This is a genomic window from Pseudomonas sp. MD330_10, from assembly GCF_042610415.1.
Classification (GTDB): domain Bacteria; phylum Pseudomonadota; class Gammaproteobacteria; order Pseudomonadales; family Pseudomonadaceae; genus Aquipseudomonas; species Aquipseudomonas rhodesiae.
The window spans coordinates 338,369-379,183 of sequence record NZ_JBHGZU010000006.1 but is presented as its reverse complement, the minus strand read 5'-3'; the positions used below and the strand labels follow the sequence as shown (position 1 = coordinate 379,183).

The 40,815-nt window shown below is 59.4% G+C and carries 39 protein-coding genes (1 of these 39 running past the window's edge); 30 read left to right on the top strand and 9 right to left on the bottom strand.

Going from position 1 to position 40,815, the window contains the following annotated elements:
• Window positions 1–108 precede the first annotated feature (108 nt).
• Window positions 109–924: an inositol-phosphate phosphatase gene (suhB, locus tag ACFZPT_RS12935; protein WP_003175971.1), complete on the bottom strand. Its 816-nt coding sequence runs from the start codon at window positions 922–924 to the stop codon at window positions 109–111.
• A gap of 145 nt (window positions 925–1,069) precedes the next feature.
• On the opposite strand from suhB, the gene trmJ reads away from it, so the two are divergent.
• The 21 genes from trmJ (at window position 1,070) to ACFZPT_RS12830 (ending at window position 19,796) form a co-directional block, all read left to right on the top strand.
• Window positions 1,070–1,840 (top strand): tRNA (cytosine(32)/uridine(32)-2'-O)-methyltransferase TrmJ, encoded by a 771-nt coding sequence (gene trmJ, locus ACFZPT_RS12930; protein WP_034100444.1) that lies wholly within the window; start codon window positions 1,070–1,072, stop codon window positions 1,838–1,840.
• A gap of 2 nt (window positions 1,841–1,842) precedes the next feature.
• On the top strand, window positions 1,843–2,625 hold the full coding sequence (cysE, locus tag ACFZPT_RS12925) for a serine O-acetyltransferase (RefSeq protein WP_034100442.1): 783 nt from the start codon (window positions 1,843–1,845) through the stop codon (window positions 2,623–2,625).
• A 225-nt stretch (window positions 2,626–2,850) separates the two neighbouring features.
• Window positions 2,851–3,342 carry a Fe-S cluster assembly transcriptional regulator IscR gene (iscR, locus tag ACFZPT_RS12920; protein ID WP_379555281.1) on the top strand — a complete coding sequence of 164 codons (492 nt, stop codon included), beginning with the start codon at window positions 2,851–2,853 and terminating at the stop codon, window positions 3,340–3,342.
• Between the two features lie 50 nt (window positions 3,343–3,392).
• Complete coding sequence (locus tag ACFZPT_RS12915) at window positions 3,393–4,607, top strand: IscS subfamily cysteine desulfurase (RefSeq protein WP_034100439.1); 1,215 nt, start codon at window positions 3,393–3,395, stop codon at window positions 4,605–4,607.
• Window positions 4,608–4,706: 99 nt separating this feature from the next.
• Complete coding sequence (iscU, locus tag ACFZPT_RS12910; RefSeq protein WP_034100437.1) at window positions 4,707–5,093, top strand: Fe-S cluster assembly scaffold IscU; 387 nt, start codon at window positions 4,707–4,709, stop codon at window positions 5,091–5,093.
• Between the two features lie 28 nt (window positions 5,094–5,121).
• A complete protein-coding gene (iscA, locus tag ACFZPT_RS12905; RefSeq protein WP_010565230.1) occupies window positions 5,122–5,445 on the top strand; it encodes an iron-sulfur cluster assembly protein IscA in 324 nt (107 codons plus the stop codon).
• A gap of 8 nt (window positions 5,446–5,453) precedes the next feature.
• Window positions 5,454–5,975: a co-chaperone HscB gene (gene hscB / locus ACFZPT_RS12900; RefSeq protein WP_034100433.1), complete on the top strand. Its 522-nt coding sequence runs from the start codon at window positions 5,454–5,456 to the stop codon at window positions 5,973–5,975.
• Between the two features lie 50 nt (window positions 5,976–6,025).
• The gene (gene hscA, locus ACFZPT_RS12895; protein ID WP_034115035.1) at window positions 6,026–7,888 is read left to right on the top strand and encodes a Fe-S protein assembly chaperone HscA; all 1,863 of its coding nucleotides are present in this window, start codon (window positions 6,026–6,028) and stop codon (window positions 7,886–7,888) included.
• A 3-nt stretch (window positions 7,889–7,891) separates the two neighbouring features.
• Window positions 7,892–8,233 (top strand): ISC system 2Fe-2S type ferredoxin, encoded by a 342-nt coding sequence (gene fdx, locus ACFZPT_RS12890; protein ID WP_034100430.1) that lies wholly within the window; start codon window positions 7,892–7,894, stop codon window positions 8,231–8,233.
• Between the two features lie 14 nt (window positions 8,234–8,247).
• Window positions 8,248–8,448, top strand: coding sequence for a Fe-S cluster assembly protein IscX (gene iscX / locus ACFZPT_RS12885; RefSeq protein ID WP_034100428.1), 201 nt, complete (start codon window positions 8,248–8,250; stop codon window positions 8,446–8,448).
• Window positions 8,449–8,540: 92 nt separating this feature from the next.
• A complete protein-coding gene (gene ndk / locus ACFZPT_RS12880) occupies window positions 8,541–8,966 on the top strand; it encodes a nucleoside-diphosphate kinase (RefSeq protein ID WP_034100426.1) in 426 nt (141 codons plus the stop codon).
• Between the two features lie 28 nt (window positions 8,967–8,994).
• Window positions 8,995–10,143, top strand: coding sequence for a 23S rRNA (adenine(2503)-C(2))-methyltransferase RlmN (gene rlmN, locus ACFZPT_RS12875; protein WP_034100424.1), 1,149 nt, complete (start codon window positions 8,995–8,997; stop codon window positions 10,141–10,143).
• Window positions 10,144–10,155: 12 nt separating this feature from the next.
• Window positions 10,156–10,911: a type IV pilus biogenesis/stability protein PilW gene (gene pilW / locus ACFZPT_RS12870; RefSeq protein WP_034115033.1), complete on the top strand. Its 756-nt coding sequence runs from the start codon at window positions 10,156–10,158 to the stop codon at window positions 10,909–10,911.
• Window positions 10,911–11,897 carry a RodZ family helix-turn-helix domain-containing protein gene (locus ACFZPT_RS12865; RefSeq protein WP_034100421.1) on the top strand — a complete coding sequence of 329 codons (987 nt, stop codon included), beginning with the start codon at window positions 10,911–10,913 and terminating at the stop codon, window positions 11,895–11,897. The genes pilW and ACFZPT_RS12865 overlap by 1 nt, the downstream gene beginning before the upstream one ends.
• A gap of 2 nt (window positions 11,898–11,899) precedes the next feature.
• Window positions 11,900–13,009 carry a flavodoxin-dependent (E)-4-hydroxy-3-methylbut-2-enyl-diphosphate synthase gene (gene ispG, locus ACFZPT_RS12860; protein WP_034100419.1) on the top strand — a complete coding sequence of 370 codons (1,110 nt, stop codon included), beginning with the start codon at window positions 11,900–11,902 and terminating at the stop codon, window positions 13,007–13,009.
• 21 nt (window positions 13,010–13,030) lie between these two features.
• Window positions 13,031–14,320 (top strand): histidine--tRNA ligase, encoded by a 1,290-nt coding sequence (gene hisS, locus ACFZPT_RS12855; protein WP_034115032.1) that lies wholly within the window; start codon window positions 13,031–13,033, stop codon window positions 14,318–14,320.
• A 41-nt stretch (window positions 14,321–14,361) separates the two neighbouring features.
• The gene (locus ACFZPT_RS12850; protein WP_034100415.1) at window positions 14,362–15,003 is read left to right on the top strand and encodes a YfgM family protein; all 642 of its coding nucleotides are present in this window, start codon (window positions 14,362–14,364) and stop codon (window positions 15,001–15,003) included.
• Entirely contained in the window at window positions 14,996–16,147 is a 1,152-nt protein-coding gene (gene bamB / locus ACFZPT_RS12845) for an outer membrane protein assembly factor BamB (RefSeq protein ID WP_034100413.1), read from the top strand. The genes ACFZPT_RS12850 and bamB overlap by 8 nt, the downstream gene beginning before the upstream one ends.
• A 137-nt stretch (window positions 16,148–16,284) precedes the next feature.
• Complete coding sequence (der, locus tag ACFZPT_RS12840; RefSeq protein WP_034100410.1) at window positions 16,285–17,754, top strand: ribosome biogenesis GTPase Der; 1,470 nt, start codon at window positions 16,285–16,287, stop codon at window positions 17,752–17,754.
• Between the two features lie 114 nt (window positions 17,755–17,868).
• Window positions 17,869–19,017, top strand: a complete 1,149-nt coding sequence (locus ACFZPT_RS12835) for a pyridoxal phosphate-dependent aminotransferase (RefSeq protein WP_034100408.1) — start codon at window positions 17,869–17,871, stop codon at window positions 19,015–19,017.
• Window positions 19,005–19,796, top strand: a complete 792-nt coding sequence (locus tag ACFZPT_RS12830; protein WP_034115031.1) for an amidohydrolase — start codon at window positions 19,005–19,007, stop codon at window positions 19,794–19,796. Before ACFZPT_RS12835 ends, ACFZPT_RS12830 begins: the two co-directional genes overlap by 13 nt.
• Before the next feature lie 171 nt (window positions 19,797–19,967).
• On the opposite strand, the gene leuA is transcribed toward ACFZPT_RS12830, so the two are convergent.
• The 4 genes from leuA to ACFZPT_RS12810 all read right to left on the bottom strand — a co-directional run bounded on the left by leuA (window position 19,968) and on the right by ACFZPT_RS12810 (window position 25,095).
• Window positions 19,968–21,647 (bottom strand): 2-isopropylmalate synthase, encoded by a 1,680-nt coding sequence (gene leuA / locus ACFZPT_RS12825; RefSeq protein WP_034100403.1) that lies wholly within the window; start codon window positions 21,645–21,647, stop codon window positions 19,968–19,970.
• Between the two features lie 322 nt (window positions 21,648–21,969).
• Complete coding sequence (locus ACFZPT_RS12820; RefSeq protein WP_034115030.1) at window positions 21,970–22,791, bottom strand: M23 family metallopeptidase; 822 nt, start codon at window positions 22,789–22,791, stop codon at window positions 21,970–21,972.
• 3 nt (window positions 22,792–22,794) lie between these two features.
• Window positions 22,795–24,174, bottom strand: a complete 1,380-nt coding sequence (gene xseA, locus ACFZPT_RS12815; RefSeq protein ID WP_034115029.1) for an exodeoxyribonuclease VII large subunit — start codon at window positions 24,172–24,174, stop codon at window positions 22,795–22,797.
• 30 nt (window positions 24,175–24,204) lie between these two features.
• Window positions 24,205–25,095 (bottom strand): LysR family transcriptional regulator, encoded by an 891-nt coding sequence (locus ACFZPT_RS12810; RefSeq protein ID WP_034100397.1) that lies wholly within the window; start codon window positions 25,093–25,095, stop codon window positions 24,205–24,207.
• Between the two features lie 99 nt (window positions 25,096–25,194).
• Here ACFZPT_RS12810 and ACFZPT_RS12805 point away from each other — a divergent pair, with 99 nt between their 5' ends.
• From ACFZPT_RS12805 to guaA, 4 genes are all read left to right on the top strand, one after another.
• On the top strand, window positions 25,195–25,962 hold the full coding sequence (locus ACFZPT_RS12805; RefSeq protein WP_034100395.1) for a sulfite exporter TauE/SafE family protein: 768 nt from the start codon (window positions 25,195–25,197) through the stop codon (window positions 25,960–25,962).
• A 65-nt stretch (window positions 25,963–26,027) separates the two neighbouring features.
• Window positions 26,028–26,576: a hypothetical protein gene (locus ACFZPT_RS12800; protein ID WP_034100393.1), complete on the top strand. Its 549-nt coding sequence runs from the start codon at window positions 26,028–26,030 to the stop codon at window positions 26,574–26,576.
• A gap of 104 nt (window positions 26,577–26,680) precedes the next feature.
• Entirely contained in the window at window positions 26,681–28,150 is a 1,470-nt protein-coding gene (gene guaB, locus ACFZPT_RS12795; RefSeq protein WP_034115028.1) for an IMP dehydrogenase, read from the top strand.
• A gap of 80 nt (window positions 28,151–28,230) precedes the next feature.
• A complete protein-coding gene (guaA, locus tag ACFZPT_RS12790; RefSeq protein ID WP_034100389.1) occupies window positions 28,231–29,808 on the top strand; it encodes a glutamine-hydrolyzing GMP synthase in 1,578 nt (525 codons plus the stop codon).
• Between the two features lie 190 nt (window positions 29,809–29,998).
• Here the strand turns inward: guaA and ACFZPT_RS12785 are convergent, their stop codons facing one another.
• Entirely contained in the window at window positions 29,999–30,925 is a 927-nt protein-coding gene (locus ACFZPT_RS12785; RefSeq protein ID WP_034100387.1) for a LysR substrate-binding domain-containing protein, read from the bottom strand.
• A gap of 158 nt (window positions 30,926–31,083) precedes the next feature.
• Here ACFZPT_RS12785 and ACFZPT_RS12780 point away from each other — a divergent pair, with 158 nt between their 5' ends.
• Window positions 31,084–31,644 carry a hypothetical protein gene (locus tag ACFZPT_RS12780; protein WP_034115027.1) on the top strand — a complete coding sequence of 187 codons (561 nt, stop codon included), beginning with the start codon at window positions 31,084–31,086 and terminating at the stop codon, window positions 31,642–31,644.
• Between the two features lie 340 nt (window positions 31,645–31,984).
• On the top strand, window positions 31,985–32,824 hold the full coding sequence (locus tag ACFZPT_RS12775) for an MBL fold metallo-hydrolase (protein WP_034115026.1): 840 nt from the start codon (window positions 31,985–31,987) through the stop codon (window positions 32,822–32,824).
• 116 nt (window positions 32,825–32,940) lie between these two features.
• On the opposite strand, the gene ACFZPT_RS12770 is transcribed toward ACFZPT_RS12775, so the two are convergent.
• The 3 genes from ACFZPT_RS12770 to treR form a co-directional block, all read right to left on the bottom strand.
• On the bottom strand, window positions 32,941–35,250 hold the full coding sequence (locus ACFZPT_RS12770) for an autotransporter outer membrane beta-barrel domain-containing protein (protein ID WP_034115025.1): 2,310 nt from the start codon (window positions 35,248–35,250) through the stop codon (window positions 32,941–32,943).
• 212 nt (window positions 35,251–35,462) lie between these two features.
• A complete protein-coding gene (locus ACFZPT_RS12765; RefSeq protein ID WP_256593262.1) occupies window positions 35,463–36,359 on the bottom strand; it encodes an alpha/beta hydrolase in 897 nt (298 codons plus the stop codon).
• Between the two features lie 115 nt (window positions 36,360–36,474).
• The gene (treR, locus tag ACFZPT_RS12760; protein ID WP_034100378.1) at window positions 36,475–37,179 is read right to left on the bottom strand and encodes a trehalose operon repressor; all 705 of its coding nucleotides are present in this window, start codon (window positions 37,177–37,179) and stop codon (window positions 36,475–36,477) included.
• 244 nt (window positions 37,180–37,423) lie between these two features.
• Here treR and treP point away from each other — a divergent pair, with 244 nt between their 5' ends.
• The 3 genes from treP to ACFZPT_RS12745 all read left to right on the top strand — a co-directional run.
• Entirely contained in the window at window positions 37,424–38,866 is a 1,443-nt protein-coding gene (treP, locus tag ACFZPT_RS12755) for a PTS system trehalose-specific EIIBC component (RefSeq protein ID WP_034115023.1), read from the top strand.
• A 135-nt stretch (window positions 38,867–39,001) separates the two neighbouring features.
• Entirely contained in the window at window positions 39,002–40,648 is a 1,647-nt protein-coding gene (gene treC / locus ACFZPT_RS12750; RefSeq protein ID WP_034115022.1) for an alpha,alpha-phosphotrehalase, read from the top strand.
• Window positions 40,649–40,720: 72 nt separating this feature from the next.
• Window positions 40,721–40,815 carry the start of a carbohydrate porin gene (locus tag ACFZPT_RS12745; protein WP_034115021.1) on the top strand. Its footprint extends 1,126 nt past the window's final position, so only the first 95 of its 1,221 coding nucleotides appear in the window; it begins with the start codon at window positions 40,721–40,723; the stop codon falls past the right edge of the window.

Here is a 40,815-nt window from a genome sequence, read left to right as displayed (position 1 = left end):
CCGATGCCAGTATAGGCATCGGATTTTGATTTCTTGCGGCCAAAGGTCAAGCGAGAAGGCTTAACTGACTGGCATTACCCCGAAGGGTGCTTTTTTTTGCTCGCTCGCTTAACGCTTCAGCGAGGCCGGCAGGTGCGGCTGGATCGCCGTCAGAACTGCCTTGAAGCACTTGGTGTTACCGGCAACGACGTGGCCTTTTTCCAGGAAGTCGTGACCGCCGGTGAAGTCGCTCACCAGGCCGCCTGCTTCTTGAATCAGCAGTGCGCCTGCGGCCATGTCCCACTCGGACAGGCCCGACTCCCAGAACGCGTCAAAACGACCGGCGGCAACGTAGGCCAGGTCCAGGCTGGCAGCGCCGGCGCGGCGGATGCCGGCGGTCTGGCCAACCAGGGCGCGGAACATGCCAAGGTAGTTTTCCAGGTTATCCATCTGGTCGTCACGGAATGGGAAGCCAGTGCCCAGAAGAGCGCCGTCCAGGCTGGTGCGACCGCTGACGCGCAGGCGACGGCCATTGAGCTGGGCGCCACGGCCACGGCTGGCGGTGAATTCTTCCTGGCGAACCGGGTCGAGTACAACCGCGTGTTCCAAACGGCCACGGTATTTGCAGGCAATGCTCACGGCAAAGTGCGGGATACCGCGCAGGAAGTTGGTGGTGCCGTCCAGTGGGTCGATGATCCACAGGTAGTCTTCGCCTTCGCCGCTGCCTTTGTGCAAACCGGTTTCTTCGCCGAGGATGCCGTGGGTAGGGTAGGCCTTGCGCAGTGCATCGATGATTTTCTGTTCGGCGGCGCGATCCACCTCGGATACATAATCCTTGGCGTCTTTTTCGTCGACCTTGATGGTATCCAGGCGCTCGATGGAGCGGAAGATCAATTCACTGGCGCTGCGGGCGGCGCGCAGCGCGATATTCAGCATGGGCTGCATGGATGTGTCACCTAAGGTTGTTAAAGAAAGCCGGGCATTCTAGCAGAAACTTTCTTCAGGTGAAGGACGACGTTCGCTTTCATGGCATAACCTTAGGCTGTTCTGTAAGATTTGCTCCCCTTTCCTGTGTCCGAGAGCGCCTCCCTTGCTGCAAAACATTCGTGTCGTCTTGGTCAATACCAGTCATCCCGGCAATATCGGTGGGGTGGCGCGAGCCATGAAAAACATGGGGCTGACGCGCCTGGTGCTGGTCGAGCCGCGTGTGTTCCCGCACCACGAGGCTGACGCGCGCGCGTCGGGCGCCAATGACATCCTTGAAAAGGCCCAGGTCGTCGCCACCTTGGAAGATGCCTTGGTCGGTTGCAACCTGGTGCTGGGCACCAGTGCCCGCGACCGTCGTATCCCGTGGCCATTGCTGGACCCGCGAGAGTGCGGGACCAAGGTGGTGGAGGAGGCGGCCGGCGGCGCTGAAATCGCCTTGGTATTTGGCCGTGAAGATTCCGGCCTGACCAATGAGGAGCTGCAGCGATGTCACTTTCATGTGCACATTCCGTCAGACCCCGAGTTCAGTTCGCTGAACCTGGGGGCGGCGGTGCAGGTATTGAGCTATGAAGTGCGCATGGCCTGGCTGGCCGCCGAAGGGCAGCCGAGCAAGGTCGAGAAGGATGAAGTGGCGTCCACTAAAAGTGGTGAGTTGGCCACCATGGACGAGCTGGAGCGATTCTATGAGCATCTGGAACATACTCTGGTGGCCATCGAATTCCTCGATCCTGAAAAACCGCGGCACTTGATGGCGCGCCTGCGCCGCCTGTACGGGCGCAGCTCGGTCAGCCGGGCGGAAATGAATATATTGCGTGGCATCCTCACGGAAACCCAGAAAGCGGCCCGTGGCGAACTCCTCAAGCGGAAGGATTAAAAATGTTCGAGCGTTTGCGAGAAGATATCCAGAGTGTTTTTCACCGTGACCCGGCTGCACGCAACGCCTTTGAAGTGCTGACCTGCTATCCGGGCATGCACGCGATCTGGATCCATCGTCTGTCCGGTGCGCTGTGGAATATGGGCTGGAAATGGCTGGCGCGGCTGGTGTCGAATTTCGGTCGCTGGCTGACCGGGATCGAGATTCATCCGGGCGCCAAGGTGGGGCGGCGCTTCTTCATTGATCACGGCATGGGCATCGTTATTGGTGAAACCGCTGAGATCGGCGACGACGTGACGCTTTATCAAGGCGTGACCCTGGGCGGCACCAGTTGGAATAAAGGTAAGCGCCACCCTACGTTGGGCGATGGTGTGGTGGTCGGGGCGGGCGCCAAGGTGCTTGGTCCGTTCACGGTCGGCGCTGGTGCCAAGGTGGGCTCCAATGCTGTGGTGACCAAGGCGGTTCCGCCTGGCGCCACGGTGGTGGGTATTCCGGGGCGCATCATCGTCAAGCCGGAAGTCGGTGATGAGCAAGAGGCCAAGCGCAAGGCCATGGCCGAGAAAATCGGTTTCGACGCGTATGGCGTCAGCGAAGACATGCCCGACCCGGTCGCACGCGCCATCGGCCAGTTGCTCGACCATCTGCAAGCGGTGGATGGAAAGTTGGATGGTATGTGCGGTGCACTGAAGGAGCTGGGTAGCACTTACTGTGCGAAAGATCTGCCAGAGCTGCGTGAAGAGGACTTCGCCGAAATCAAGGACGAAGCTGTCACGAAGGCCGGCTGAAGCCACCAAACCCCATGGGAGGGGCGAGCCCTCCCAGTTTTTGGCTCCATTGGTCTCGGAATTCCTGGTCGATCCTGTTCTCGCTGTTCGATCCAACCCCATCCTGCTATGATTCGCGCGCCCTTTTTACGGGTAATCCTGACTAAAGTACTAGGTCTTATAGTTGACTTAAATACTCGGGAATCGCATACTTGCTCCCATTCTGAAACACCTTGGTACTTGTCCATGAGACTGACTACAAAAGGCCGATACGCGGTGACTGCCATGCTCGACTTGGCCTTGCACGCGCAAACTGGGCCGGTGTCCCTGGCCGATATCTCCGAGCGTCAAGGCATTTCCCTGTCCTACCTTGAGCAACTGTTCGCCAAATTGCGCCGCAGTAATCTGGTCTCCAGTGTGCGTGGGCCGGGCGGTGGCTATCAATTGTCCCGCGACATGCAGGGCATTCAGGTAGCCCAGGTAATCGACGCGGTCAACGAATCGGTCGATGCCACAAAATGCCTGGGGTTGGGTGACTGCCATGCCGGCGATACCTGCCTTACACATCACTTGTGGTGTGATTTGAGCCTGCAGATCCATGAGTTTTTGAGTGGTATCAGCTTGGCTGATCTTGTGACTCGCCGTGAGGTGCAAGAAGTAGCCCAGCGTCAGGACCAGCGCCGTTGCAACACCAAGGCGCCGCGTCTGGACAAGATTGAAGCGTCCGCCGTCGAGTGACAGCCGCAGAGCTAACGGCACGCCAGCCAGCCTGATTTAGGAGAAAGTCCATGAAATTGCCGATTTACCTTGATTACTCAGCGACCACCCCGGTTGATCCGCGTGTCGCGCAAAAGATGAGCGAATGCCTGCTGGTTGACGGAAACTTCGGCAACCCGGCCTCCCGTTCCCACGTTTTCGGCTGGAAAGCCGAGGAAGCGGTCGAGAACGCTCGTCGCCAGGTCGCTGATCTGGTCGGCGCCGATCCGCGTGAAATCGTCTGGACCTCCGGTGCCACCGAGTCCGATAACCTGGCTATCAAGGGTGCCGCGCATTTCTACGCGACCAAGGGCAAGCACCTGATCACCACCAAGATTGAGCACAAGGCTGTCCTCGACACCATGCGCCAACTGGAGCGTGAAGGTTTCGAGGTGACTTACCTGGAGCCGACCACCGACGGCATCGTCACTCCGGCCATGATCGAAGCCGCGCTGCGTGAAGACACCATCCTGGTTTCCGTGATCCACGTTAACAACGAAATCGGCACCATCAATGACATCGCCGCGATCGGCGAGCTGACCCGCTCCAAGGGCGTGTTGCTGCACGTCGATGCGGCGCAGTCCACTGGCAAGGTCGATATCGATCTGTCGAAGTTGAAAGTCGACCTGATGTCGTTCTCTGCGCACAAGACTTACGGCCCCAAAGGCATTGGCGCGCTGTACGTGAGCCGCAAGCCGCGTGTGCGCATCGAAGCCACCATGCACGGCGGCGGTCATGAGCGCGGTATGCGTTCGGGCACCCTGGCGACCCACCAGATCGTCGGCATGGGTGAGGCGTTCCGTGTAGCCAAGGAAGACATGGCTGCTGAAAACGTGCGCATCAAGGCGTTGAGCGATCGCTTCTTCAAACAGGTCGAGAACCTTGAAGAGCTGTACATCAACGGCAGCATGACCGCCCGCGTACCGCACAATCTGAATTTGAGCTTCAACTACGTCGAAGGCGAGTCGCTGATCATGGCGCTCAAGGACCTGGCGGTTTCCTCCGGTTCGGCCTGCACCTCGGCTTCCCTTGAGCCGTCCTACGTGCTGCGTGCCCTGGGCCGCAACGACGAACTGGCGCACAGCTCGATCCGCTTTACGTTTGGCCGTTTCACCACCGAAGAAGAAGTCGATTACGCCGCGCAGAAAGTCTGCGAAGCGGTCAACAAACTGCGTACGCTGTCGCCGCTGTGGGACATGTACAAAGACGGTGTCGACATTTCCAAAATCGAGTGGGCGGCACACTAACTATAGAAGCCGCCACCCCAGCTCTGTAGGAACGTGGCGGAAAACGCAGGCGTTTCTACAGGGTTTCAGAGCGGCCCTGATGAGTGAGGATTCAGTACCATGGCTTACAGTGAAAAGGTCATCGACCACTACGAAAACCCGCGCAACGTCGGCAAGATGGACGCGCAAGACCCGGATGTCGGCACTGGCATGGTCGGCGCTCCCGCGTGCGGCGATGTGATGCGCCTGCAGATCAAGGTCAACGACGCTGGCGTGATTGAAGACGCTAAGTTCAAGACCTACGGTTGCGGTTCGGCCATCGCCTCCAGCTCCCTGGCGACCGAATGGATGAAAGGCAAGACCCTGGATGAAGCTGTCACCATCAGCAACACCCAGCTGGCTGAAGAGCTGGCGCTGCCGCCCGTGAAAATCCACTGCTCCGTGCTCGCTGAAGACGCCATCAAGGCCGCCGTTCGCGACTACAAGCAGAAGAAAGGCTTGATCTAAGCATTTGGCGACGAGTAAGGAGTCAACGATGGCTATCAGCATGACAGAAGCGGCTGCGCGGCACGTGCGACGCTCCCTGGATGGGCGCGGTAAAGGTGAGGGGATTCGTCTGGGTGTTCGCACCACAGGCTGTTCCGGCCTTGCCTACGTGCTGGAGTTTGTCGACGAGGTAGTGGCGGAAGACCAGGTGTTCGAGAGTCACGGCGAGAAGGTGATCATCGATCCTAAAAGCCTGACCTACCTGGACGGCACCGAACTCGATTTCGTCAAGGAAGGGTTGAACGAAGGCTTCAAGTTCAACAACCCCAACGTTCGCGGTGAATGTGGCTGCGGCGAAAGCTTCAACATCTGAGGCTACTCGTGGGTACTCCTTGTCATTTCGCTTTATTCGAGTTGCAGCCGAGCTTTCGGCTCGACCTTGAGCAGCTTGCCACGCGCTATCGAGAGTTGGCGCGTGGGGTGCATCCGGACCGCTTTGCCGACGCTTCCGAGCGTGAGCAGCGCCTGGCGCTGGAGCAATCGGCCAGCCTCAACGAAGCCTATCAGACCCTCAAGAGTCCGCCGAAACGCGCGCGCTACCTGCTCGCGATGAACGGGGGCGAGTTGCCGTTGGAAGTCACCGTGCATGACCCCGACTTTCTGATGCAGCAGATGCAGTGGCGCGAGGAGCTGGAAGACTTGCAGGACGACGCCGATCTGGCGGGCGTCGCGGTCTTCAAGCGACGCCTGAAAACGGCCCAGGATGAGCTCAACGAAAGCTTCGCAGCCTGTTGGGATGATGCAGCGCAACGCGAACAGGCCGAACGCCTGATGCGGCGCATGCAGTTTCTCGACAAACTCTCCTACGAAGTGCGCCAGCTAGAAGAGCGCCTCGACGATTAACCCAGTGCTGCCCCGTTGCACGCCTGATAGACAGATAAGACCTGATTACCATGGCTCTACTGCAGATCGCCGAACCCGGCCAAAGCCCACAACCGCACCAGCGACGCCTGGCGGTGGGGATTGACCTGGGCACCACCAATTCCCTGGTCGCTGCCTTGCGCAGCGGCCTATCTGAGCCATTGCCCGATGCCGATGGCCAGGTGATCCTGCCGTCCGCCGTGCGTTACCACGCTGACAGCGTCGAAGTAGGCGAATCAGCCAGGCTCGCGGCCTCGGCCGACCCGCTCAACACGGTGCTTTCTGTTAAACGCCTGATGGGCCGTGGGCTATCCGACGTCAAGCAATTGGGCGATCAACTGCCGTATCGCTTTGTTGGCGGCGAGTCCCATATGCCGTTTATCGACACCGTCCAGGGCCCAAAAAGCCCGGTGGAAGTGTCGGCGGAAATTCTCAAGGTGCTGCGCTTGCGCGCGGAAACCACCCTGGGTGGCGAGCTGGTTGGCGCGGTGATTACCGTGCCCGCGTACTTCGATGACGCACAGCGCCAAGCCACCAAAGACGCGGCGAAGCTCGCCGGTCTGAATGTGCTGCGTTTGCTCAATGAGCCGACTGCGGCCGCAGTAGCCTATGGCCTGGACCAGCACGCCGAAGGCCTGGTCGCTATTTATGACCTGGGTGGCGGCACCTTTGATATCTCCATCCTGCGCCTGACCGGTGGTGTGTTCGAAGTGCTGGCCACCGGCGGCGATAGTGCCCTGGGCGGTGATGACTTCGATCACGCCATCGCGGGTTGGATCATCAGCGGCGCGGGCTTGTCCGCCGATCTCGATCCGGGCGCGCAGCGCAACCTGCTACAAACTGCCTGTGCGGCGAAAGAGGCGTTGACTGACGCCGCGTCCGTTGAAGTTTCCTACGGCGACTGGTCGGCTCAACTGACTCGCGAGACCTTCGATGCGCTGATCGAGCCGATGGTTGCCCGCAGCCTCAAGGCATGCCGCCGTGCCGTGCGCGACTCCGGTATCGAGCTGGAAGAAGTAGGGGCTGTGGTGATGGTCGGTGGCTCCACCCGTGTGCCGCGCGTGCGAGAGGCCGTGGCTGAGGCGTTTGGTCGTCAGCCGTTGACTGAAATCGACCCGGATCAGGTAGTTGCCATCGGTGCAGCCATCCAGGCCGATACTTTGGCCGGTAACAAGCGCGATGGCGGCGAATTGTTGTTGCTCGACGTGATTCCGTTGTCGCTGGGTCTGGAAACCATGGGTGGCCTGATGGAGAAGGTGATTCCACGTAACACCACCATCCCCGTTGCCCGTGCCCAAGATTTTACCACGTACAAAGACGGCCAAACGGCCATGATGATTCATGTGCTGCAAGGCGAGCGCGAGCTGATCAGTGACTGCCGCTCCCTGGCGCGCTTCGAACTGCGCGGCATTCCGGCGATGGTTGCCGGTGCGGCGAAGATTCGCGTGACATTCCAGGTCGACGCCGATGGCTTGCTCAATGTGGCTGCGCGTGAACTGGGCTCGGGTGTTGAAGCCAGCATCCAAGTCAAGCCGTCCTACGGCCTGACCGACGGCGAAATCGCCAAAATGCTCAAGGATTCGTTCCAGCACGCCAGTGACGACAAGGTCGCCCGGGTGTTGCGCGAACAGCAAGTGGACGCCCAGCGTCTGCTCGAGGCGGTGCAGGGCGCCCTGGATGTCGATGGCGAACGCCTGCTGGACGCTGAAGAACGCATGGTCATTGACTTGCAGATGCAGGAATTGGCCGAACTGATGAAAGGTAACGATGGTTATGCCATCGAACAGCAGACCAAGCGCCTGTCGCAAGTCACCGATGCCTTTGCCGCCCGCCGTATGGATCAGACGGTTAAAGCCGCGCTGGCGGGCCGCAACCTGAATGAAATTGAGGAATAACTGATGCCGCAGGTCACTTTTCTACCGCACGCCGAGCATTGCCCGGATGGCATGGTCGTGCAGGCTGAGACCGGCAAGTCCCTTCTTGAAGTTGCCCATGACCACCACATCGAGATCGAAAGTGCCTGTGGTGGCGTGAACGCCTGTACCACCTGCCACTGCATCATTCGTAAAGGTTTTGATAGCCTCAACGAGGCCGACGATCTGGAAGAAGACTACCTTGACAGGGCGTGGGGCCTTGAGCCGACATCGCGCCTGAGTTGCCAGGCGAGAGTGGGAACTGAAGATCTCACTGTAGAAATCCCGAAATATTCGCTCAACCATGCAGCCGAAGCGCCGCATTGATTCAAGGAAATGTCATGAGCCTGAAATGGGTTGATGTACAAGAAATCGCTATACAACTTGCTGAAGCTCACCCTGAGGTCAATCCTCTAACGGTCAACTTCGTCAAGTTGCGTAATTTGGTATTGGAGCTGCCTGACTTTGACGACGTCCCGGACCGGGGCGGCGAAAAGGTTCTGGAGGCGATTCAAGGCCTGTGGATCGAAGAAGCAGACTGAACCGCCTTTTTACGCAGTTAGGCAATACCCAATAACCCGCGTATAATTCGCGGGTTTAATTTTTCGTAAATTACCGTTTCTGGAGTTACACCATGGCTGTTCAACGTACTTTCTCCATCATCAAGCCTGACGCTGTTGCAAAAAACGTCATCGGCGAGATCACCACTCGTTTCGAAAAAGCCGGCCTGAAGGTGGTAGCTTCGAAACTCAAGCAACTGTCCAAAGCTGAAGCTGAAGGCTTCTACGCTGAGCACAAAGAGCGTGGTTTCTTCGGTGACCTGGTTGCTTTCATGATCTCCGGTCCTGTTGTCGTTCAGGTGCTGGAAGGCGAAAACGCTATCGCTCTGAACCGTGAGCTGATGGGCGCTACCAACCCTAAAGAAGCAGCTGCCGGCACCATCCGTGCCGATTTCGCTGAATCCATCGACGCCAACGCTGTACACGGTTCGGACTCCGAAGCCGCTGCCGCTCGCGAAATCTCGTACTTCTTCGCAGCTACTGAAGTAACCACTCGCTAAGCATCGGCTTAAGAGTGAAGGTGAATCCATGACTACATCGACTGTAAAAACCAACCTGCTGGGTCTGACTCAACAGGAAATGGAAAAATTCTTCGACTCAATCGGGGAGAAGCGTTTCCGTGCCGGTCAGGTAATGAAGTGGATTCACCACTTTGGCGTCGACGATTTCGACGCCATGACGAACGTCAGCAAGGCCTTGCGCGACAAGCTCAAGGCCATTGCTGAGGTCCGTGGTCCCGAAGTGGTCAGCGAGGACATTTCCAGCGACGGCACCCGTAAGTGGGTGGTGCGTGTGGCGTCCGGCAGCTGCGTCGAGACCGTTTACATTCCCCAGGGCAAGCGCGGCACATTGTGCGTTTCGTCCCAGGCAGGCTGTGCCCTGGATTGCAGTTTCTGCTCCACCGGCAAGCAAGGCTTCAATAGCAACCTCACGGCCGCCGAAGTCATCGGCCAGGTGTGGATTGCCAACAAATCCTTTGGCAGCGTCCCGGCAACCGTCGACCGTGCCATCACCAACGTGGTGATGATGGGCATGGGTGAGCCGCTGCTGAACTTCGACAACGTTGTTTCGGCCATGCACCTGATGATGGACGACCTGGGCTACGGCATCTCCAAGCGCCGTGTGACCCTCTCGACCTCCGGCGTGGTGCCGATGATCGATGAGCTGTCCAAGCACATCGACGTCTCCCTGGCGTTGTCGCTGCACGCACCTAATGACGCATTGCGTAACCAATTGGTGCCGATCAACAAAAAGTATCCGCTTAAGATGCTGCTCGAATCTTGCCAGCGCTACATGTCGTCCCTGGGCGAAAAGCGCGTGCTGACCATCGAGTACACCTTACTCAAAGACATCAACGACAAGGTCGAACACGCCGTCGAGATGATCGAGTTGCTCAAGAACATCCCATGCAAGATCAACCTGATTCCGTTTAACCCGTTTCCCCATTCTGGCTACGAGCGGCCGAGCAACAACGCCATCCGTCGTTTCCAGGATCAACTGCACCAGGCCGGCTTCAATGTCACCGTACGCACCACCCGTGGTGAAGACATCGACGCCGCCTGTGGCCAATTGGTAGGACAGGTGCTGGATCGCACCCGTCGCAGCGAACGTTATATTGCGGTGCGCGAACTGAGCGCCGCCGACGATATGCCGCAAAGCGCTGTGAATCGAACCTGAGAGAGGATCTCTATGCCCTTGCGCCTTGCGCTGCTTCTGCTGATTACCGGTATCGCCGGGTGTGTTTCATCGGGCCATGACCACCCTTTGCAAACCGGCAAGGGCCGTGACGAAGCGCGAGTCGCTTATGTGCAGTTGGGGTTGGGCTATTTGCAGCAGGGCATGAGCGAACAGGCCAAGGTGCCGTTGAAAAAGGCCCTTGAGCTGGACGGCGATGATGCCGACGCTAATGCAGCGTTGGCGCTGGTCTTTCAAGCCCAGGCCGAGCCGGAGCTGGCTGACGGTTATTTCAAGAAGGCCCTGGCTGCCCGTCCTGACGACCCACGGTTGCTGAACAACTACGGTAGCTTCCTGTTCGCGCAGAAACGATATGACCAGGCCGCCGATTATTTCCAACGAGCAAGCGTTGATACCCTCTATCCTGAGCGCTCGCGGGTATTCGAAAATCTCGGGGTTACTGCGGTGCGCCTCGGCCAGCGTGAAGACGCCCGCCGGCATCTGGAAAAGGCTCTGCATTTGAACGCTCGCCAGCCGCGTGCCTTGCTCGAAATGGCTGAGTTGTCTTATGAAGACAGGCATTATGTGCCGGCCCGCGACTATTACGAACGTTTTAGCCTGCTCAGCGGGCAAAATGCACGTAGTCTATTGCTCGGCGTGCGCCTGGCGACGGTTCATGAAGAACGCGACACGGCCGCACGGTTTGGCCAGCAACTCGAACGACTCTATCCCGGTACCCCGGAATATCAGCAATACCTGTCGGAGCAATGATGAAAGCGGCGCACCCGGAAGTTGTAGCAGCTAATCGCGTAAACCCAGGCGAGACCTTGCGTCAGGCCCGCGAAAGCAATGGTTGGTCGCTGGCGGAAGTGGCCCTCAAGCTCAATTTGACCACTACGTCCCTGTCTAACCTTGAAGCAGGCGCGTTCGACAAGTTGCCTGGGCATACCTTCGCCCGTGGCTATATCCGCGCTTATGCCAAATTGCTCGGTATCGACCAGACCGTATTGGTTCAGGAGTTCGACCAGTACACCGGCACCGACTCCCAAGGCAGCAGCGTGCATGGCCTGGGACGTATCGAAGAGCCGGTACGCGTTTCTCACACTATTTTGCGAATTGTTAGCCTTTTGCTGCTGATCGCCGTAATTGGCGGCGGTTTTGTCTGGTGGCAAGACCAGACCTCCCAGCGCACCAAGGACATGACCAGTAACGCCATGGAGCATGTCGAAGTCGAAAGCGCCGATGGCACCACCCAGATTCATCCGTTGGATGAGCCGGAAGACCAGGCCGTTGTCGAGGGGCAGACCACGCCTGAGGCGCCGTTGGCCACTGAGCAACCGCTCGCATCGGAAACCGCTCCGGCTGCGACCGCGCCTGCGGCCCCCGCAACACCGGCTGCGCCTGCCGCTCAAGCCCATGTGCCTGCCGTGCCCGCACAGGCTCCAGCAACCGCCGCCCCGGCTGCTCCGGCCACCCCGGCGATTTCGCCGCCCACCACGCCTGCGTTGATTGCCGGTGACGGGCGCGTACAGATCACTTTCATCGCTGATTGCTGGACGCAGCTCACCGATGGCAATGGCAAAGTGCTGTTTAGCGGTCTCAAGCGCAAGGGCGATACGCTGGACCAGGGCGGCAAGCCTCCTTTGACGCTGCGTCTGGGCTACGCCCGAGGCGCACAAGTGGCCTATAACGGCCAGCCTGTGGACGTGGCGCCGTTCACCAGTGGCGAGACCGCTCGCCTCAAGTTGGGACAATAGTCATGCACGGCGAATCTCCAATCAAACGTCGCGTATCGCGCAAGATCTGGGTCGGCTCGGTGCCGGTGGGCGGCGATGCTCCCATCGCGGTGCAGAGCATGACCAACAGCGACACCAATGATGTGGCCGCAACCGTTGCCCAGATCAATCGCCTGGAAGCTGCCGGCGTGGACATCGTGCGGGTGTCCGTGCCGGACATGGATGCCGCTGAGGCATTCGGTCGTATCAAGCAATTGGTCAAAGTGCCGTTGGTGGCCGACATTCACTTCGACTACCGCATTGCGTTGCGCGTTGCCGAGCTGGGTGTGGACTGCCTGCGCATCAACCCGGGCAACATCGGTCGCGAAGACCGCGTGCGTGCGGTGGTGGATGCCGCGCGTGATCGTGGGATCCCTATCCGTATCGGCGTCAACGCCGGTTCCCTGGAAAAAGACCTGCAAAAAAAATACGGCGAGCCAACCCCGGCGGCGCTGGTTGAGTCGGCGTTGCGCCACGTTGAACATCTGGAGCGCCTGAATTTCCAGGACTTCAAGGTCAGCGTAAAGGCCTCCGATGTGTTCATGGCGGTAGAAGCCTACCGTTTATTGGCCAAGGAAATCGTGCAGCCGCTGCACCTGGGTATCACCGAAGCGGGCGGTTTGCGCTCAGGCACAGTGAAATCTGCGGTGGGTCTCGGTATGCTGCTCGCCGAAGGGATTGGCGATACCATCCGCATCTCCCTGGCGGCAGACCCGGTAGAGGAAGTGAAAGTCGGCTACGACATTCTCAAATCCCTGCATTTGCGTTCCCGAGGCATCAACTTCATCGCCTGCCCGAGCTGCTCGCGGCAGAATTTCGACGTGGTGAAAACCATGAACGATCTGGAAGGACGCCTCGAAGATCTGCTGGTACCGCTGGATGTCGCGGTGATCGGTTGTGTGGTCAACGGGCCGGGTGAAGCCAAGGAAGCCCATATTGGCTTGACCGGCGGTACACCTAACCTGATTTACATCGACGGCAAACCGTCGCAGAAGTTGACGAATGACAATCTGGTGGATGAGCTTGAACGGCTGATCCGCGAGAAAGCGGCCGAGAAGGTCGCGGCTGACGCAGCGCTGATCGCACGCGGCTAAGAACGAATTTAAGGATTTGATGTGAGCAAGTCTCTGCAAGCCATTCGTGGCATGAACGACATCCTGCCCGACCAGACGCCACTGTGGCGCTATTTTGAGGGAACTGTCGCGCGCCTGCTGGATAACTACGGTTACAAGCAGATCCGCATGCCAATCGTCGAGTTCACCGAGTTGTTCAAGCGCTCCATCGGTGAAGTGACCGACATCGTCGAAAAAGAGATGTACACCTTCGAAGACCGCAACGGCGACTCCCTGACCCTGCGTCCGGAAGGTACTGCCGCCTGCGTGCGCGCAGTACTCGAACACGGCCTGACCGGTGGCGGCCAGCCGCAGAAACTGTGGTACATCGGCCCCATGTTTCGTCACGAGCGTCCGCAGAAGGGCCGTTATCGCCAGTTTCACCAGATCGGCCTGGAAGTGTTCAACCTCGATGGCCCGGACATTGACGCCGAATTGATCGTGCTGACCTGGCGCCTGTGGGGCATGCTGGGCATCCGCGATGCGGTCAAGCTTGAACTCAACAGCCTGGGCACCAGCGAGTCCCGTGGGCGCTATCGCGAAGCCCTGGTTGAATTCCTGTCCGCGCGCCTGGATCAGTTGGATGAAGACAGCCAGCGCCGTCTGAAGACCAACCCGCTGCGCGTGCTGGACACCAAGAACGCCGATACCCAGGCGGTCCTGGTTGACGCGCCGAAAATGGCCGATTACCTGGACGACGAATCCCGCACGCACTTCGAGGGCCTCAAGGCTCGCCTGGATGCGGCCGGTATTCCCTACGTGATCAATCCGAAATTGGTACGTGGCCTGGATTACTACAGCAAAACCGTATTCGAATGGGTTACCGACAAGCTCGGCGCCCAGGGCACCGTGTGTGCCGGTGGCCGTTATGATGGCCTGGTCGAGCAGATGGGCGGCAAGCCGACCACCGGCGTAGGTTTTGCCATGGGCATCGAGCGCTTGATCCTGCTGCTGGAAACCCTGGAGCAGGTGCCGGAAGAAATTTCCCGTCAGGTGGATGTGTATTTGTGCGCCTTTGGCGAGGCCGCCGAGTTGGCTGCACTGGCCTTGAGCGAAAAGGTGCGCGACCAACTGCCGAACCTGCGCCTGCAGATCAACGCCGGCGCGGGCAGCTTCAAGAGTCAGTTCAAGAAAGCCGACAAGAGCGGTGCGTTGTACGCATTGATCCTGGGCGATGACGAGTTGGCCCAGCAAGTGATAGGTTTCAAACCCCTGCGTGGCCAGGGCGAGCAACAGAATATTGCCTTTGATGCGCTCGCAGCGCACTTGGCCACCTGCGTCGTGCAGGGTTGAAGCTGTCGAACAGCCGAATTTAGCGATTAAGGAGTATTGGGGTGTCGAGTACTGATGATGAGCAGTTGGCCGAGTTCAAGGACTGGTGGCAGCGTAACGGCAAGCCCCTGGTTACCGGCGGTCTGCTGGCTTTAGTGGTGGTGTTCGGCTGGCAAGCCTGGACCAAGTATCAGGCCAACCAATCCCAAGGCGCCTCGATCGTTTATCAGCAATTGCTGGAAACCACCCTGACACCGGACGGTAAGCCCGATCCGGCGCGCGTGGCCGACCTGGCCGGCAAGCTGAAGAACGAATTCGGCGGCAGCACCTACGCCCAGTACGGCAGCCTGTTCGTCGCGAAAGTCGCGGTCGATACCGGCAAGCTGGATGATGCAGCCACCGAGCTGAAAGCCATCGTCGACAAGCCGACCAACCCGACCCTGGGTGAAATCGCGCGTCAGCGCCTGGCTCAGGTGATGGCGGCACAGAACAAAGCTGACGAAGCACTCAAACTGCTCGACGGCGATGCTGACAAAGCATTTGTAGCCACTCGCGAAGAGCTCAAGGGCGACCTGCTGGTCCAATTGGGTCGTACCGACGAAGCGAATGCTGCGTACCAAAAAGCCAAGGCGGCGCTGTCTGATGAAGCGGCGGTCGGTGGCTTACAAATCAAGCTGGACGACTTGGCCAAAGGGGATGCGTGACGTGATCCGTTGGAAACATGCAGCATTGCTGGCTCTGGCCGTTCTGGCCGCGGGTTGCAGCAGCAACAGTAAAAAAGAACTGCCTCCGGCCGAGCTGACCAGCTTCAAGGAAGAAGTGGTCCTGCAAAAGCAGTGGAGCCGCTCCATCGGTGACGGTCAGGGCGAAACCTACAATATGTTGGTGCCGGCTATCGACGGTGAAAACATCGTTGCCGCTGACGTGACCGGCGTTGTGATCTCCATGGATCGCATGAACGGCGACGTCAAGTGGAAGAAAGACCTGGAACTGCCAGTGTCCGGCGCCGTTGGCGTGGGTTATGGCCTGGTAATGCTGGGCACGCTTAAGGGCGAAGTCGTGGCGCTGGATTCCAGCACCGGTGAAGAGAAATGGCGCGCTCGCGTGACCAGTGAAGTACTCGCACCCCCTGCCACCAATGGCAATGTGGTCGTGGTGCAGACCCAGGACGACCGTGTGATTGGCCTGGACGCCAGCACCGGTGAACAGCGCTGGTTGTACGACAGTACCCCGGCAGTGTTGACCTTGCGCGGTACCAGCGGTCCGGTAGTGACCAATAATCTTGCCGTGGTAGGTCTGTCGACCGGTAAAGTGGTCGCCCTTGATACGCTTAACGGCGTACCGGCCTGGGAAACCCGCGTGGCCATCCCACAAGGTCGTTCCGAGCTGGACCGCGTTGTGGATATCGATGGCGGCTTGCTGCTGTCGGGCGAAACCCTCTACGTCGCCACTTACCAAGGCCGTGTCGCGGCACTGGACCTGCAGACCGGTCGTGTGAACTGGCAGCGTGATGCTTCCAGCTACGCCGGTGTCGCGCAGGGGCTTGGCAGCGTCTATGTCAGCCTGGCGTCGGGAACCGTGGAAAGCGTCGACGAGCGTACTACCACTGCGTTGTGGAGCAACGACTCGCTGGCTCGCCGTCAGTTGTCGGCGCCGGAAGTATTCTCCAGCTATGTGGCGGTCGGCGACTTCGAAGGCTACCTGCACCTGCTGAGCCAGGTGGACGGTCGTTTTGTCGGTCGCGAGCGTATCGACAGCGACGGCCTGCGTGCGCGTCCGCTGGTGGTGGGTAACATGCTTTATGTGTATGGCAACAGCGGCAAGCTGGAAGCCCTGACCATCAAGTAAAGGTTTGACTATGCTTGGGGTCACCCCCAGGCGGCCCTGCTTCGGCAGGGCATGCGGCATGAATATGCTGCCCCGAGCACCAGCCGCTGCCCTGCAGCGGCTTTTGTATTTTCTGAAATAACGAAGTGGAGAGCCGCATGGTTCCCGTAATCGCCCTGGTGGGCCGACCTAACGTCGGCAAGTCCACCTTGTTCAACCGCCTGACCAGGACTCGCGACGCCATTGTCGGCGACTTGTCCGGTCTGACCCGTGATCGCCAATACGGTGAGGCAAAGTGGCAAGGGCGCTCCTACATTATCGTCGACACCGGTGGTATCTCCGGTGACGAGCATGGCATGGACGAAAAAATGGCCGAGCAGTCGCTGCTAGCCATTGAAGAAGCCGATGTCGTGTTGTTCCTGGTGGACGCCCGCGCGGGCTACACCGCTGCCGACCAAATGATCGGCGAGCACCTGCGCAAGCGCAACAAACGCTCCTACCTGGTCGCCAACAAGATCGACAACATCGATCCTGAGCAGGCCCGTGCCGAATTCAGCCCGATGGGCCTGGGTGACGCGATCCCGATTGCCGGTGCCCACGGTCGCGGCATCACTCAGATGTTGGAAATCGCTCTGCGCGACTTCCCGAAAGATGATGTCGAGGAAGAAGAGGGCGAAGAAGAGATCGTCGCCGAAGGCGAGGAAGCCAAGCGCATTCCTGGCCCGAGCGAAAAAGACGGTATCAAGATCGCCATTATCGGCCGCCCCAATGTGGGCAAGTCGACCCTGGTCAACCGCATGCTCGGTGAAGACCGCGTTATCGTCTATGACCAGCCAGGCACCACCCGCGACAGCATCTACATCCCGTTCGAACGCAACGACGAGAAGTACACGCTGATCGACACCGCCGGTGTGCGCAAGCGCGGCAAGATCCATGAGGAAGTTGAAAAATTCTCCGTGGTGAAGACCCTGCAAGCCATCAAGGACGCCAACGTGGTGATCTTTGTGATGGACGCCCGTGAAGGCGTGGTGGACCACGACCTCAACCTGCTGGGCTTCGCCCTGGAGGCCGGTCGGGCACTGGTGATCGCGATCAACAAGTGGGACGGCATGACGCCGAGCGAGCGCGACTTCGTCAAGGTCGAGCTGCAGCGTCGGCTGTTCTTCGTCGAGTTTGCGGATATCCACTTCATCTCGGCGTTGCACGGCACTGGCGTGGGTAACCTGTATGCCTCCGTACAGAACTCGTTCAAGTCCGCGGTCACCCGTTGGCCGACCAACCGTCTGACCCAGATCCTGGAAGACGCAGTGGGCGAGCACGCGCCGCCGATGGTCAACAACCGTCGGATCAAGCTGCGTTACGCCCACTTGGGTGGTGCCAACCCGCCGATTATCGTGATCCACGGTAACCAGATCGAGAAGGTGCCCAAGTCCTACGTGCGTTATCTGGAAAACACCTACCGCCGCGTCTTGAAACTGGTCGGTACGCCGATTCGTATCGAGTTCAAAGGTGGCGAGAACCCATACGAAGGCAACAAGAACACACTGACTGACCGTCAGGTGAACAAGAAGCGTCGTTTGATGACTCACCACAAAAAAGCCGACAAAAAGCGCCGCGACAAGCGCTGATATCGACTTCGCAGAAAGGGCTCTTGATGAGCCCTTTTTTGTGCGCGCCGGTTTGTGCCTTGACCCAACCGGGTTGGCAGCTTAAAACTTGGGGCTCATCCGCAGGGGCCTTCGATGATCACCAGCAAGCTGCCAACGGTCGGCACGACCATTTTTACCACCATGTCGCAACTCGCCGCTGAAACCGGCGCCCTCAACCTGTCCCAGGGTTTCCCCGATTTCAACGGGCCTCAAGGTTTGCTCGACGCGGTGGGCAAGCATGTTGCCGCCGGCCATAACCAATATTCGCCTATGACGGGTTTGCCGGCTCTGCGTCAGCAAGTGGCGGCCAAGATCGCCCGCAGTTATGGGGTTACGGTCAATCCCGACACCGAAGTGACCATCACGCCTGGCGCGACTGCCGCGATCTTTTGCGCCATCCAGGCAGTGATTCGCAGCGGCGACGAAGTCATCGTGTTCGACCCGTGCTACGACAGCTATGAGCCCTCGGTGGAGCTGGCTGGCGGCCGTTGCGTGCATGTGCAACTGAGCCTGCAAGGCTTCGCGCTGGACTTTGAACGGATCAAGGCCGCGCTGTCGCCGCGCACGCGCATGATCATCCTCAACACCCCCCACAACCCGACCGGCGCGCTGATCAGCCGTGCTGAGCTGGACCAATTGGCTGAACTGATCCGCGATCGCGATATTTACCTGGTCAGCGATGAGGTTTACGAGCACTTGGTATTCGACGGGGTCTCTCACGTCAGCGTGTTGGCCCATGAGGAGCTGTACCAACGTGCGTTCGTGGTCAGCTCCTTTGGCAAGACCTATCACGTCACCGGCTGGAAAACCGGCTATGTCGTCGCCCCACCAGCGCTGACGGCCGAACTGCGCAAGGTGCACCAATACGTCAATTTCTGTGGTGTGACACCGTTGCAGTGCGCATTGGCTGACTTTATGGCCGAACACCCGGAGCATGTCGAAGAACTGCCGGCGTTCTATCAGGCCAAGCGCGACCTGTTCTGCGACTTGCTGGCGCCGTCGCGCTTGAGCTTTACCCGGGTCGCCGGTACTTACTTCCAATTGGTGGACTACTCACAGATACGCCCGGATCTGGATGACGTCGCCATGTCGCTGTGGATGACCCGTGAACATGGCGTGGCGAGCATTCCGATCTCGGTGTTCTACCAGCACCCACCCCAAGGCCAGCGCCTGGTGCGCTTGTGCTTTGCCAAACGTGAGGACACGCTGCGCCAGGCAGCCGAAAAACTATGCGTGATCTGACTGCACTGCCCGATCTGACGATTGCCCTGATCCAGACCACCCTGGCCTGGCACGACCGCCAGGCCAACCTTGAGCATTTTGAACTGCTGCTGGAGCAGGCCAGGGGAGCCGATCTGATCGTACTGCCCGAGATGTTTACCACGGGTTTCTCTATGGAGTCCCAGGCCCTCGCCGAACCGGAACACGGTCCCACCCAGCAGTGGTTGCAATCCCAAGCGGTCAAATACGACGCAGTGATCACCGGCAGCGTGATCATCCAGGCCGCCGACGGCAGCCATCGCAATCGCCTGCTATGGGCACGGCCGGATGGCGAGGTGTTGCACTACGACAAGCGCCATCTATTCCGCATGGCCGGTGAGCACAATCACTACACCCCCGGCGAGCGCCAAGTGCAGTTCGAATTGAAGGGCTGGCGTATACGCCCGTTGATTTGCTACGACCTGCGCTTCCCGGTATGGAGCCGCGACGCTCAAGATACTGACCTGTTGTTGTACACGGCCAACTGGCCCGGCGCCCGGCGCCAGCACTGGAACCGCTTGCTACCGGCGCGGGCCATCGAAAACCTGTGTTATGTAGCGGCAGTGAATCGGGTCGGCACCGATGGCAAAGGCTTTGCCTATACCGGCGACAGTCAGGTGCTGGACTTCCAGGGAGAGACGCTGCTCAGTGCGGGGGAGGCTGACGGGGTGTTTCAGGTGAAGCTGGAGGCGGCTGAGTTGGCGGCGTATCGCGCCCGGTTTCCAGCGCATCTGGATGCCGATAGTTTTCAGTTCGTCTGACTGACAGTTATCGGGGGCAAGCCCCCTCCCACATTTTGTGTGTATTCACAAATCAACCTGTGGGAGGGGGCTTGCCCCCGATGAGTCCCTGACAGTCAACCCAAATCTGACGCTCAATAAAAAGGCCCCTGGATTCACACCTAGGGGCCTTTGGCACTCAGCGGCCGGCGTTTACGCCGCCTTAGCTTCCAACTGGCTCAACGAGCGGTTCAGTGCACTGAACAATGCCTTGAAGCTGGCCGTGGTGATGTTTTCATCGATGCCCACGCCATGCACCGGGCGTTCGCCGTTCACGCGCAGTTCGATATAGGCCGCAGCCTTGGCGTTGGTGCCCGCGCCGATCGCGTGTTCGTTGTAGTCCATGATCTCGACCGCCACCGGCAGGCCGGCCACCAAGGCTTCCAGCGCGCCGTTGCCTTTGCCTTTCCAGTGCAGGTTGGTTTCGCCCTGGCCTTTGCCGGAGACTTCCACCTCGACGAAGCTGTTGCCGTTCTCTTCCTGCAAACGATGGCTGACCAACGCATACGGTGTGTTGGCTTGCAGGTATTCACGCTGCAGCAACGCATAGATTTGCGGTGCGGTCATCTCCAGGCCCACGCGGTCGGTTTCGGCCTGCACGACTTGGCTGAACTCGATCTGCATGCGACGCGGCAAGCTGATGTCGTATTCCTGTTCCAGCAGGTAGGCGATGCCACCCTTGCCTGACTGGCTGTTGACGCGGATCACGGCCTCGTAGCTGCGGCCGATGTCTGCAGGGTCGATCGGCAAGTACGGGACTTCCCACAGCGCGTCGGATTTCTGCTGGGCAAAGCCCTTGCGGATCGCATCCTGGTGGGAGCCGGAGAACGCGGTGTGAACCAGGTCGCCGACGTACGGGTGACGTGGGTGGACCTGGATCTGGTTGCACTCTTCAACGACTTTACGCACGCCGTCGATATCGGAGAAATCCAGCTCAGGGTCCACGCCCTGGGTATAGAGGTTCAGGGCCACGGTGACCAGATCGACGTTACCGGTGCGCTCGCCGTTGCCGAACAGGCAGCCTTCGACACGGTCGGCACCGGCCATCAGGCCCAATTCGGTGGCAGCCACGCCGGTACCACGGTCGTTGTGGGTGTGCAGGCTGATGATCACGCTGTCACGGCGGTTGATATGACGACCGAACCACTCGATCTGGTCGGCATAGATATTCGGCGTGGCGCACTCCACGGTTGCCGGCAGGTTGAGGATGACCTTGTGCTCCGGTGTCGGGTTCCACACCTCGATCACGGCGTCGCAGACTTCCTTGGCGAACTCCAGTTCGGTGGCGCTGAAGGTCTCAGGCGAGTACTCGAAAGTCCACTGGGTTTCCGGTTGCTGGGCGGCGTATTTGACGAACAGCTTGGCGGCGTTGACTGCAATCGCCTTGATACCGTCCTTGTCCTGGTTGAACACGATGCGGCGGAACGACGGCGAGGTGGCGTTGTACAAGTGCACGATGGCCTTCTTGGCTCCGCGCAGAGATTCGAAGGTACGTGCGATCAAGTCTTCACGGCCCTGGGTCAGCACCTGGATGGTGGTGTCCTCGGGGATGTGGTTGTCTTCGATCAGGGTGCGCACAAAGTCGAAGTCGGTCTGCGAGGCCGCCGGGAAGGAGGCCTCGATTTCCTTCACGCCCACTGCGACCAGGGTTTTCCAGAAGCGCAATTTTTTTACCGCATCCATCGGTTCGATCAGCGATTGGTTGCCATCACGCAAGTCGGAACTGCACCAGATTGGCGCGGCGGTGATGGTTTTCGATGGCCAGGTGCGGTCCGGAATATCGATGGTCGGGAACGCGCGGTACTTCGAAGACGGGTCTTTGAGCATGCTCATCGGGAAATCCTTTGTGTAGGGGCCGAGAAGAGGCGGCCTGCCGTGGAACTGTTATTGGGGATAAAGCACAAGACGAGGCAGATCGATTCAGCCTGGCAGTCGTGCGCTGACAAGGCACAGGCTGCGGTGCTGGCGGAGCTGAATGAGGGTGTGAGAGGTTTTCATAGGTCCAACCCTAACCGCCGAGGTGAATGATGGCAAGCAGTCGAAAAAAATTGATAGAAGTTCTTTATTGTGCAGTCTGATCGAGATTTTCTGCCAATTATTCGGGTGTGATGTGGGTTTTGTTGCGCGCCAATTCTTAGGCGCGCAATCGCGGATATCAAGGTTGGAATGCGCCAATAAAGATCGCCGGGTCCACCCGCGCATCGTTAAGGCTGACGTTCCAGTGCATGTGCGGCCCCGTCGCTCGGCCGGTCGAGCCGACCTTGCCCACCACCGCACCTCGCACCAGTTGCTGGCCGACCTTCACGTCGATCGTGGACATGTGGCAGAACATGCTGATAAAGCCTTGGCCGTGATCGATGAACACGGTATTGCCGTTGAAAAAGTAATTGCCCACCAGAATCACTTTGCCGTTTGCGGGCGTTTTGATCGGCGTGCCGGCGGGCACCGCGAAGTCCAGGCCCGAATGCGGGTTGCGCTCTTCGCCGTTGAAAAAGCGGCGCACGCCGAACTTGCTCGACAGCGGACCGTTGACCGGTTTGTCCAGCACCAGATTGCTCGGCAGGTTCGGGCTGAAACTGCGGTAAGCCTTGATCTGTACCGCCAGCTCGGCCTCGATGCGCTTGAGCTGCGCCGGGGCAGGGTTGACCTGGCTTTTATTCTTCAAGGTGATGCGCTGTTCCGGGTACTTTTTATAGCCGACGATAAAGGGCAGGCTGCGGCCGCCGCTGCTGATGCGCTCGTTGCCGGGTTTGACCGTCAGCGGAATGCCGACGATCGCCAGCCAATTGTCCTGTTCCTTGACCACCAGCACCGGCTTGCCTTGATACGTGGCCTTGGGCGCCGCTGCCGAAGGGCCCAGCTCGACCACTGCCACGCCGCCCGGCACCGGTTTGTTCAGGGTGCGGCTGATGTAACTGTCGGCGTGGGCGTTAAAGGTCAGGCATAGCAGCATCAACAGGCTAAAAAGACGTGGCATCGATTAATCCAGTAACGAAAGGGTAACGGGTGTCAGGTGGTTGTCTTCCACCCGCACTTGCAATTGGCCTTCACCGAGTCGCGCGGTCAGACGCTGGCCGGTGTGGGTCTGCGCGGCATTGCGAATGGCTTGGCCACGCTCGTCCAGCAGGATGCTGTAGCCGCGGCCCAGGGTGGCCAGCGGGCTGACCACCTGCAGCGTCTGCACCTGGCTTTGCAATTGCAGACGACGCGCCTTGAGGCCTTCGCGCATGGCGCGCGGCAGGCGTTCGGCGAGGCTGTCCAAGCGCTGGCGCAATAGGGCCAGTTGGCGTCCCGGATGCTGGCCGGCGAGGCGGGTTTCCAGGCGGATCAAGCGCTCGCGCCGGGTGTTGAGGCTACGCTCGAAGGCACGGCGTAGGCGCATGTCCAAGTCGTCGAGGCGTTGGGCCTGTTGGCGCAGACGTTCGCCCGGATGACGCAGGCGGCGGGCCATGCCCTCAAGTCGCAAGCGGTCGTGCCGTAGGCGGTTGCGCATCAGCATCACCAGGCGCCGATGCAGGTTCTCCACCTGGCGCACCAGATGGCTTGAATCCGGCGCCAGCAGCTCGGCGGCAGCGGACGGAGTGGGTGCGCGCACGTCAGCCACGAAGTCGCTGATCGATACATCGGTTTCATGGCCGACGGCGCTGACAATAGGGGTTACGCAGGCATCCACCGCACGGGCCACGGCTTCTTCGTTGAAGCACCAGAGGTCCTCCAGCGAACCGCCGCCACGGGCCAGGATCAGTGCGTCGAAGCCGCGCGCATCCGCCAGTTTCAGCGCCCGTACAATTTGCGGGATGGCTTCGCGGCCTTGCACGGCGGTGGGGATCAACGTCAGTTGCACCTGCGGCGCACGGCGACGGAATACGCTGATGATGTCGCGGATCACCGCGCCGGTGGGTGAGCTGATGATGCCGATGCGCTGCGGGTGGGCCGGCAGCGGCACTTTGCGCTCGGCGCTGAACAGACCTTCGGCGCTGAGTTTTTCTTTCAGCGCATCGAAGGCCAAGCGCAGCGCACCGTCGCCGGCGGGCTCCACGGTGTCGAGAATCAACTGGTAATCACCACGGCCCTCAAACAACGAGACCTTGCCGCGCACCTTCACCGCCAGGCCATCCTTCAAGGCCTGCCGAACGCGTGCGGCGTTACTGCGAAACAATGCGCAACGCACCTGGGCGCCACTGTCCTTGAGGGTGAAATACACGTGGCCGGACGCCGGGCGGGCGAGGTTGGAGATTTCGCCTTCGACCCAGATATTGGCGAACACGTCTTCCAGCAACACCCGCGCACGGCCGTTGAGCTGGCTGACAGTCAGAACTTCCCGGTCCAGGCCCAGACGGGCAAACGGGTCTTTAATCATGGCAACAGGTCTTTAATCATGGGCGGCAGTTTATAGGCATTCGCTTAGGGTTTGGCAGAATTGCTCGACCAGCGCGCTCGGCCCTTGCGCGCAGGCCAGGGCCACGGTGCTGAGGCTGTCCGGCTCGGCCAGAGGTAAAAAACGCAGGTTGGCAGGTGCAATGTCCTGCATGGATTTTGGTAACAAGGCAATACCGAAACCGGCCTGGATCAACTGCAACTGTGTGGTCTTGCGCGACATCACCCGGGCTGCCTTGGGGAAAAAACCGGCGCGCATGCACAGCTCGGCGGACAGATAACTCAAACCGCCGCGCTGAGGATGGGGGATCGAAATAAACGCCTCATCCCGCAACTGCGCCAGCTCTATGGGCGCATCACGGCCAGCCAGCGCATGGTTCGGCGGCACCGCCAGCATCAAGGGTTCGCTGTATAAAGGCTGTACGCGCACGCCTTCGCGCTGGCGCAACACCGGCAAGCGCAGCAGGCCGATGTCCAGGCGGCCGTCGGCGATCTCTTCCAGCTGCGCTTCGGAGGACATCTTGGCGATATCCACCGACACCCCAGGGCAGCGCTCCAGCCAGGCACTGATGCCGCGCAGCAGCACGCCGCTCATCGGCACGGTGCTCGAATGGCTCAGACGCAGGGTGCCGACCTGGCCGCTGCCGATCTGGGTCGCCACTTCACTGGCCTTTTGCAGTTCGCTCAGCAGGTTGCGCGCCCGAGGGTAAAAGGCTTCGCCCGCCGCGGTCAGCTTCGGTTGACGCGCCGTGCGTTCGAACAGCGGCGTTTGCAGTTGGTGCTCAAGCGCCTTGATTTGCCGGCTCAAGGCCGATTGCGCGACGAACAGGCGCTCGGCCGCGGCACCGAAACTGCCGCTGTCGGCGATTTCAACGAAGTAGCGCAATTGACGGGTGGAGATCACGCGTTATGCCTTTTTAAGATGGCTCGGAGGGTTGGAAGATATTAGTCGCAACGCTCGTCGATGGCTAAAGTGAACGCCATCTCTTGCAAGGAATCACCCATGGGCCCGGTTGAGCTGATGAGTCAGTGGTCGTTTAGCGGTTTGGAATGGCTCGTGATCGGCGTGGGCGTGGCCGTTGCCTATATCGTGTTCGGCATCGCCGGCTTTGGCACGGCGCTGGTGGCCGGGCCGGTGTTGATTTTGTTTATGCCGCTGTCGAAGATCATCCCGCTGCTGGTGCTGTTGGATTTTGTCGCGGCATTTGGCGGTTTGCTGCAAACCCGACGAGACGTGAGCAAGCCCGAGTTATTGCGCCTGCTGCCGTGCATGGCCGTCGGTTGTACCTTGGGCGTGGTGTTTTTGCTCAATCTGCATTCCGACCTATTGCTGCTGTTGATGGGGTTGTTTATCAGTGCCTACGCCCTTTATAGCCTGGCGATAAAGGCCCGCCCGACGCAGTTGGCGGCGGGTTGGTCGATCCCGATGGGAACGATCGGCGGGCTGTTTGGTGCGCTGTTCGGCAGCGGCGGTTTTTTGTATGCGATCTATCTGAACAGTCGTCTGCCCAAGGACGCGGCGCGCGCCACCCAAAGTGCGTTGATCAGTTGCAGCACTGTAGTGCGCTTGAGTCTGTTCCTGGTCGCCGGTGTGTATGCGGACTTACCGCTGTTGCTGCTCGCTGTGTGCTTGTTGCCGGCGATGGCTGTGGGGTTGTGGGCAGGGCGCAGGTTGACGATGCGCCTGTCGCGGGAGGCATTCGTGCGCTTGGTGACTTGGCTGGTGCTGGCCAGCGGCATTGCGTTGATTGGACGGTATTTGAATACTTGACCTGATTTCTTCAGGGATTAAGCTGCCGTCCTCCCAGGCTTCAGAAGCCACACCGCAGGGCTCCCATGAATTCCCAAAGCATCCTTGTTCCGAAAATCTCCACTTTGCCCGTGCACGAACCCCGCGCTCGGGCAATCGTGCGCTGGCTGGTGCGCAAGAATATCGTCAAGGAAGAACTGACCACCTGCGGCCGCACCGGCAACCGCATGGGCTATGCCCTGGCCGACGGCGCCCGCGCCGTGGTGTTGTATCCCGAAGCGCTACCGTTCAACGAGCCGGTCAATGGGCTGGAAATTATCTATAAACGCTGTATCTACACGCCCGCCAAAGGCTTTCTTGGCGAGGCCGGCTGCCCGGAGTGTCGGCGGGAAGTGGGGGAGGCGTTGTTCGAAAGCCTGGAAGACTGGATGCCCGGCCACACCGACAACTTCACCTGCCCACTGTGCGGGCATGAAGATGACATCAACGGCTTTCTGTTCTTGCAGGAGTGCGGGTTTTCCAACCTGGGATTTATCTTCAACAACTGGGCCGAAGCGGGCTTCAAGCAGAGCTTTATCGACGAATTTGCCGATTGGCTGGACCAGAAGATCAGTTGGGTCAAGGTCGAACTTTAATCCATCTATCAGTATTACCAAGTTTGTCAGAGTTTTACATTGAGCCAGGCAGGGTGCATGTATATAATGGCGCGCTTCCATTTTCCCGCTCGGGAGCCCCCGCGATGCTGCGTATCAGCCAAGAAGCTCTGACATTCGACGACATTCTCCTAGTGCCTGGTTATTCCGAGGTGCTTCCTAACGAAGTCAGTCTCAAGACCCGCCTAACCCGTGGCATCGAGCTGAATATTCCCCTGGTTTCCGCTGCCATGGACACCGTCACCGAAGCCCGTCTGGCCATTGCCATGGCTCAGGAAGGCGGCATCGGCATTATTCACAAGAACATGACCATCGAGCAGCAAGCTGCCGAAGTGCGCAAGGTCAAGCGTTACGAAGCCGGTGTGGTGAAGGATCCGATCACCATCGAAGCCGACGCTACCGTGCGTGACCTGTTCGACCTGACCCGCCTGCACAACATCTCCGGCGTTCCGGTACTGCACGATGGCGACCTGGTCGGCATCGTTACCTCCCGTGACGTGCGTTTCGAGAACCGTCTTGAAGTCACCGTCCGCGAAGTGATGACGCCTAAAGAGCGTCTGGTCACGGTCAAGGAAGGCGCCGACAAGAACGACGTGCGCGAATTGCTGCACAAGCACCGCATCGAGCGCGTGCTGATCGTCGACGACAAATTCGCCCTCAAGGGCATGATGACCGTCAACGACATCGAAAAAGCCAAGGCTTACCCGCTGGCCAGCAAGGATGACCAAGGTCGTCTGCGCGTCGGCGCCGCCGTCGGTACCGGTAAAGACACGGGTGACCGCGTTGCGGCTCTGGTCGCTGCCGGTGTGGACGTGGTGGTGGTCGACACCGCCCACGGTCACTCCAAAGGCGTGATCGACCGCGTACGTTGGGTCAAACAGAATTTCCCTGAAGTGCAAGTGATCGGCGGCAACATCGCCACCGGCGCTGCCGCCAAGGCTCTGGCCGAAGCGGGCGCGGATGCGGTCAAGGTCGGTATCGGCCCTGGCTCGATCTGCACCACCCGGATCGTCGCTGGTGTGGGCGTGCCGCAAATCAGCGCCATCGCCAACGTCGCCGCTGCCCTTGAAGGCACTGGCGTACCGTTGATCGCCGACGGCGGCATCCGTTTCTCCGGTGACCTGTCCAAGGCCATCGTCGCCGGTGCCTCCTGCGTGATGATGGGCTCGATGTTCGCCGGTACCGAAGAGGCGCCGGGCGAAATCGAACTGTTCCAGGGCCGTTCGTACAAGGCTTACCGCGGCATGGGTTCGTTGGGCGCCATGTCCCAGGCGCAAGGTTCTTCCGACCGTTACTTCCAGGACTCCTCGGCTGGCGCTGAGAAGCTCGTTCCGGAAGGTATCGAAGGCCGTGTGCCGTACAAGGGCACCCTGAGCGCCATCATCCATCAACTGATGGGTGGCCTGCGTTCCTCCATGGGCTACACCGGCAGCGCCAACATCGACGAAATGCGCACCAAGCCAGAGTTCGTACGGATCACCGGCGCCGGCATGGCTGAATCCCATGTCCACGACGTGCAGATCACCAAGGAAGCGCCAAACTACCGCGTAGGTTGAAGCTTCCAGCAAAATGTTAAGTAACCGGGGCTGTTCTTCAGCCCCGAGTTGTTTCTGATTCATTAGACGAGACTGACTTCATGGCCCTCGACATTCACGCCCACCGCATCCTGATCCTCGACTTCGGTTCCCAGTACACCCAACTGATCGCCCGCCGCGTGCGTGAAATCGGCGTGTATTGCGAACTGCATCCGTTCGACATGGACGACGAAGCGATCCGCGAATTCGCCCCTAAAGGCGTCATCCTCGCCGGCGGCCCCGAGTCCGTGCACGAAGCCAACAGCCCGCGCTGCCCACAAGCCGTGTTCGACCTGGGCGTGCCGGTCTTCGGTATTTGCTACGGCATGCAGACCATGGCTGAGCAACTGGGCGGCAAGGTCGAAGGTTCCGAGTTGCGTGAGTTCGGTTATGCCCGTGTGGACGTGGTCGGCAAGAGCCGCCTGCTGGACGGCATCGAAGATCACGTCGACGCCGACGGCCTGTTCGGCCTCGACGTATGGATGAGCCATGGTGACAAGGTCACCAAGATGCCGGAAGACTTCCACATCCTGGCCAGCACCCCGAGCTGCCCGATCGCCGGCATGTTCAGCGACGAGCGTCGCTACTACGGCGTGCAGTTCCACCCGGAAGTGACCCACACCAAGCAAGGCGGGCGCATTCTGTCGCGCTTCATCCTCGATATCTGCGAGTGTGAAGCCCTGTGGACCCCGTCGAAAATCGCTGAAGACGCCATCGCCCAAGTACGCGCCCAGGTCGGTACCGACAACGTGCTGCTTGGTCTGTCGGGCGGCGTTGACTCCTCCGTGGTTGCTGCGCTGCTGCACAAGGCCATCGGCGACCAACTGACTTGCGTGTTCGTCGACAACGGCCTGCTGCGCCTGCACGAAGGCGAGCAAGTCATGGCCATGTTCGCCGAGAACATGGGCGTCAAAGTGATCCGCGCCAACGCCGAAGAGCAGTTCCTGAATAACCTGGCCGGCGAGTCCGACCCGGAGAAGAAGCGCAAGATCATCGGTCGCACCTTCATCGACGTGTTCGATGCCCAGTCCAGCAAACTGGACAACATCAAGTACCTCGCCCAGGGCACCATTTACCCCGACGTGATCGAGTCGGCCGGCGCCAAGAGCGGCAAGGCCCACGTGATCAAGTCCCACCACAACGTGGGTGGCCTGCCTGAGGAAATGAACCTCAAGCTGGTCGAACCGCTGCGCGAACTGTTCAAGGACGAAGTCCGTCGCCTGGGCCTGGAACTGGGCCTGCCGTACGACATGGTCTACCGTCACCCCTTCCCAGGCCCTGGCCTGGGTGTGCGCATCCTTGGTGAAGTGAAGAAGGAATACGCCGACCTGCTGCGTCGCGCCGACCATATCTTCATCGAAGAACTGCGCAAGGCCGACTGGTACCACAAAGTCAGCCAGGCGTTCGTGGTGTTCCAGCCGGTCAAGTCGGTTGGCGTTGTCGGCGATGGCCGTCGTTACGCCTGGGTCGTGGCCCTGCGTGCAGTGGAAACCATCGACTTCATGACCGCCCGCTGGGCACACCTGCCGTACGAACTGCTGGAAACCGTCAGCGGCCGTATCATCAATGAGATCGAAGGCATCTCGCGCGTGACGTATGACGTGTCGAGCAAGCCGCCGGCGACCATTGAGTGGGAATGATTGGACGTCCGGCATTGTCCGGCACCCACTAGCAAAAAATGCCCTGGAGCCCGCGTAATTGCGGGCTTTTGGCTTTTTGGGGCTGGCAAATTCTGGCAGCTTTGTGCATCGCCAGGTAGCGTGTTTGTGTGACGTCAGCTCCGGTCGTTACGGCTTAGGCGGGATCACCCTGGCTCAAGCGTGTGAGCGTCTAGGGGAGGCGAAGAAGATGATCGCCGCGGGCAAGTTCTGTTCCCTTCTTTGCTTCGTCGAGCAGCCATTGAGCAAAAGCTTGTATTGGCTCTCTACCCAATTCGATGGGCTCAGGGAGGATGAGGCAGAAGGTTTTAGAGATGGTTTTTCCGTCCGGCCACGGGGCGATCAGGCTTCCTGACGCCAGTTCGGTCTCAACGTACAGGCGCGGTACTAGCGCAACGCCGAGGCCGGCCAATGCGGCTTCTATCAACATTCCATGGAGATCAAAGCGTGCGCCAATTGCAGGATTGGTCAGCGGGCTTCCCACCTCTTGGGAGTAGTGTTGCCAAGCGTCAGGGTTCTGTCGTCGGTGAAGGCGCGGTAATTCGTCCAATGCGGTTGTTCGATTGCGTCCTGTCAGAAGTCCAGGATGGCAAACCGGAACCAGCACTTCATGCAAAAGTTGGTGAGTTTGCATGCCCGTCCACGCCGGGTGTTCGAAATGGATGGCAGCATCGAATCCGCTGCCGGCCAGGACCAAGGGCTCCATGCGCTCGGCCAAATGCACAGTAATGTTCGGATGCTTCTGCTGGAAGCGTCCCAAGCGAGGGATGAGCCATCGCATCGCGAACGTCGGGATAGTGGCAATGTCCAGGCTTGCGCCATCGTTCGGCTGCCCCATCAAGTACTGACTGTCCCGATCCAAGCGGTCAAGTGATTCGCGAACCTGGGCCGCGTAACGCTCTCCGTTAGGAAGGAGTCGGACACGATTGCCGACCCGCTCAAACAGCGTGACCCCGAGGAAGGCTTCCAACCGGCCGATCTGGCGACTGATAGCTCCTTCAGTCAAAGACAGTTCCTCTGCCGCGCGCGCGAAACTGCCGTGGCGGGCGGCGGCTTCAAATGCTGTCAGTGCCGTGCTGCTGGGGATCTTCCTTCGCATGAGCGTTCCCGTTCTGATGATGGCGATCCAGCTTAGCTTGATCTTTCGTCACTGAAGCATACCGAATAATCGTTTTATACGCCGTGATCAAGGTCATAGCATGACTAGACATCAACAAGGAGGGCCGGACCTACGAAAAGGCCGGTAGCGAGCTATCCATGATCTATACCGTCGAGTGCAGCTTTGCCGACCCAGTCAGCGAAGCACAGTGGAATGATTTCTATAGCCTGGAAAAGCTACCCGCGCTTATTTCCGTGAGTGGGTTCCATACTTCGCAACGCTTCAAAGCGATTAGCGCTGGTTGCCCTGTGTACCTGGCCATGCACTTGATCGACGGTCTGGCTGTGCTTGAAAGTGATGAGTATCGCCAGAAGGGCGGGGGCAACTTCGCACGCTGGCAGCAGCACATTACCGATTGGCACCGCAATCTTTACGGCGGCCTTGAGCGCGCGCCTGCCATCGGTGAAGGCGAGTATCTGATCGTGAGCGCAGTCGGTCCCGAGCCGCTCATCAAGATGGGGCTCACGCCTGAGCAGATGTGGGCGGTCGCATTGGAGAAGTGTCCTGAGAACAGGTGGCTGGCGAAGCTGGATAGCGCCATTAGTCTTGGTGCAGATCCCCTTCCGAAGAACGTACACCTCTATGCCCCGATGGCTGCGCAATTGACCAGTGGTAATGGAGCAGCGCCCCAGACGCAGGGGCAGAATCGATATGCCTAACCTGACGATCTTTATCCAGGCGCAAAAGATGCCGCCCGAAGCGAATCTGGCGGAACTCACCTAACGATGCACCCGGCTTTGCACGGACGTCCTCCAGGCTGCGCTGGACAACGTGCATGTCATCTATGTCGCTGCTCGCCAGGGGCGTGGGCATCCTGCTTACGCGCAAATCAAGTACCGCCTCGAACCGTTCAGAACGCCATCGGTCATGGACGATTTCATGGCGCGACTGGATGAGGCAATAAAACGCCATGCCGGGCTCACGGCACACATCCGTTGCTTCGGCTATCCAGCCGATACCCTCTACGCGCGGAACTGATGATTCGCAAGGAGTGCCGCAATGAACGACATGAAATTTCCGGGCCAGCAGATCGGCGACTTTTCGATTACGGCCATCAGTGATGGATACCTTTGCGCAAGTCTGGATCTTCTCTCCAACATTAATCCTACGCAGGCTTACAAGTTGCAGCAGGACGCAGGTGTGAGCGACCCATCCTCGATTCACATCAACTGTTACCTGGTGCGTGGAAGGGGCCGCACGATCCTCATCGATGCGGGGGCTGGTGGTTTCAAGCAGTGGGGCGGAAAGTTAAAGGCGAATCTCGCGCTTGCTGGGGTGCAACCCGCTGACATTGACACCATTCTTCTGACCCATGCACATCCCGACCATGTTGGTGGCCTGCTTGACTCTTCAGGGGAAGCAGCCTTTCCCGATGCAGAGTTAGTCGTCCACCAGCGCGAGGTTTCTTTTTGGAAGGATGATGGCAACCTCAGCCGAGCGAGTGAGCGGGCTCGTGACAACTTTCTGTTTGCTCGCAAGGTGTTCGATCAGTATCGGGAGAAGACGCGCACTTTTACTGATAACGAAGTTCTGCCTGGCATCAGTGCGATGCCTCTTCTGGGGCATACCGCAGGACATTGCGGTTATCGTCTCGATTCCAATGATCGTAGTCTGCTGGTTTGGGGGGATATCGTTCATTTCCCCCAAATTCAGATTGCTCGTCCCGATGTGTCCATTGCATTCGACCAAGATCCGCTTCTTAGCGCCGAAACACGATCCAAACTATTGAGTGTTGTTAGCTCGGATAAGATTCTTATCGCGGGTATGCACCTTGGCGAACTCGGGTTTGCACGTGTCGAACGGCTAGGCAAGACCTACAAAATTTCCTACGAAACTTAGCAGCTGTTGGCGATGCCTACGATGCGTCGGCTACGGCGCCCACCCGCCGCAAACCACCAGCCTGAAACAACAAAACCCGCATTGGCGGGTTTTGTTGTTTCTAGCGAAGGGGTTTATCAGAAGTCGTAACGCACGTTCGCACTGAAAGTGTCGGCGTCGAAACCACTGCTGGTCAGGTAGTTGTATGTCCCTCCGACGCTCCAAGCGCCCACTCGGTAGTTTGCACCCAGGCCCAGCTCGTAGCTGTCGCGCGCTGGTGTGGCGCCGGTGGTGGTGAATGGGGTGCCGCCGAGTACGAAGGTGGAGGTGGTGCCGGCCTTGTCGCCGATGAAGTCGTGCCAGGCCATCAGCTTGGCTTCCGGTTCCAGGCTGCCTGCACCTAGGTCAAAAGCGGCCGCCAGGCGAGCGCCCAGGCCCATTTCGCCGATTTCATAGCGCTGGCTGCCGACGTTGAGGGCGGCTGAGCTGCCTTTCTCGTGGTACGAATCCATCGACACATTTGCATAGCGCGCACCGACCTGAGGTTCCAGCAGCCACTGCTTGTTGAGCTGGAACGTGTAGCCGGCCAGTGCGTTGACGCCAAAGATCTCACTGTCGTAGTCGGCCTTGGCACGGGTGCCGGCGATGTAGCGTTTGGATTCGTTGTCGTTCCAGCCATACATCAGCGAGGTGTCGACAAAAAAGTTGTCACGGGCCCAGTTGCCGTACAGGGTCAATGCGTGGCCGCTGACATCGGTTTTGTTGCCCAGGTCGGATTTGACGTCGCTGGTCAGGTAGCTGTAAGCCAGGCCTACGGTGGTCTCGGCGTTGACCTTGCCGTCGGCGCCCACGGCGATGCCGTTGGTGTTGGCGTCGTAGCCTGCGACACCGTGGCGACTGTCTTGGTCGGCATCGCTGGACAGCGCTTGCAGCCATACGCCTTGTTCTGCCAGCACGTCACCGGAGGACAAACCGCTGCGCGCTTTGCTGGCACGACGGTTGATGGCGCTTGCGACCAAGGTCTGGCTGTTGGTGGCAGCGTTGATCGCCCCACGGCTGACATCCGGCGTCAGGGTTTCGGCCAGTTTGGCCAGCTCTTCGGCGGTGGCGGCGTTGGCGAAGCTTTGGAATACCGGGTCGCTTTCGTCCAGTTGGCCCATCACCGTGTTCTTGAACGGCTTGATGGCATTCACCGCATTACGCGAGCCGTGGGCACCCAGCAGGTCTTGTGTGACGACTTCATCATTGCGGGTGGCAACCAGTGCTTTCACGTCCTGGCCTTCAATGCCGAAGTTCTTCACTTCAAGCAGGGCCGAGGAGGAAACCACGGACAGGTTCTCCGGGTCTTCCCACGTACCGGAATTGATAAGGGTGTAGCGGTTGCCCGCGGCCGAGGTGCGGAAGTCATCGGAGCGGGCCTGCAATTCGATCTGGCTGCCTGCAGAGAAGAAGGTATTGCCGGTGACTTTCAGGATCGGCGCGTTGGGCAGCGTGTCGTTATCAAGCAGCAGACGCAGGCGCGCAGTGTCGCTGTCCATGTCGAGGTCGCCGACGATGGTGGTCTGCGGACGAAGCAGCGTCAGGCGGCCACCGTCGATATCGACGAAACCGGCGCGGATGGTCGAGCCATCGAACATCGCCTCGCCTTGCACCAGCACGCCACTGAGGCCCAGCAGGTCACCCTTGACCTGACCACCTTGCCAGTAGAAATACGAGGGTGAGGCGTTGTCGTTCACCAGAATTGCCGCAATGCCGCCTTCGATCAGGCCACCTGTCTGCCTGATGGAGAGGGTGTCGAAGCCGCCGGAGGTGTCGAGGTTGACGAAGTGGATACCCATGCCTTCGCCGGAGATAGTCCCGCTGTTGTTGATATCGCTTGTGAAGGGCGCGCCTGTCATCTGCCCGGTGAAGCGCGCGTTCTCGATCTCGATGCCCGCTGAATCGAGGCCGCGAGCGGTGATCGTGCCCGAGTTATTGATGCGCGCCTGAGTCGAGGTGATCATCATGCCGTTGGCGTTTTGGCCAGTCACACTGATCTTGCCGTTGTTGTTTACGTTGCCCGCGATATTCGCCTGATACAGGTCCAGCCCCATCGCGCCGTTGCCGCTCACCGTAATGTCGCCGTTATTGACCAGGTCGCCCGCGATGTTGGAATTAAGAAGTACGGCGATGCCGGACGGGACGTCGCTGGGGCTGGTGGTCGTCAGGTTGATGTTGCCCTGATTGATCAGATTGCCCGCCAGGGTCACGTTGAGCAGGCCGACACCTGCGTTTTGCGAGGTCCCGGCCAGGGTGGCGTTATTGAAAACATCGCCGTCGCTGTTGTAGGCCCCGTTGCTCAGGTCATAGTTGAAGTCGGGTGCGGGTGCGGCATGGACCGTGGCAGTGGCAGTGGCAGCCGCAACGGACAGCGCCAACAACGAGCGGCGCAGGTGGGAAATGTTCAAGGCAGTATCCTTACAGGGCGGAAACTGACAGGGAATAACGCGCGCGTCAGCGTCCGTCTTTTAGGCATCCCTGCCAGCTTGTCAGTGAGTGCTGATTCAAGCGCGGCCGAATTTACACGATGCGTGTAGGACAATTCATCAAGAAAATGACTAAGGCCGGGAAAAAAGCTAAAAAATGCGACGTTTCAGTTATTTTTTTAAACTTTACGGAATTAATCAGCAATAGCTGGAACTTCAGGGTCATTGGCGCTGTCACGGGCCGCGCGGAGCCTGATGGGGGAGGTAGTGGGTTGTTTCAAAGGGATCTGCCTACTCTCAGTCTCAAGACGCTGATGCGCCAACGGAGTTTTAGCCCATCGGCTCCATGCCGCTTCCCACCCCTCATCATGACTTGCCCCTGGTACATGCACGCATTGGGAGAGGGGCGAGCCAAGTGCCTGTTGGTACTGATCGGCTAAATGACTCGGAACGATTGAGTCAGCTTCTGCGATGAAATGGCGCTGGGGTATTAAGACGAGTCGATCACGGTAGTCCAGCGGTTCCAGTGAACCGTCGAGCGGGGACAACCCTTTCATCGCCGCCCACAGACGTGGGCTGAGATTGCCGGCAAGGGTTTGCACTTGGGTTACATCATTGCGCTGCGCCGCCAGCAATAATGCCAGAGCGGCGCCTCCTGAATACCCCACCAGTTCGAACTCACGATTGCCATATCGCTGTTTCAGTTGGTCCATGGCCTGGCTGAGACGGTCGACCACTGCCTGAGAAAATCGTCGATCGGTCCAGAGTGAGGTTTGACAGGTTGCGGCCATCACGAACTGGCAGGGGCGTGCCAAGTAAACGTTCGGCGTCGGATCGTCGACCGCCAACCGTGGCACCAAGAGATTATGCGGGCTTGGGTCCAGGCTGGGTTGTGTGGCCGTGGCCCAGGAATGCCCATCGCCTTCCAAATAGACACGCAGGCGAGTCATTTCTTCGGCAGTTCGCGGTGCAAGGATGAAGAGGGGGAACGCATGTCCCGGCAAGACCTCCCAGTGTCGGCCATGCTCTTGAGCTAGTTGTTGTAGCGCCTCACGCGGCGTCTGGCAGGCGATGAGAAGCGCGCTGAGCATCACCAACCAGGCTTTACAGACGCCGGCCAATGGTCGACGGCAGGAAAAGTCTCTACTCAACATAGGGGGAGTTCGCAGCAGATGACTTAACGCCATTGCTTTTTCCTGACTCGGCTCACCGCCGCGCAATATCCGAAAAGTAAAACTTATCCAGCGTATGCCGCGACTCGGTGTACTCGAACTGCCGTCCATCCTGGAAGAATGTCTGGTTGCTCACCACGATCACATGGCTCTGGCCGTCGAGGTCCAGGTGGGCCTGGTCGTCTTTGCTGCGTGGCAGGGCTTTGATGGTGCGTTGGGCGTAGCTGATTTGCAGCTGCAACGTCTGTTCGATGAACGCGTAGATCGACTGCTCGGCAATGGTGCGGTCCAAGCCTGGGATCAGGTCGGCGACGAAGTGGTTGATGTCGAGGATCACGCGTTTGCCATCGATGTGTCGTACCCGTTTGATGCGGGTGATCAGCGTGCCGGGTTCGGCTTCGATGTGTTGCAGCAGCGAACCCTCCAGCGGGATCTGGGTGAATTCGACCACTTCGGTCAGGACGTCATCGCCGAGGTCGGCGTGGGTTTCGTGGAAGCTGACGATGCCGCCCAGCTGAAACTCGATCGGGTTGGGCGACAACACAAACGTGCCCTTGCCGTGGATCTTTTGCGCAAACCCACGCTCCTGCAATTGTTCGATGGCGCGGCGCACGGTGCCTCGGCTGGCCTGGTAGCTGTCCATCAATTCGGTTTCGGAGGGGAGGCGCGTACCACGTTGCAGGCGTTCAGTGGTGATGCTGGCAAGCAGATCGCTATAGATCTGGTTGTATTTGCTCATGGGGATGGCTCTGTGCCCGGCTTATTCAGGCTCGAACCTTAGTGCTACCGATAGGGTTTGTCCATTGAGCCCTTGGTTGCTGCGGCTTCCATGGGGCTCAGCAGATTCCTACAGAAAATCAGGAAAAAACAATTTCAAACTCGTACAGACGAGTTGTTGCTTTAACTCGTCTGTACGAGTACTTTTGCTTTCGGCGTGCTGCCAATGACTGCCCCAAATAAAAAAACCAAAGTGGAAACCAAGCATGAGCCACGACTATTCGAATATCGCCCGCGAGATCCTCGAGCACCTCGGAGGCAGCGACAACCTGGAGCAAGCCGCACACTGCGTGACTCGCCTGCGCCTGGCGCTCAAGGACCCCAGCCGGGTCAATGGCAGCGCGCTGAACCAGGTCGATCTGGTCAAGGGTTCGTTCTTTACCGGCGGCCTGTTTCAGGTGGTGATCGGTCCCGGCGAAGTGGAAAAGGTCTACGCCGCCCTGCGCGAGCAAACCGGCCTTGCCGCCTCGACCATCGCCGACGTCAAGAAAGCCGGCGGCGACAAGACCAACCCCATGCAGCGCCTGGTCCGCGTGTTCTCCGATGTGTTTATGCCGATCCTGCCCGCGCTGATCATTGCCGGCCTGCTTATGGGCATCAACAACCTGATGGGCGCCAAGGGCATGTTCATCGAGGGCAAGACGCTGCTGGAGGCCTATCCGAACCTGGATGGCCTGTGGAGCCTGATCAATCTGATGGCCAATACCTCGTTCGTGTTCCTCCCGGCGCTGGTGGGTTGGTCGGCGGCCAAGCGTTTCGGCGGCAGTGAAATCCTCGGCATCGTACTCGGCTTGATGCTGGTGCATCCGGACCTGCTCAACGCCTGGAACTACGGCAAGGCCGTCGCCGGTCTGGATGGCCAGAGCCTGCCGTACTTCGACATTTTCGGCTGGTTCAGGATCGAAAAAGTCGGCTACCAGGGGCAGATCCTGCCGATCCTGATGGCCGCCTATGTGATGAGCGTGATCGAGAAGTGGCTGCGGGCACGGGTGCCCAATTCGATTCAATTGCTGGTAGTGCCCATCACCACCATTGTGGTCACCGGCGTGCTGGCCCTGGCGATCATCGGCCCGGTGACCCGTCACCTCGGCATCCTGATCACTGAAGGCGTGGTCACCCTGTTCGACCTGGCGCCGATGGTCGGTGGGGCGATTTTCGGCCTGCTGTATGCGCCGCTGGTGATCACCGGCATGCACCACATGTTCCTGGCCGTGGACCTGCAACTGATCTCCACCCAGGGCGGCACCTTTATCTGGCCGATGATCGTGATGTCCAACCTGGCCCAGGGCAGTGCCGCACTCGCCGTGTTCTACACCACCCGCAATGCGCGGGACAAAAGCATGGCCTCCACCTCGGCGATTTCCGCGTATTTCGGCATCACGGAACCGGCGATGTTCGGGGTGAACCTGCGCTTCAAGTTTCCGTTTTATGCGGCGTTGGTGGGGTCGGCCCTGGGCAGCATTTTCCTGTCGCTGAACAAGGTGCAGGCCTCGGCCATCGGGGTGGGCGGCTTGCCTGGGTTTATTTCGATCGTGCCGCAATCCATCGCGATGTTTGTGATCGGGATGGGCATCGCGATGGTCGTGCCGTTTGTTTTGACCTGTGCGTTGAGCATGAAGATTGTTCGGCCGGGTTATCGCGTCGCCTGAACTATCGCTATCGGGGGGCAAGCCCCCTTCCCACAGTTGGAATGCTTACACCCTGTGGGAGGGCGGCGCGACGGTTCGATTTGCTCGCGATGAGGCCCGAGAGGCCAGCACAAAACCCTACTAAAGGAACCCACCATGCAAGACTGGCAACACTCGGTGATCTACCAGATCTACCCCAAAAGCTTCCACAGTCACGCGGGTAACGCCACCGGTGATCTGCTGGGCATCGTGGACAAGCTCGACTACCTCCAATGGCTAGGCGTGGATTGTTTGTGGATCACGCCGTTCCTGCGTTCGCCGCAACGGGACAACGGCTACGACATCAGCGACTACTACGCCATCGACCCCAGCTACGGGACCATGGCCGACTGCGACCTGCTGATCGCCGAAGCGGCCAAGCGCGGCATCAAGCTGATGCTCGACATTGTGGTCAACCACACCTCCATCGAGCATGAATGGTTCCAGCAGGCACGCAGCAGCCTCGACAACCCCTACCGCGATTTCTATATCTGGCGCGACCAGCCGAACAACTGGGAATCCAAGTTTGGCGGCTCGGCCTGGGAGTACGAGGCGCAAACCGGCCAGTATTTCCTGCATCTGTTCGATCACACCCAGGCCGACCTCAATTGGGACAACCCCAAGGTGCGCGCCGAAGTGTCCAAGCTCATGCGTTTCTGGCGTGACAAAGGCGTGGGCGGTTTCCGCCTGGATGTGATCAACCTGATCTCCAAACCCGCCGATTTCCCTGAAGACAGCAGCGACGGCCGCCGTTTCTACACCGATGGCCCGAACGTGCACGCGTACCTGCAGGAAATGCACCGCGAAGTCTTCGAGGGGCATGACTTGATCAATGTCGGCGAAATGTCGTCCACCAGCCTGGAACATTGCATCCGCTACTCTCGGCCCGAGTCGAAAGAGCTGTCGATGACCTTCAACTTTCACCACTTGAAAGTGGATTACCCGAACCTGCAAAAGTGGGTGAAGGCCGACTTCGACTTCCTGCAACTCAAGCAGATCCTTTCCGACTGGCAACTGGGCATGCAGGCCGGTGGCGGCTGGAACGCGCTGTTCTGGTGTAACCACGACCAGCCGCGAGTGGTCTCGCGCTTCGGTGATGACGGCGAGTACCGCGTGGTCTCGGCCAAGATGCTCGCCACTGCGCTGCACTTTCTCCAAGGCACGCCGTTTGTGTACCAGGGCGAAGAGCTGGGCATGCCCAATCCGGGCTTCGACAGGATCGAGCAGTACCGCGATGTGGAGACCCTGAACATCTTCCGCCTCAAGCGCGATGCGGGCGAATCCGAAGCGGCGAGCATGGCCGCGATCATGCAGAAGTCCCGCGACAACGGCCGTACGCCCATGCAATGGAACGCGCAGCCAAATGCCGGTTTCAGCAGCGGCGAGCCGTGGATCGGCATCCCGGCCAGTGCGGCGCACATCAATGTCGAACACCAACTCGACGATCCCGACTCCGTGCTGCACCACTACCGCGCGCTGATCGCCTTGCGTCGTCACGAACCGCTGATCCAAGAGGGCGTTTACCGGCCACTGCTGCAAGACCATTTGCAGGTCTGGGCCTACCTGCGCGAAGGCCTCGGCGAGCGCCTGCTGGTGCTGAACAACTTCTACGGCCAGCCCTGTGAGATCCAACTGCCTGACGAGGTGATTGGTGCTGCGACCGAGCAACGCCTGCTGATCAGCAACTACCCCGACTGCCCGCAACGCACCACCACGGTGGTGTTGCGTCCGTACGAATCTTTTGTGCTGCATTTGAAGGACTGAGACCCGCTGTAACCCCTGTATGGGAGTGCAGGGGCGCTGCAAAAAAACATAATAAAAATATTGGAGTGCTTCATGAAAACCACCGTAAAGCTCGGCCTCGTTGCCTCCTGCCTGAGTCTGCCATTCGGCGCCCAGGCCCTGGAATTCGCCGGTTACCTGCGCAGTGG

What these genes read in the sequence shown, in the direction of transcription:
- ACFZPT_RS12915 (WP_034100439.1), top strand. Translation starts at nt 3,393, where the DNA reads ATGAAATTGCCGATTTACCTTGATTACTCAGCGACCACCCCGGTTGAT.
- pilW (WP_034115033.1), top strand. Translation starts at nt 10,156, where the DNA reads ATGCCCTTGCGCCTTGCGCTGCTTCTGCTGATTACCGGTATCGCCGGG.
- ACFZPT_RS12865 (WP_034100421.1), top strand. Translation starts at nt 10,911, where the DNA reads ATGAAAGCGGCGCACCCGGAAGTTGTAGCAGCTAATCGCGTAAACCCA.
- ACFZPT_RS12805 (WP_034100395.1), top strand. Translation starts at nt 25,195, where the DNA reads ATGGGCCCGGTTGAGCTGATGAGTCAGTGGTCGTTTAGCGGTTTGGAA.
- cysE (WP_034100442.1), top strand. Translation starts at nt 1,843, where the DNA reads ATGTTCGAGCGTTTGCGAGAAGATATCCAGAGTGTTTTTCACCGTGAC.
- ACFZPT_RS12820 (WP_034115030.1), bottom strand. Translation starts at nt 22,791, where the DNA reads ATGCCACGTCTTTTTAGCCTGTTGATGCTGCTATGCCTGACCTTTAAC.
- ACFZPT_RS12785 (WP_034100387.1), bottom strand. Translation starts at nt 30,925, where the DNA reads ATGCGAAGGAAGATCCCCAGCAGCACGGCACTGACAGCATTTGAAGCC.
- ispG (WP_034100419.1), top strand. Translation starts at nt 11,900, where the DNA reads ATGCACGGCGAATCTCCAATCAAACGTCGCGTATCGCGCAAGATCTGG.
- iscR (WP_379555281.1), top strand. Translation starts at nt 2,851, where the DNA reads ATGAGACTGACTACAAAAGGCCGATACGCGGTGACTGCCATGCTCGAC.
- leuA (WP_034100403.1), bottom strand. Translation starts at nt 21,647, where the DNA reads ATGAGCATGCTCAAAGACCCGTCTTCGAAGTACCGCGCGTTCCCGACC.
- treP (WP_034115023.1), top strand. Translation starts at nt 37,424, where the DNA reads ATGAGCCACGACTATTCGAATATCGCCCGCGAGATCCTCGAGCACCTC.
- bamB (WP_034100413.1), top strand. Translation starts at nt 14,996, where the DNA reads ATGCGTGACGTGATCCGTTGGAAACATGCAGCATTGCTGGCTCTGGCC.
- ACFZPT_RS12765 (WP_256593262.1), bottom strand. Translation starts at nt 36,359, where the DNA reads ATGCTCAGCGCGCTTCTCATCGCCTGCCAGACGCCGCGTGAGGCGCTA.
- iscA (WP_010565230.1), top strand. Translation starts at nt 5,122, where the DNA reads ATGGCTATCAGCATGACAGAAGCGGCTGCGCGGCACGTGCGACGCTCC.
- treC (WP_034115022.1), top strand. Translation starts at nt 39,002, where the DNA reads ATGCAAGACTGGCAACACTCGGTGATCTACCAGATCTACCCCAAAAGC.
- ACFZPT_RS12780 (WP_034115027.1), top strand. Translation starts at nt 31,084, where the DNA reads ATGATCTATACCGTCGAGTGCAGCTTTGCCGACCCAGTCAGCGAAGCA.
- suhB (WP_003175971.1), bottom strand. Translation starts at nt 924, where the DNA reads ATGCAGCCCATGCTGAATATCGCGCTGCGCGCCGCCCGCAGCGCCAGT.
- ACFZPT_RS12830 (WP_034115031.1), top strand. Translation starts at nt 19,005, where the DNA reads ATGCGTGATCTGACTGCACTGCCCGATCTGACGATTGCCCTGATCCAG.
- iscX (WP_034100428.1), top strand. Translation starts at nt 8,248, where the DNA reads ATGAGCCTGAAATGGGTTGATGTACAAGAAATCGCTATACAACTTGCT.
- hscA (WP_034115035.1), top strand. Translation starts at nt 6,026, where the DNA reads ATGGCTCTACTGCAGATCGCCGAACCCGGCCAAAGCCCACAACCGCAC.
- rlmN (WP_034100424.1), top strand. Translation starts at nt 8,995, where the DNA reads ATGACTACATCGACTGTAAAAACCAACCTGCTGGGTCTGACTCAACAG.
- xseA (WP_034115029.1), bottom strand. Translation starts at nt 24,174, where the DNA reads ATGATTAAAGACCCGTTTGCCCGTCTGGGCCTGGACCGGGAAGTTCTG.
- guaB (WP_034115028.1), top strand. Translation starts at nt 26,681, where the DNA reads ATGCTGCGTATCAGCCAAGAAGCTCTGACATTCGACGACATTCTCCTA.
- ndk (WP_034100426.1), top strand. Translation starts at nt 8,541, where the DNA reads ATGGCTGTTCAACGTACTTTCTCCATCATCAAGCCTGACGCTGTTGCA.
- iscU (WP_034100437.1), top strand. Translation starts at nt 4,707, where the DNA reads ATGGCTTACAGTGAAAAGGTCATCGACCACTACGAAAACCCGCGCAAC.
- ACFZPT_RS12800 (WP_034100393.1), top strand. Translation starts at nt 26,028, where the DNA reads ATGAATTCCCAAAGCATCCTTGTTCCGAAAATCTCCACTTTGCCCGTG.
- der (WP_034100410.1), top strand. Translation starts at nt 16,285, where the DNA reads ATGGTTCCCGTAATCGCCCTGGTGGGCCGACCTAACGTCGGCAAGTCC.
- treR (WP_034100378.1), bottom strand. Translation starts at nt 37,179, where the DNA reads ATGAGCAAATACAACCAGATCTATAGCGATCTGCTTGCCAGCATCACC.
- guaA (WP_034100389.1), top strand. Translation starts at nt 28,231, where the DNA reads ATGGCCCTCGACATTCACGCCCACCGCATCCTGATCCTCGACTTCGGT.
- ACFZPT_RS12775 (WP_034115026.1), top strand. Translation starts at nt 31,985, where the DNA reads ATGAACGACATGAAATTTCCGGGCCAGCAGATCGGCGACTTTTCGATT.
- ACFZPT_RS12835 (WP_034100408.1), top strand. Translation starts at nt 17,869, where the DNA reads ATGATCACCAGCAAGCTGCCAACGGTCGGCACGACCATTTTTACCACC.
- fdx (WP_034100430.1), top strand. Translation starts at nt 7,892, where the DNA reads ATGCCGCAGGTCACTTTTCTACCGCACGCCGAGCATTGCCCGGATGGC.